Raw genomic sequence first — 55933 nt, 5'->3', positions numbered from 1 at the left:
GCGGTGCCGCAGGAGAAGCTCACCGTGCGCTGGCGGCTGTTCGCCTACCACCTCTGGCTGCGACTGTCCGCTTTGGACAAGAAGCTGCTGTCGAAGGTGCTGCCGCGCGAGCTGTTCTACAACGTGATGATCACCGGGACCAAGCGGCCGTCCTGAATTGCCCTACAGTTTCACGCTCGACGACGTCGCCTTCCTGCGCTCCGGCGCGGGACGGGCGGCGCTCGCCGAGTGCTCCACTTTGGACGCCGCGCGGATCGCGGACGTCACCGCGGCACGTCGCTTGGTCGGTGAGCACGCTTCCCCGGTGCTGGAAACCGTTGCGCTGCGCCGTAAATCGGTCCTGAAGCTGCCTTCGTCCGCCGAGTGGCTGTTCACTGGCGACGCCTTGCAACAGGCGAGCGCTACTCCGGTGGCCCGGCATCGAGCTTCCCGGCTGGCCGGTCTCGCGGTGCATGACGTCACCTGCTCAGTGGGTGCCGACCTGGTCGAGCTGTCCCGCGTCGCTTCGGTGGCGATCGGGTCCGATGTGGACCCGGTCCGGCTGGAAATGGCTCAGTACAACGCTTCCGTCGCTGGAGTTTCGCCGCTTGTCGCGCGGGCCGACGCCTTGCGCCCGGTTTCCCGGGACACTGCGGTGGTCGCCGATCCCGCCCGCCGTGACTCCGCAGGCCGCCGAGTGTGGCGTCCGGCCGACTTTCTGCCGCCGCTGGACGAACTCGTGGCCGCCTACCCCGGCCGGGTCCTGTCGGTCAAATGCGCGCCCGGCATGGATTTCTCCATCGCGCCCTGGGCGGACGAGGTGGAACTCGTGTCGCTCGACGGTCAAGTCCGCGAGGCTTGTCTGTGGCGAGGGCTTTCGTCGGGTGTCACACGCCGGGCGACAGTGTTGCGTTCGGACGGTACACAGTGGACCCTCACGGACGCGGAACCCGACGACATTCCCGTGCGGGCAGCGGGGGAGTGGCTGGTAGACCCCGACGGCGCGGTCGTGCGAGCCGGACTCGTGCGGCATTACGCGGCGCGGAATGGGTTATGGCAGCTGGACGAACGCATCGCCTACCTCACCGGTGACACGCCACCACCTGGAGTGCGTGCGTTCCGCGTTCTGGAACAACTGCCGTACCGTGAAAAAACGCTCGGGCAGACGTTGAAGAAGTTCGACGTCGGACGGCTGGAAATCCTCGTCCGAGGTCTCGACGTAGACCCGGACGCCTTGCGTCGCAAGCTGAAACCGCGCGGTCACGAAGAGTCCACTGTGGTGCTGACGAGGATCGGCCGGTCGCCGGTGGCGTTCGTGTGCCGGGCCGAACGCATCCCCACGGAGGGTTTTCAAGCCGGATAACGCGGCGTAAGTTCTGCGGGTTGGCGAATAATTACTGGAGGGTCGCTGTGTCTCGTTTTCCCGCTCTCGTCAAACTGGCCGCCGCCGCGGCCATCGGCGCCACCGTCGCAGGCGGCGCGACCGCGCTCGCCGGGTCGGACGCTGTCACCGCCGCGCACGGCCGGGAGCCGGCCAACATCGGCCAGGTGAAGAACGACGTCAAGGCGTACTACGGCGACTGGCTCGACGCGTCCGGCAAGCACCACTACTCCGAGACCAGCCGGTTCGTCACCGACACCAAGCGCGTGGTCGCCGACGCGAAGCGGTCCCTGCAGCAGAAGCTGGGGAAGGTGAAGAACCCGGCGATCGTGCTCGACGTGGACGACACGTCCGAGATCACCTACGGCTGGGAAGCCGACAACGACTTCGGCTTCGACCCGGTGAAGCAGCAGAAAGCCATCGACGACGGCACTTTCGAGGCCAACAAGCCGGTGCTGGAACTGGCGAAGTGGGCCGCCGACCACGGCGTGCAGGTCTACTTCCTGACCGGCCGCAACGACAAGCAGGGCCCGCAGTCGCTCAAGAACCTCGCGAACGAGGGCTATCCGACGCCGGCCGGGGCGTACTTCAAGCCGAAGACCACCGCGCCGGACTACCTGCCGTGCGGGCTGAACTGCAACACCGTGCAGTACAAGTCGGGCACCCGCGCGCACATCCAGTCGACTGGCGCGCACATCGTGCTCAACCTCGGCGACCAGTTCAGCGACCTCGAAGGCGGCTACGCCGATCACCCGGTGAAACTGCCGAACCCGATGTACTACCTGCCCTGAGTTTTGCCGGAAGCAGCCCGGGTCCCGCGCCGGGCCCGGGCTGCTCCGTATTTCGTCAGCCGGAGTATCCGGCGAAGATCTTCGAGAATTCATAGGGCTGCTGGGAAATGTTGGTGCACCGGTACAGCGCGCCGGTGCACGCGTTCGCGTCGCGGCCGAGTTCCCAGAACGACAGCATTCCCATGTGGACACTCTGCGCGAAGCTCACCACCGCGCTGGCGTCCTTCTGGTAGAAGATCTCGTTCTGCGAATCGTTGACGCCCAGCATCGGCGTCAGACCGACTTTCTGCCAAGCGTCCGCATCGGACAGTCCGAGTGCCGTTTTCAGTTGCGCCTGCGTGGATTGCGCCGCCTGGATCGCCTTGGCCCCTTGGTCGCCGGAGCCCTGGTAGTAGTCCATCGCCATGACGTTCACCAGGTCGAGATTGACGCCCGCGTCCCGCGCCGAGGTCACGACGTTCAGCCCGTCCGACGTGAGACCGGTGGGCAGCACCGGCAGCGTCAGCGAAATCTTGAGCCCGGGGTTGTCGTCCTGCACCTTTTTCAGTGCTTCGGAACGAAGTGTGATCGAACCGGGATCGGCGACCGCCGCGCCCTCGATGTCGACGTCGATGTACTTGAGGTCGTAGGCTTTGATCACTGCTTCGTACTCGCCGACGAGCGAGTTGACGTCACCGCACGCCTGCGCGAGCTCGACGCCGGACGCGCCGCCGAAGGAGACCTTGACGTCCCCGCCGGCCGCGCGGATCTTCGCGATTTCGTCGGACTGCCAGCCTTGCCGGGGATCGTAAGCAGCGAACCAGCTGGCCTTGCACGCGGCTCCGGTGACAAAGCCGAGCGTGAAACTCTTGATGCCGCTCTGCTCGGACATCGTCGACAACACGGGCGACGGCCACGCGCCCATGTCCACATAGGGCGCGAGCACGATCGACGAGTCGCTCGCCGCCGCCGCGGCGCCCTGAGGGACCGCGAGTCCGGCTACGGCCAGCAACCCGCCGAGCGCGGCCGCCAGTTTCCGGGGGGAGGACAGACGCATGGGTGGAACCTCCACGGTGAGGACCGAGGGGTGGAAAACCCCTGTCCAAATGGTATAGACCAATAACTCCGTGGAGGCCATACGCCATTAGTATGCCGATCCGTCCCGCTGAGCGGGATTCAGTGCTGTGCGGCGAGCCGATACCGCAGGTCGATCGCGAGCGCGGGATCCCCGTCGTGCACACGATCCCACCGAACCGGCTTCCCGCCCGGATTGTCGAACAGCCGGATGCCGGACCCGAGCATCACCGGCATCAGATGCACGATGAACTCGTCGACAATCCCCAGTTCAACGCATTGTCGCGCGATATCCTGGCTGTGCAGCTCAAGATCTTTCCCGTCCGCCGCCGCGAGCCCGATTTCGACCGCCTCGCGGACGTCGCAGCCGAGAAACGTGACGCCGTCCTCGGCCGGCGCGTCCTCCGGATGATGGGTGAGCACGAAAACCGGACCGCTCCACGCCCCGCCGTACGGCTGCTTGGCGACCTCTCCGGGAACCCTCGCCACTAGTGCGTCAAACCCGCGCCGCCCGCCCAGAATCGCCCCGACCCGCGCGACGGATTCCTCGTGCACCCCCGGCGCGACGCGCACCCCCGACATCCAGTCCATCGCATGCCCGTCCGCGGCGACGAACCCGTCCAGCGACATCGCGACGTGCCACAACACCTTGCCCATGAGTCCTCCTCGTTCTTTCGATACGAGGTAGACCGGCAGGGCGGCGAAAACTCATCGGTCCTCGGAGGTCAGATTCTCCGCGCAGATCCTCAGCAGCTCAGCCAGCCGCCGCCGCTCGGATTCCGGCATCCCGGCCAGCATCCGTTCCTCGACGTCGGCGACCACCCGCTCCGCGTCTTTCAGCCGAGCCTCGCCGGTCGCGGTGAGCCGCACCGGTCGCGCCCGTCCCGTCGACGCTTCCTCGGCAACCGCGACCAGCCCGGCCGTCTTCAGTCCGGCCAGCACGTCCCGCAACGACTGTCGCGTCACAAAACACTGCCGCGCCAGTTCGGCCGACGATGCCCCCGGGTTCTCCGCCAGCGCCGCCAACACCGCGTACTGCGACATCGACAACCCGATCGGCCGCAATAGCTCGTCGGACGCCTGCCGGAACGCCTGCTGCACCCGCTTCACCAGATACCCCGGCCGTCGCGCCGTCGCCTCTTGACTCATGACAGGAACCTTACACATAATGAGGCCCTTGTCAGGAACCTGTCACAGGAGGGCCTCATGACGCACACGACCATCAGCACCGACGCCGACGTCGCCACCCTGGTGAACGTCTTCACCGTCGCCCCGGAGAAGCAGCAAGCCCTGGTCAAGGTCCTCGCGACGGCGACGGAGGACGTCATTCGCCACCAGGCCGGCTTCGTGTCCGCGAACCTCCACGCGAGCACCGACGGCACGCGTGTCGTGAACTACGCCCAGTGGGCCAGCGCCGAGGCCCTCCAGGCGATGCTCGTCGCTCCGGAATGCCAAGAGCACATGTCCGCCGCTTTGGCCTTGGCCGAATGCGAACCGCACCTGTACACCGTGGAATCCGTGCACCACGCCTGATCTGAGGCCACTCTGCGCTGAGGCTCTCGCGAAGCGCTGAAGTTCCCCAGCTGACGCCTCTTTCCGCCGGGTCGGAGCGGCCTCGCCCCTTCTCCTTCCGGCTCCATCAGCCGCGTACCGCTCGTCGCGGCGATCCGGTCCGGCCGCCCCCAGGCCGACCGAACCGGAACCGCCGCACCACCGTCACCCCTTCCGAGCCACCAGCACCGTGTCCCGAACCACCGTCTCCGCCCCGACCGCAGCCCGCTCCCGAACCTCCGCGGCCACCGAATCCCAAGACTGGTCCAGCGTCTCCGCCACTTCCTCAGCCGTGAACATCATGTCCGGCATGTGCGGCCGCCCGGCGTGCACGTCCGCGGGGTCGTGCCCGACCACCAGCAACGTCCCGCCCGGAGCGACAGCGTCCGCGAGCCGCGCGAACGCCACCGTCCGGGCCGCCGACGGCACGTGCAGGAAATGCGACGTCACCAGGTCGAACTTCGACTCGGGCACCCACTCGCCCAGATCCGCGGCGACCCACGTGATCCGCTCGGCGACCCCGAGTTTCGCCGCCTGCGCGCGCCCGCGTTCGATGGCCGTCGTGGAGAAATCGACCGCCGTCACGCGCCAGCCCTGCTGCGCGAGCCAGATCGCGTCGCCGCCTTCGCCGCAGCCAGCGTCCAGCGCGTGGCCCGGCTCCAGGTCGCGAGCCTCGGTCACGAGCTGATCGTTCGGCCGTCCGCTCCACATTTCGTCCTTCGAGCGATACCGCTCCTCCCAGGAACCGCGGTCGAACGGCGGATGCTCGTTGGCCCGCGCGACCTCTCGCTCCATCTCGTGCGAGAACGGCATTTCCCGCCGCCGCACGGCTTCCGCGGCCTCCTCCTCGACCAGTTCGCCGTTGATCGCCGCCCCGGCCATCAGCCCCGCCGCGGCCGAAACCACGACCTGCGCCCGCATGTCCGTGACGTTCCCCGCCACCCACAAGCCAGGCACGGACGTCCGGCCGGCCGCGTCCGCGGGCACCTTCGTGCCGATCACGAAACCGTTGAACTCCACCGGTTCCGGCTCGATTCCCAGCGGCGCGAGAAAGTCCGCCCGCGTCCTGGCCGGCGCCGCGACAGCCAGCGCCTCGCGCGCCACGACCTCGCCCGACTCAAGCCGTACCCCGGTCAGCTGGTCGTCCTCGGCCTCGATCGCCGCGACGACGCCGTCCACGATCCGGATTCCGCGCGCCAGCAGCGGAGCCTCGTCGAAATCCCCGTGCGTGTGCCGGAAAACCACGACGTCGTCGGTCAGCTGTCGCCACATCAGCGCCTGGTGCACGGTCATCGGACCGGTCGACAGCACGCCGATCGCCCGGTCGCGCACCTCCCAGCCGTGGCAGTACGGGCAGTGCAGCACGTCCCGTCCCCACCGCGCCGCCAGCCCGGCGACCTCGGGCAACTCGTCGACGAGGCCGGTCGCGACCAGCACCCGCCGCGCGTGCGTGCGCCGCCCGTCGGCCAGCGAGACCTCGAAACCGTTGTCCCCCTTGGCAATCGACGTCACCGTCTGCGCGACCACCTCGCCGCCGTACCCGGCCAGCTCCGCACGGCCGAGCGAAAGCAATTCGGCGGGCGGCGTGCTTTCGCGGCCAAGATAGTTGTGCACGTGCCCGGCCGGCGCGTTGCGCGGTTCGCCGGAATCCACGACCAGCACCGACCGCCGGGACCGCGCGAGCGCCACCGCTCCGCTGAGCCCGGCCGCGCCGCCGCCGACCACCACCACGTCGTACTTCTCGTCCACTGGATCCTCCTGTAGTCCCCGTGCCCTGGACTATCCGGAGAACGCGCCGACTTGACAAAGTTCTTTGCCGAAGTGGCAAATTGAACGGCATGAGCGAAGACGACCAGGACCTCGGCGAGGTCCTGCACGCGGTCGGCCCGAGGCTGCGCGCCCTGCGCAAGCAGCGCAACGCGACGCTGACCGGCCTCTCGGAAACGACCGGGATCTCGGTGAGCACGCTGTCGCGGCTCGAAGCCGGCCAGCGCAAACCGACCCTGGAGCTGCTGCTCGCGCTGGCCCGCGCCTACCAGGTCCCGCTCGACGAACTGGTCGGCGCGCCCCCGGCAGGCGATCCGCGCCTGCACCCGAAACCGTTCGTCCGGGACGGCCGGACCTACCTGCCGCTCACCCGGCGTCCGGGCGGCCTGCGCGCCTACAAGATGATCCTCCCGCCAGAGCGTTCCGCCGAGCCTCCCGACCAGCGGGTCCACGAGGGATACGAGTGGATGTACGTCCTGTCCGGACGGCTCCGCCTGATGCTCGGCGAGCACGACGTAATCCTTCAGCCGGGCGAGGTTGCGGAGTTCGACACGCACGTTCCGCACTGGTTCGGCAACGCCGGCGCCGAGCCCTGCGAGGTACTGGCCCTTTTCGGCCCGCAAGGGGAGCGTTTCCATGTCCGCGCCCGGCCCGCCTCTTGACGCATACCCATATCGGCATATGATTGCCGCATGGCACGGGCAGCGACCACCGCGGACGTCTTCAACGCCGTCGCCGAACCACGGCGCCGGGAAATCCTGGACGTCCTCGTCGGCGGCGAACGCCCGGTGAACGATCTCGTCCGCGTGCTGGGCCTCGGGCAGCCGCAGGTGTCGAAGCATCTGCGGGTGCTGCGCGAGGTCGGCGCGGTCGAGGCGCGAGACGAGGGCAGGCAACGCCTCTACCGGCTGAACGCCCGCGCTCTCAAACCGATCCACGACTGGGTGCGCCGCTACGAACGTTCCTGGGAGGAACGGTTCGCCTCGCTGGACGCCGTGCTGGAAGAGATGGGCTCGACCGAGGAGAACGACCATGGCCGACACGACAACCGGCACGGCGAAGGTGACTCTGCCCGCTGACGACCAGATCCTGATCACCCGGGATTTCGCCGCTCCGCGCCGGCACGTCTATCGGGCCTGGACCACGCCGGACCTGGTGAAGCGCTGGTGGGCGGGCAAACGGGGCACCGTGACGTCCGTGGACATCGACCTTCGGGTCGGCGGCCGGTGGCGCTACGTGATGACCGCGAACGGCGATTTCGAGGTCGCCTTTCACGGCGAATATCGAGAAATAGTCCCCAACGAACGCCTGGTCCACACCGAGGTCTACGAAACCCCGGGAGTGACGGACGCGGACGCCCCCGTCGTCACCGTGACGTTCGCCGAATCGGGCGACCGCACCACGGTGACGATGCTGACCGAAACGCACACCAAGGAACTGCGCGACGCCATTCTGGAATCCGGCATGGAAGGCGGCATGCAGGAGTCGATGGACGCACTGGAGGAAGTCGCGGTTTCGCTGCCGTGAACCGGCGGGCGGCCTGGGTTCCGCTGTCCGGGCTGCCTTGATTCAGCCGTACGAGTAAAACCCCTCGCCGGTTTTGATCCCGAGCTTCCCCGCGTCGACATACGTGCGCAGCAGGTCCCGCGGCCCGGCCGGAAGGTGCGGATTTTCGTCCGCGTAATGGTTTTCGATGTCCAGCACGACGTCCAGGCCGACCTGATCCATCATCTGGAACGGCCCGTACGGCAGATTCCAGTTGATCTTGAACATCCCGTCCACGTCCTCGGGCCGGGCGACGCCTTCTGCGACCACGGCGAGAGATTCCCGTTTGATCGCCGCCCACACGCGGTTGAAAATGAATCCGACGCTTTCCTTGCGTGCCTCGAACGGATGAATGCCGAACTCCGGCAACACCCCGAGCAGCGTGTCGAGCACCGTCCGGCCGGTTTGGCCGTCGGACATGAGGTCGACCGCGTTCGCCGTCGGCGGCATGTAGAAGTGGATATTGCACAGCCGCGATTTGTCGCGCACCTTTTCGGCCATCATCCGCGACGGGTATGACGACGAGTTCGTGGCGAAAATGGTGTCGGCGGGCGCGGCCTCGTCGATTTGGCCCCACAGCGGGATTTTGATGTCCAGCCGCTCCGGCACCGCCTCGACGACGAGCCACGCGTCGCGCAGGGCGTCCTCGATCGACGCCGCGTCCTCGACCCGGCCGATCTCGCCGCTGCCGCGCTTTTCGAGCAGCACGGGCAACGCCTCCGCCACGTATTCCGCTGCCGCCGCGACCTGTTCGGCGCTCGGGTCGCTGATCCGCACGGTTCCGCCGCGCGAGGCGAACATCAGCGCGATGCGCCTTCCCAGCGTCCCGGCACCGAACACGGTCACCGGCCGGTCGCGGATCTGGTCGAATGTGTACGCGTACGGCATGGCGGCTCACCTTTCGATCTTGAGCCAAGAAGACCATCCGTCCCCGCCCGCCGCAATTCCGCGCCCACTGGTGGGGGACCGGCTGCGTAGAATGCGGCGGTGGTCGATGTTCGCGAGGTTCGCCGTCTCTGTTACGGCTTCGCCCGTCGCACCGGCGGAACCCTCGCCGAATTCCGCGTCCCGGACGTCACGCCGAACTTCTGGCAAGCCATCGTCCAGTATCCCGGCCGCACGATCTCGGTCGTCGCCGCCAGCGACGCACCGCTGCTCGCGCTCGCCCGGCCCCGCTCGCTCGACTTCGCGCCGTCCCGGGAATGGGGTCCGCTGGAGTTCGTCGACGAGCCGGAACTGGCCGCCGTGCTGGCGGAAACGGAGCAATTCCGGGTGCTCACGCCAGCCGACCTCGAACGCTCCTTCAACGCCGAGGACTGGCCGCACCTCACCCCATCCGACATCGCGTACTGGAAACCGGCGACAGTCGGCGAAGCCTTGTTCACTTACTGGGACTGACCTCCCGGACTCCGGACAGCGGAAAGGTGCCGCCGCCGGAAATCGTGACGGAGCCGGTGAACACGTCCCCGTCGACCGTGCCGGTCACGTTCACCTCGAAGCGGACCGGATCAGTCACCAACGCCGCGAAGGCGATCTCCCGGCCGTCGACCGTTCCGGACACGATGGGGACCGTGACTTTCAGCTGAGTGTCGAAAATGGAGCCGGACACCGCGGTGCCGTCGGTCGCGAGGTCGAGAAGCAGGTCTTTGCTCCCGGCCGGGTGGACGAACGTGATCTTCCAGCGGCCGCCCGGGCCGGTTTTCCCGCTGGCGGGCCGGGAACGCTGCTCCGGGCGCGCCACCGGCACCGGAGCCTCGCCGAGCGCGGGTTGTCCAGGCTTCACCTGAACCCCCGCGGAATTCAGGAACCCCGCCATCATCCGGTAATAGCCGACGAGAAACAGGATCTCGATGATCTCCGCATGATCGCGGGTCGCGGCGAGCGCCGTCCAAGTTTCGTCGGACACAAAGACATTCGCACACAGCTCGTCCACGGCGCACAGCACCGCGTCGTCCTCGGGCGGCCAACTGGCGTCCGGGTCGGAGAGGGCCGCGATCTCCGCTTCAGTCGCTCCGCCCCCGAGCGCGGCGGGCGCGTGGTTGGCCCATTCGTACGGCGCGTCGCACCGGAGCGCGACGCGGAGGATCGCCAACTCGCGGATCCGCGGATGCAGTTTTCCTTGGCTCAACAGGTAAGCGCCCAACGCCCCCGACGCCTGCATCACCTCCGGCGCGCGAGCGAGGACCTGGATCACGGTATCCGCGCCGAGTTTCGCAAGCTTTTGCTGTTCGGGGTCCATCTCGTCGAGTTCGAGCGGCGGGATGCGGGGAATCGTCGCGTGCGGCACGGTCAGTTTCCTTCCGCGGGCAGGCGATCGAGCGCCGCCCGCGCTTCGTCGAGGCTGAGCTGCGGATGCGAGTGGAGGTCGATCAACGCGCGGGCGAGCAGGTGGTCGCCCGCCGGACTGAGGATGTCGACGCCGGCCGCGCGAGAAATATGCTGGTGCAGCACAGTGATCGACAACGCCATCGCAGCACCGACCGCGGCCCGCACCTTGGGCTCGACCGTCGGCGGATCCGACCGCCGCCGATCAGCGACGACGAGCCGTTTCACGCCAGCGTCGACCATCTCGTCGAACAACGGCGCAGCTCCGCCTTCGACCAGCGCCCGAATGAGGTAATCCCGATACGGGCCGACGGCGATCCGCGCCGCCGCAACGGGGTTTGCGGTGGTGCTGATGGCTGGGGTGTCGGGGTTTGCGGCGGCGCTGGCGGTCGGGGAGTCGGGGTTTGTGGCGGCGCTGGCTGCTGGGGTGTCGGGGTTCGCGACGGTGTTGGTGGCCGGGGAGTCTGGATCTGCGGCGGCGCTGGCCGCTGAGGTGTCAGGGTTTGCGGTGGTGCTGGCGGCCGGGGTGTCGGGATCCGCGGCAGCGCTGGCAGCCGGGACGTCGGTGTCGGTCAACTCGGCCAAGTCGGCCGGAACCTGGTCGTTGAGCTGGCGGAGAAGCTTCGCCAGGTGCGCATCGCACGCCTCGCGAAGCGCCTGTTTGGACCCGAAGTGGTGCCGCACCAACCCCAAGGACACCCCGGCTTCCGCCGCGATGCCCCGGATCGTGGCGCGCTCGAAGCCGTGCTCGCCGAAGTGCCGCATCGCCGCGTCGCGAATCCGGGCGCGCGCGGTCAAGTCGCCAGGGTCGGTCATGACACCGCCACTATACGCATGAACAGCAGGCTATACCTCTGTATAGCCATCGCGCCAGATGCAGCGCAACAACACCGTTGTCCCCGCGCTACTGCTGGTCAGAACTGCTTTTCGCCGCCATCGACGTAGATGTTCGCCCCAAGGATGAAGCTGCTCTGCTTCGACGCGAGGAACAGCACAGCATCGGCGACCTCGCGCGGCGTCCCCATCCGGCCGAGCGGAACTCGCGCCGCGAAACTCGCCCGGGCCTCGTCGACCTTGTCCGCGCCGACCGCCTTCTCGAGCACCGGCGTGTCGATGGTTCCAGGCGAAACCACATTGACCCGGATGCCGCGGCCCTTCAGCTCGTTGGCCCAAGTCCGAGCGTAGGAGCGAAGCGCGGCCTTGGATGCCGAATACGTCCCGAACGACTCAAGGCCGTCATCCGCGCGGACCGAAGAATTCAGGATCACCGACGCGCCCTTGTTGAGCAGCGGCAACGCTTTCTGGACAGTGAAAAGCGTGCCGCGAACGTTGGTGTCGAAGACCTGGTCGAAGTGCTCCGCAGTCGTCTCCTCCAAGCTCGCGAAAGATCCCGCCGCCGCGTTGGCGAAAACGATGTCGAGCCCCCTGCCTCGAGCGCGAACCGCGTCGTAAAGCCGATCCAGGTCGGCGAGATCAGCGATGTCACCCGGTACCGCGGTTGCCGAACCAATGGTCTTCACGGCCGCATCCAGCGCTTCCCGGTTCCGGCCAGTGATGAAGACGTGCACCCCCTCGCTCGCGAGCCGTTCGGCAGCGGCCAGACCGATCCCGCTGCTGCCGCCGGTGACGACCGCCGTCTTGCCCTTGAGCTGTCCCATTGCTGACCTCCGATTATTTCAGTACCGATCGGTACTAAACGAAACCGTAGCACTTCCGGACCGATCGGTACTGAATGGGTACACTGATGCGGTGACCACTCAGGGCAAGGCGCACCTCGGCCGTCCGCGCGGCTTCGACGCCGACGAGGCACTGCGGCGCGCCATGCTGGTGTTCTGGGAGCAGGGCTACGAAGGAGCCAGCCTGGCGGACCTGACCGGAGCCATGGGCATCACGAAAACCAGCATGTACGCGGCTTTCGGCAACAAAGAACAGTTGTTCCGCAAGGCTTTAGCGCTCTACGACGAGGGTCCCGCCTCCTATGGCTCACGCGCCTGGGCGGAGCCGACCGCCGCCAAAGTGGCCGCCGCGGTCCTCAACGGCGCCGTCCAAGCAACAACTGATCCTGATTGTCCGCCCGGATGCCTGGGCGTCCAGGGGTCGCTGGCAGCGGGCGAACTAGGCCTGCCCGCGCGCGAATTGCTGGTCGAATGGCGCAATGCCGCACGTCGAGCGCTGGAGAAACGCTTCCAGCGCGCCATAGACGAACACGATTTGCCCCCATCTGCCGATCCGGCACGGCTAGCTCGCTACATCATGACGGTCGCGTTCGGCATCGCCGTGGAAGCAGCCAGCGGCGCAAGCCGGGAAGAGCTGCAAGAAGTCGCCGACGCAGCCCTGTGCAACTGGCCAGAGTTTCAGCGACCGCAGTAAAGATCGACCGCGACGGTCATCCGTTCCCGGAACTCGTCACGAGTCTCCGCGTCATGCTTGATGCCGATCGCCGTGCTGATCAACGTCCCGGCCACGTCGCCAGCGGAGCGGCCACCGATCGCCTCAACGACGAGCGCACGAAACTGCTTCGGGTATTCGGCTGGCATAGTGCCAAGCAATTCGGGATTCGAGTCAATCAATACCCCGATTTCCGCGGCCATCGCCCCGACGTAACGACCGGCCCAATGATCGAACGCCTTGATCAACCGCTCACGCAGCGGTCGCCGCGAATCGGCGAGAGCGCTCCGCGCCGCCTCGATGCTGCTGTCGAGCGAATGCCGCACCGTGGCCCGGAACAGCTCCGGCTTGGACGAGAAGTAGAAGTACAGGCCAGGGCGCGAGATGTCCGCAGCCTGCGCGACGTCGTCCATGGATGCCTTGCGATAGCCGTAGCGCGCGAAAACCTCCAACGCCGAGTCCAGCACCTGCGTACGCCGATCACTGCCCATAGTCACACTGTACAGACTGAACCTAACCCGTATAGTTCGAAGGGTGCCTCAAACCTCCCCGATCCACACAGCCTCCGACGCCACCAGCACTCCCGGCGACGTCGTCACGGACCGGAACCCCCCGGCTTTCGACGCCACCAGCACCGCCGCTGACGTCGTCGCGGGCCTGATCCACACGGCGTTCGACGCCCCTAGCACCACCCCTGACGTCGTCGCAGATCTGATCCACACAGCCTTCGACGCCACCAGCACCGCCGCCGATGTCGTCGCAGGCCTGAACCTCACCGGCATCCGCGCTGTCGTCACCGGCGCCACGTCTGGCCTAGGCCGTGAAACAGCCCGCGCGCTCGCCTCGGCCGGCGCCGACGTCACCCTGGCCGTGCGCGACACCGCCGCTGGCAAGCGCGTCGCCAACGACATCGCCACGTCCACCGGAAACCGCGCTGTCCGCGCCGCGCATCTGGAACTGGCCGACCTCGCCACAGTCGCCCGCTTCACCAGCAACTGGGACGGCCCGCTGCACCTGCTGATCAACAACGCCGGTGTCATGCGCCCGACGCTGGGCCGCACCCCGCAGGGCTGGGAACTGCATTTCGCGACCAATCACCTAGGCCACTTCGCACTGGCACTGGGTCTGCACGACGCCCTCACCGCCGGCGCGAACGACCGAGGATCGGCCCGAATCGTCGCAGTGACCTCCGGCGCGCACATGTACTCATCTGTTGTCTTCGATGACATCCACTTTACTCAGCGAGCCTACGACCCCCAACTGGCTTACGGACAGTCGAAAACGGCCAACTCGCTGTTCACGGTGGAAGCGACCCGCCGATGGTCGTCCGACGGAATCGTCGCCAACGCAGTCAACCCGGGCGGAGTTTCCACTGGCCTGCAACGAGATTTCACCCAAGACATGAAGGACCACCTAGACCGTCTGGAAGCCGCCGGCGTCTTCGCCTACAAAACCATCGAACAAGGCGCGGCCACCACGCTCGTCGCCGCGACCGCCCCAGAATTCGCCCATAACGGTGGTCATTACCTGGACGACTGCACCGAAGCCGCGACAGTTCCCGACGACGTCGACTTGGCAGGCAACAGCCACGCTGTCAAACGCTGGGCCCGCGACGGTGCCACCGCGCGGAGACTGTGGGAGGTGTCCCTGGACCTGATCCGTCAATACTGATTAGGCCCACTGGATATCCCAACGCAGTCAGCGCAAAGCAGGTTATTTGTTGCCACCAGGGCGTTTCCCCTAGGGGCACGGCCTACATCCGCTAGGTTTCCGGCGTGGACACGACAGACAAGGTCTCGGATCTGTGGTTGTCGTTGCGGGTGGCGAACTCGATGGACCACAGCATGGAGCGGACCGCGCTGCTGGCCGACGCAGTGCGAATGGCCGACCGCCTGCGAGAACCGCGGGCCGCGTTCCGGTCCCGTCGGATGCTCGCCGAGGCCTATCGGCTCGACGGCAGCTGGGACCGGGTGCGCGGCCTGTTCTATGAATGTCTCGACGCGTATGACCAGGGCTGGTGGCAGTTCGACCAGAAGGACGAGGCCGAATTGCTCGGCTGGTACGCCTGGTTTGTCGAGTGCATGGTCGACTTCCCAGACCTCAGTCTCGAGGAAATCCGTGCCGCTCTACGGGGAGCGGAGCGTCGATACGCGGCAGCCGGTTTGCCTCAGCACGAGGTCTACTCGGCGCAGCGCGGAGTAGCCGCACACCTCGGCGACTGGGCGACCGCAGACGACGCCCACCTGCGCTGGGTCGCCACTGCGCCGACCGACGAAGATGACCGATGGCTCGACGTCGCCTCGATCGATCACCACCTGTGCAAGGGAGAACCGACTCGCGCACGGTACATCGCGGCCGCGATGCTGGAAAACCCCGCGTCCTTAGAGGAACCGATCACGGCCGTCCGCTGCCTGATGCTGCTGCCGTTGGCCCGCGCCGGTGAATGGGACCTGGCGGCCCTGACCTTCCGTCGCATCCGGCGCGCCATGTCCGGTGAGTTCTTTTCACTGGAACATGTCGGTCTCATCATCGAATTCTGCGCACTGACCGGCAACGCATTCGTCGGCGTCGACTGGCTGGCCGCAATGGCAGGCTTCGAGGCACGGCAACGGCCTCGCCACCATGGAATTCGCTGCCTCGGCCGCAGTGCTGGCCAGCGAACTGGTCCGCGCCGGCCGCGGAGACACGGTGCTGGACCTGGGACCCGAAGACCCCAACACCGTCCCTCTGCGGGTTCTCGCTCGCCGAATGCGCCGCCTCGCGCTGGACTTGGCCGAACAGTTCGATCGCCGCAACGGCAACACTTTCCAAGGCGACCGGATTCGCACCCGTCTCGCCTCCCAGCCGCTCACCGACTTCCTGCCGCTCGAACCGACCAGCCGTCCGCCGCTGAATGTGCTGCCACCGTCCGGGCTGTCCGATGAGGACCTTCTCGCCCGCGCGGAATGGCACGACCTGCGCTGCGAAGCCGACGAAGCGCGCGCTTGCCTCACGGTCGTGTCCGAGAAGCTCCCACCGCACCTCAGCGCACGACTGATCGAGCTACGCGCGAAGTTCTTTCAAAGCGAGGAAACCGAACCAGCGCTGCGCTACGCCATCGACATCTACCACCAGCACGGCGACCAACCACGCGCCTTGCTCGCCGAATGCTGGCTCAGCCTGTGGACCGCCCACACCGGCCGCCCCGACGAAGCGCTCGCGAATGCCGTCACCGCAGTCGGACAACTACGCCTCTCCGGTGACGACACTTCGTGCGCCTGGGGCGAATACTGGCTGGCCTATCTCCTTGCCAGCCAAGGCGCACACGCCGACGCACTAGCCGCACTCGCCCGCGGCCAACGACACGCCGAGGCCGCGTCAGACCACCTGGCGCGAGGCACGCTCTTAATCCTCGACACCACGCTACGCCCGTCGCGCGCCACCGCCACAGCCGCGCTGGACGCCTTCATTTCCGCCCGCGCACCGGAAAAAGCGTTGGAAGCACTAGAACTACTTACACACCATGATGGTTACCTGGAGGTCCTCGAGAACATTCTATCCGCTCCACCCCAAGGAATGCCCCGCCTGATCGGGCGAATGCGCTACCTCCGCGCCTGCTCTCCGCTCGACCCCGCGCACTCCGCCGACGACCTCACCGAAGCCGTCGGCCAGGCCGCACTACGAGGTCAGGACACCGCCGAACAATGGCTGCAGCTGGCCCAGGCCAACCACGCCGCCGGTCGATACGAAGACGCCGTCGACGCCGGCCAACGCGCGACCGAACGGATCGACCCGCACAGCGACGCCCGCGACCAAGCCGCTTACCTGCTCGCAGACAGCTATCGCCACCTAGGCGACCACCGCGCGGCCCTCCGTGAATACCGCCGCCTCGCCGACGGTGACGGCGCACTGGCAGCCCAGGCATTTGTCGCTGGCACCGCTTTGCTGGAACAGCTAGGCATCACCGACTGGCCGACCTAACTCTTCTCGGCGCTCGCCCTCCGTGCCTAGCTCGCGGATTCTCATACTTTGCCGCAGCTCTCCAAGGACAGCCCGGCCGACGAGCTGGGGGCATGCACTGCTTCTCAGATCCCACGCTCAGTGCGCGACAGCACTTGCCACAGCTGGCGATCCCGAGCCCCCGGCTTTCGCCACTGAACGGCGAAAGCGCCGTCAACGCGACAAACCGCCAATCCGCGAGACGGCACAGTTTCACTCTCAAGCCGTCACCGCGCAGGTCAGGCCGTCGGCCGCCCCGCCCCCGCGTAGTCGTCGCCCGGCTTCCGATACGGATGAACCTGCACCGCCTGCCCAGTCTGCGGCGCGTCGATCATCTGCTGGTTCCCGATGTAAAGCCCCACATGATGGATCTTCGTTGTCGGCGCACCGTAGAAGATCAAATCCCCCAACTGGGGTTCGCTCACATGGGCAACGCTGCGGAACTGCGTGTCCGCCGTCCGCATCAGCCTGACGTCAGCGCTCGCATAAGCCGCGGTCGTGAGACCGGAACAGTCAAAACCGGGGTCGGCGTCGCGTGTGCCGTTGCCACCCCAGACGTACGGCAGCCCAATCTGATCAATCGCGAAGTCGACAGCCGTGAGCACCGCCGGATTGGGCGGCTGCTCGCTCTGCCCGACTGTGCCGTAGACATTGGTAGTCGCAAGCGTCCGATGCAGCACCACCGGCGCCGGCTCCAACGTGGCGACCCCGTTCCACCAGTCCGTCGCCAGATCCCGGCCATTCGCACAGAGCGCACGCCCAGCCGTGAGCGCCGCATCGTCGATGTTCTGAATGTCAGCCTTACCGCCGGACGCACTCCGCTGCCACTTGCTCCACACGGCAGGGGAGAGCTGCAACGGCCCCGCGGCTCCCGGCGTCGAAACGGTCCGGTGATAAAAGTCGAGAATCTCTACTGTGCCAAGAGGTTTCGCGAGAGTCCCGTTTTCCCTGACTTGATTACCCTGAGCCCGCCCGTGATCGCTGGTGATCTTCCCGATCGCAGCGAGAGTGATCCAAGACAGGTGACAATCGGGCTGTTCCTTGCTGAGCGTGACAGTCGCCTGCGCGTACCCGTTCATTGCCCGCAACGGAATATCGAGCCACTGACTGGTCCGCGACGCCCACGCCCCGAACTCCCCAGCCCGCGGCACCCCAGGCTGAACCGGCACCACCAACGTAGGCGCAGGGGACGCCGAAACCGTCTTCGAAGTCGTCGGCACCACCGACGATGTCGCCGCGACGTTCCCAGAATTCGCGTCGCTGGCCCCACCCGGCAGAACCTGCACCGCGACAGCCAACGCTGCAACGACCACCACAACAGCCGCCAACGCGATCACAGCCCGCCGGTTCCGCGCGAGAAACCCCTGCCGCGGGTGCGCCGCTCCCTCGCCACCCATTGGCTGTGTCTCGTCGCCGCTCAGCGGCGAAACGCTGGTCGTCTGAGCAACGTCGCCACCCAACGGCGAGGCAGCACCCCGCTCATCCCTCTCGCCATTCAGCGGCGAATCAGCGGTCGATCCAAATCTGTCGCCGTCCGACGGCAACAGAGCCTCCGGTCCGGGGTCGTCGCCACCTAACGGCGACACGCTGGTCAACTCAGGCGCGTCACCACTCAACGACGACTCATCAGCCACCCCGGAAGTTTCGCCACTCAGCGGCGACACGCTGGTCGACCCAGGATTCTCGCCGTCCACCGACGACGCCCCGCCCACGAATGCCCTACCCGCGCCGACCGATTCACCGCCCACTGGCGACGCCCGCCCCGCTGACGGATCACCCGACTCAACCGATTCGCCACTCACCGGCAACGAACCCGTGCCTCCAGGCTCGCCACCGTCTGAACCGGCGGTCGCGTCAGGCGTGACCTGGGATTCGCCATCCAGCGGCAATGAACCCGCGCCCCCAAGCTCGCCACCGTCCGAACCGGCGGCCGCATCAGGCCTGACCTGGGATTCGCCACTCACCGGCAACGAACTCGCGCCCCCAAGCTCACCACCGCCCGAACCCGCCGCCGCGCCAGACCCGACCTGCGATTCGCCATCCAGCGGCGATCTCCCGGCCCCCTCCATCACCGACCCCCGGCGAGTCTCGACAACACGAACTCGCGCAGCACATCCAGCTCCGTGTCCACCGCCACCTCGACCGCCCTCCCGACCGGCGCAGTCGGGACCGCCCGGCGGTCGACGATCGTCATGCCGCGGGTCGGGCCGAGGCCGGAGTCGATGTCGACCGGGTAAGTCTCCGTGCGCAGGATGCCCGGGCGGATCGCCTCGGCGACGGCCACCGCGTCGTGCAGGACGATGCCTTCGTAGCCGAGCACCTGCCGGTAATGCGCGAGGTAGTCCGGCGTGAACGAGTCCAGCGCCTGCCCGACCGGTCCGGACGCGGCGAGTTTCGCCAGCCACGCGCTGTCGACCGCGCACCGGTGAGTGAGATCGAGGGGGACCATCACGCAGGGGACGTCGTCCTCGGCGAGCACCCGACGTGCCGCGTCCGGGTCGGCCCAGATGTTGAATTCGGAGACCGCGGTCGAGTTGCCCAGGGTGAGCGCGCCGCCCATCAGGACGATTCGCGCGATCTTCGATCGCACCCCGGGGTGGGCCGCGAGCAGGGCGGCGATGTTCGTGAGGGGACCGATCGGCGCGATGGTCACCGGTTCGTCCGAGGCTTCGAGCAGCGAGACCATCAGGCCGACCGCGTCGGAATCCTCGAGCGGGCGGGTCGCGTCGGGCAGTGAAGCGGCGTGCCCGGAAAGCCCGTCGGAACCGTGGACCGTGCTCGACCGGTGCAGTTCGCGGTAGAGGAGGGGCCGCGAGGCACCCGCGGCGACCGGGACGTCCGGGCGGTCGCACAGCTGGAGCAGCCGGCGCGCGTTCGAGGTCGTCGTGGTCAGCGGGACGTTGCCGAAGACTGTGGTCACGCCCAGCAGGTCGACGTCCGTCGACCTCGCGGCCAACGCGATCGCGAAAGCATCATCGACGCCGGGGTCGGTGTCGATGATCAGCTTGGTCCCCATCGTGCTCCCCTTGCCTGTGGCTGGCCGTCGTCCACAGGTTACGGTCAACGGCATGACGTCGATGTGGGGTGCGCCCGCGTTGTCGCGCGTGCGTGCCTGGCGGCGGGCCCGGCGGGACCCGCACCAGGCGAAGTTCCTGACGGCCGACTCGCTGCGCTGGGTGCTGCGCAATCGCGCGTACACGCCGTGGTACCTCGTGCGTTACTACCGGCTGCTCAAATTCCGCATCGCGAACCCGCACATCATCCTGCGCGGCATGCTGTTCCTCGGCAAGAACGTCGAGATCCACTGCCGTCCCGGATACGGCCGGCTGGAGATCGGCCGTTGGGTGCACATCGGCGACGGCAACGCCATCCGCTGTCACGAGGGGTCCCTTCGCATCGGCGACAAGTCGGTGTTCGGGCGGCAGAACGTGATCAACTGCTATCTCGACATCGAGCTCGGCGCCGCCACGCTCGTCGCCGACTGGGTCTACATCTGCGACTTCGACCACGTGACCGCGGACATCCACGTGCCGATCAAGGACCAGGGCATCGTCAAGTCGCCGGTCCGGATCGGCCCGGACACGTGGCTCGGCACGAAGGTCAGCGTCCTCAAGGGAACGCGCATCGGCCGCGGCAGCGTCCTCGGCGCGCACGCGGTCGTGCGCGGTGACATCCCGGACTACTCGATCGCGGTCGGTTCACCGGCCCGGGTGGTTCGCAACCGCGAGGACGACTACGCCGCGGATGAGGCCCGGCGCGAGGCTGTCGCCGACATGGCGCGCAAGGCGAACAAAGCACTGCAGAAGACGCTCGGCGACAGCTGACGCGGCGTGGCCGCATGCCGAGTTCGCTCGCGAAAATGGCCTGACAGCGTCGATAGCCTCACTTTATGAGCGAAGCCCTGCGTCGGCACGTAGCCGCCTTCAACGATCGTGACCTTCAAGCGCTCCTCGACGGCTTCACCGAGGACGCGGTCTGGATCACCGGCAGCAGCGTAGTGCGCGGACGCGAAGAACTCACCGAGCTGTTCAGCAGTGCCATGGAACAACTTCTCCCGACCTTGACGGTCGAAAACGTTCTCGCGGACGGTGACCAGGTCGCCACCCAATTGACCGAACGCCTCACCCACAACGGCGAGAACCACGTTTTCGCTATCGCCAGCTTCTATCGGCTGGCTGGAGACCGCATCAAGTCGGCGAAGATCTACCGCGAGGGCAGCGCCGAACTCGGCTGACCGGCGTTGCCGTTTTTTGGCGAATCACGCTGACCTGCGTAAACCCTCGCCTGTGCGGCTCGATTCGCCGGTCGGCGGCAGGCAACGACCTGTCTTCAGCCGTCGCCGTGGAGAGACGACTCGGACAGAGCCTTCGCCACTATGTCGTCGATAAAGGCGGTCTTCGCCGCCGTGTAAGCAGCACGGTCAGTACAGAATCGCTGGGCGAGTGATCGCTTCAGCGTCACGTACGAGTGAGCCGTGTCGGGGTGGGCGCGCAGGAAATCCCGGAACGCGAGTACTCGAGCGAGATTCTCGTTGTCGGCTGCGGAGACGTAGAGGTGGTGCGGCGGTGTGCCGGGAGACCGGGTGAATGCTTCTCGCCCGGGAATGCCGAGATCGCCTTCGCGCCGGTAACCGATCGCCCGCAGACTGGCGGCAACAGCGGACAGATCGTCGTGGCTGGCGACGACGACGGTCAGATCGGTGATCGGCTTGGCGGCCAGCCCGGGGCCCGCGGTGCTGCCGACATGCTCGACACGTCGCGCGAGTCCGCCCAATGCTGCGGTGATGCGGTCGCGGAGGCCAGCGAATGTCCGAGGCCAGCGCGGGTCGTAGTCCACGATCTCGACTGGGATGTCCACCCGGGTCGTCCTTTCGACGCGTCCCGTCGCCGGCGCGCATCGAAAGGCGCACGTCACCTAGCAGCGGCCGCTGGGCCTGTTGCCAGTCAGCGGCGAAACCAGAAACACCAGCGACACCAGCAACATCTCAGAGCAGGAAGTGGAACAACGGACTCCCCGGCTCCACCTGCTCCACCTGCAGCGGACTCTTCTCCAGCCGCGCCAGCAGCCCGGGCAGGTCCGCGCGCCGCGGGATCTCGACGCCGATCAGCGCCGGACCGATCTCCCGGTTGTTGCGCTTCACGTACTCGAACCGGGTGATGTCATCCTCCGGCCCGAGGATTTCGTCAAGGAACCGCCGGAGCGCACCGGGTTCCTGCGGGAAGCTGACGAGGAAGTAGTGCTTCAACCCCTCGTGCATCAGCGAGCGTTCGAGGATTTCGCTGTACCGGCTGACGTCGTTGTTGCCGCCGGACACGATGCACACCACCGTCTGCCCCGGCTCGATCTGCACACTGGTCCCGAGCGAAGCAGCCGCGAGCGCGCCCGCGGGTTCAGCGATGATGCCGTCCGACTGGTACATCGACAGCATCTCCGTGCACACCGCACCCTCGGCGACGGACGTCAGATCCGCGCCGCTGTCCCGGATCAACGGGAACGTCACCTGGCCGGCCTCGCGCACCGCTGCGCCGTCCACGAACGGGTCGACCGCGTCGATCCGCACCGGTTTGCCCGCTTCGATAGCTGCAGCCATACACATCGCCCCCGCCGGCTCGACGCCGACGACCCGGATGTCCGGATGCCGCTCGCGAACCCACGTCGCGATCCCGGCCAGCAACCCGCCGCCGCCGACCGGCACGACCAGGACATCCGGCACGAAGCCGAGCTGCGAAACCACTTCGAGCGCGACAGTCCCCTGACCGGCGACAGTGCGGACGTCGTCGAACGCGGGCACGAGCGTCGCTCCAGTGCGGTGAGCGTCGTCCTTAGCCGCAGCGAAGGCGTCTTCGTACGTCTCGCCAACGACGATGACCTCGATGTGCGCGCCGCCGAGCGCTGCAATGCGCTGACGCTTCTGCCGAGGCGTCGTGCCCGGCACGTACACGCGACCGTTCGCCCCTAAACGGCGACACGCGTACGCGACGCCCTGCGCGTGGTTGCCGGCGCTTGCGCATACGACACCGCGCGCCCGCGTCGCAGCGTCGAGCTGCACGATGAAGTTGTACGCGCCGCGGATCTTGTACGAGCGCACAGTCTGCTGGTCTTCGCGCTTAAGCCAGACGCGCGCGTCTACGCGGGACGAGAGACGCGCGTTGGGCTCAAGGGGCGTGCGCGTGACCACGCCCGCGAGCCGTTCGGCGGCCTGTTCGACCAGTTCTGCGTTCACCGTGTCGATGTCGTGCACTCGGGTGAATGTACTTCGCACCCGGTGACCACGTACGGGGCACTCACGTCACCGACCGCGTTCACGTCTTCGGCACCGCCGGGTACGGGACGAAGGTGCTGGTGTTTTCGTCGACCGTGAGCGGTTTGCCGATTGCCGGAAACGCGCGTTGCGAACAAGCGGGCCGATCGCACACTTTGCAACCCATGCCGATCGGCGTCGCGGCGGCGGGTTCGTCCAGGTCAAGGCCGGTTGAGTAGATCAGCCGGCCGGCGTGCCGCAGCTCGCAGCCGAGGCCGACGGTGAACGTCTTGCCCGGGCTGCCGTAGCCGCCGATATTGCGCGACACCGTCCGCGCGACCCAGAAGTACCGCTTGCCGTCCGGCAGCGCCGCGATCTGCGTGAGGATCTTGCCCGGCGAGGTGAAGGCCTCGTAGATGTTCCACAACGGGCAAGCCCCGCCGACCCGCGAGAAGTGAAAACCCGCCGCGGACTGGCGCTTCGACATGTTCCCGGCCCGGTCCACCCGCACGAACGAGAACGGCACCCCGCGCTGTTTTGGCCGCTGAAGAGTCGACAGCCGGTGGCAGGTGGTCTCGAAACCGACGCCGAAGTGGTCGCAAAGCCGCTCGATGTCATACCGGAACTCCTCAGCCGCGGCCAGGAACGGGCCGTACGGGAGGATCAGCGCGCCGGCGAAGTAATTCGCAAGGCCGACCCGCGCGAGCGTCCGCGCGGCTGGGCCGGAAAACGCCCACGAATCGGCAAGTTCGGTGATCAAGTCGTCGTATTCCAGCAGCGCGATCTGGGACGCCATCCGGAACGCCTGCTGTCCGACCCGCAGGCTCGGTGCCAGCCGCAACACCCGCGTCGCCGGTTCGTACCGGTGCTGCTCACCGGCGGATTCGTTGATGCCCTCGCTCGTCACGTCGACGCCGTAGCGCTGCCACAGCCGTTCCTTGAGCGACCCGAGCACCGCTCCGCGCCGCAGCGGGATCTCGGCGGCCATCCGTTCGGCGCGCTCGTCCAGCTCGGCGACGTAGTTTTCCCGCTCGTAGAAGAAGTCGCGGACCTCCTCGTGCGGCAACGGCGCGGCGGCGCTCCCGTGCAGGCCCAGGCCGTTTTCCGTAGTCAGCGCGGCCGTGCTCTCGACCGCGTTGCGGTAGCTGCGGTGCAGTTTGACCAGCGCCTGGGCGATCGACGGCAGGTTGCTGGCCAGGTCGTTCAGCTCGCTCGTGGTCGCTTCGACGCCCACAGCCTCGTCGAGCAGGGCTTCCTTCACGTCGGCGACGAGCCGCGACGTGTCGTTGTTCGCGAAAAACTCCGTGTCGACGCCGAATGCCTGCGTGATCCGCAGCAGCACCGGCACGGTCAGCGGGCGCGAGTTGTGCTCGATCTGATTGAGGTAACTGGGTGAGATCTCGAGCACACGGGCGAGGTCCGCCTGGCTCATCGACCGGCTTTCTCGCAAATGCCGCAGCCGCGCCCCGGCGAAAGTTTTGTCCATGAGAGCTCCGTCCGGCCGGAAGGTTTCCGGGCCTGAACGATTACGTGAACGATCAAGCCCGCGAATTTTCGCTGCGGTTGCGAACGGCAGATTCGCAACCTTTGCAACATGCTAGGCAATCTTCGCAGAAATTGGCAAATTGGAGCCGTAGACCGAGTTTTCCCGCTCGTGTCAGGGTCGTGACCAGGCAAGGCGAGCAATCGCAAACTTCGCAACACGGGAGAGTCCGATGACCGAGCAGGCCAATCAGCTCGAGCAGGCGGCGGCCGAGCTGGCCGAGCAGTGGAAGACCGACCCCCGCTGGGCGGGTGTCCAGCGGACCTACTCCGCCGCCGACGTGGTGAAGCTTCGCGGTTCGGTCGTCGAAGAGCACACCCTCGCCCGCCGCGGCGCGGAGAAGCTGTGGGAGCTGCTGCACAGCGAGGACTACGTCCACGCGCTGGGCGCCCTCACCGGCAACCAGGCCGTGCAGCAGGTGCGCGCCGGCCTGAAGGCCATCTACCTGTCCGGCTGGCAGGTCGCCGCCGACGCCAACCTCGCCGGCCAGACCTACCCGGACCAGAGCCTCTACCCGGCCAACTCGGTCCCGGCCGTCGTCCGCCGCATCAACAACGCGCTGGGCCGCGCCGACCAGATCAACTGGGCCGAGGGCAACGGCGACATCGACTGGTTCGCCCCGATCGTCGCCGACGCCGAGGCTGGCTTCGGCGGTCCGCTGAACGCGTTCGAGCTGATGAAGGGCATGATCGCGGCCGGAGCCGCGGGCGTGCACTGGGAAGACCAGCTCGCTTCCGAGAAGAAGTGCGGTCACCTCGGCGGCAAGGTCCTCATCCCGACCAAGCAGCACGAGCGCACCCTGAACGCCGCCCGTCTCGCCGCCGACGTGCTGAACGTGCCGTCCCTGGTCGTCGCCCGCACCGACGCGCAGGCCGCGACCCTGCTGACCAGCGACGTCGACGAGCGCGACCGCAAGTACCTCACCGGCGGCCGCACCTCCGAGGGCTTCTACGAGGTCAACAACGGCATCGAGCCGTGCATCGACCGCGGCCTGGCCTACGCGCAGTACGCCGACCTGCTGTGGATGGAGACCTCCACGCCGGACCTCGAGGTCGCCCGCAAGTACGCCGAGGCGATCAAGGCGCAGTACCCGGACCAGATGCTGGCCTACAACTGCTCGCCGTCGTTCAACTGGAAGAAGCACCTCGACGACGACACCATCGCGCGGTTCCAGCGCGAACTCGGCGCCATGGGCTACAAGTTCCAGTTCATCACGCTGGCCGGCTTCCACGCGCTGAACTACTCGATGTTCGACCTGGCGCACGGTTACGCCCGCGAAGGCATGAGCGCCTACGTCGACCTGCAGGAGCGCGAGTTCGCTTCGGAGGAGCGCGGCTACACCGCCACGAAGCACCAGCGCGAGGTCGGCACCGGCTGGTTCGACCTGGTGTCCACCGCGCTGAACCCGGAGAGCTCGACCACCGCGCTCAAGGGTTCGACCGAAGAAGACCAGTTCCACTGACGCACCCCGCGGGCCGGCGATTCCGGTCGCCGGCCCGCCCCCTTCCTTTCCCCCTTCGCGGAGGTACGAGATGGCTGACACGTTGAACACCCGCATCGAGGTCACCGGGCCCGCCGATGGCCGCTTCGCCGAGATCCTCACCCCGGCAGCACTGGACTTCGTAGCCAAACTCGACAACACCTTCGCCGGACGCCGCCGCGAACTCCTCGATGAGCGCCGACGCCGTCGCGAGCGTCTGCAGTCGGGGGAGGAGCAGCTGGACTTCCTGCCCGAGACGCGGTCGATCCGTTCGGACGAGAGCTGGCACATCGCCCCCGTCGCGCCCGGTCTCGAGGACCGGCGCGTCGAGATCACCGGCCCGACCGACCGCAAGATGACGGTCAACGCGCTCAACTCCGGCGCGAAGGTGTGGCTGGCGGACTTCGAGGACGCTACCTCGCCGACCTGGCACAACGTCATCGACGGCCAGCTCAACCTGTTCGACGCCATCCGCCGCAACATCGACTTCACCACCGAGGCCGGCAAGCGCTACACGATCGGCGACGACCCGGCGACGATCGTCGCCCGTCCTCGCGGCTGGCACCTGGTCGAGAAGCACATCCGCATCGACGGCCGCCCGGTTTCGGCGAGCCTCGTGGACTTCGGCCTGTACTTCTTCCACAACGCCCGGCAGCTTCTGGCGCGCGGCAGCGGCCCGTACTTCTACCTGCCGAAGCTGGAAAGCCACCAGGAAGCGCGGCTGTGGAACGACGTTTTCCTGCTGGCGCAGAAGGAACTCGGCATCCCGCGCGGCACGATCCGCGCGACCGTGCTGATCGAGACGATCACCGCGGCCTTCGAGATGGACGAGATCCTCTACGAACTGCGCGAGCACGCGGCGGGCCTGAACGCCGGTCGCTGGGACTACATCTTCAGCGTCATCAAAAACTTCTCCGCGCACGGTGCCGACTTCGTGCTGCCGGACCGCGCCCAGGTGACGATGACGGTCCCCTTCATGCGCGCCTACACCGAACTGCTCGTCAGCACCTGCCACCGTCGCGGCGCGCACGCGATCGGCGGGATGGCGGCGTTCATCCCGAGCAAGGACCCGGTCACCAACGAGAACGCGCTCGAGAAGGTCCGTCAGGACAAGGAACGCGAGGCAGGCGACGGCTTCGACGGCTCGTGGGTCGCGCACCCCGGCCTGGTCCCGGTGTGCCGCGAGGTTTTCGACCGCGTGCTCGGCGGCTGGCCGAACCAACTCGGCAAGCTGCGCGAAGACGTGACGGTCGACGCTTCGGACCTGCTCGACGTCGCAAGCGCCGGCGGCGAAGTGACGGAAGCGGGCGTGCGGGCGAACATCAACGTCGCCCTCCGCTACATCGACTCCTGGCTGCGCGGCACCGGTGCGGCAGCGATCCACAACCTCATGGAGGACGCCGCGACGGCCGAGATCGCGCGGTGCCAGGTGTGGCAGTGGATCCGCAACGGCACGAAGCTCGAGGACGGCACGGCGCTGACCCACGAGCTGGCCGGCGAATTCCTGGACGACGAACTGGCGAAGGTCCGCGCAGACCTCGGCCAGTCGGCCCGCCTCGACGACGCCCGCGCGATCTTCACCGAAACCGCCCTCGGCGAGAAGCTGCCGAGCTTCCTCACGACGGTCGCCTACGCCCGTTACCTGACCGAGCGGTGACAAGCTCCGGTCGCCAGTGACCTGACCACCGGCGACCGGTTACCCCGCACCACATTTTGGGATGGTGCTGGGAACGGGTCCGGTGGCGGAGGCTCCCCGCCACCGGACCCGGGTCTTTCCGGACCCGCGCCCTTTCGCCGCTGGTTGGCGACGGGCGCGGGTTTTCGGCTTCGGGGAGTTTTCTGGCGGTCTGGGATTGGGTCTTCGCTTCCGGGTTGAGCCTGTCTTGGGTTTCCCCACTTCCGGGCTGCGTTCGCTTTCGGGTAGTCCCTCTCTTTCTGTCGTCGCCCGTCTGAGTGCTCGGATGCGGGTCTCTGCTCGATTTCGGGCCACCCCGTCCTGGGTAGCCGCTCGCTTGCGGGCGCTGTCCGGCCTCGCCCGCGTGCCCCGCTCGGATTCTGCTCTGTTCATCCTGCTCAGCTTGGATGCTTCACGATCGGATCCACCTTGCCGCAGTTGTTCGGCAACGGATCCTGATACGGCAGTAGGACTCCTTTGCCGACGGTCCTCGTCCGGCCCACCCGATCGCCGCATCCGGCTCGCACGATCCACCCGCGCGACGCTCGCACGCCACTCGTACGATCCAGCTCGGACGTGCCCAGCCGCCCGATCCATCCGGCCGGGCACCTCCTGTCGAACAGCCGCGTTCCGCGAGGATCCTTGCCGAGTCGAGCGTCCGATTTGCTCAACCGGTGTCCGGCCTCGACCGCCAAGTCAACGCGCGCTCCAGACGGACGATCCGACCGAAAATCCGACACCTCGCCCCGTCCGACCGACGATCCGAGCGGCCGCGCAGAACCCTCCGGCCCCGGCCTCGGTCGCCCGAACTACCGTTGCCGCTAAGTGGCGAATACCTGGTCAACGCCACTTTCCGTGCGACCGTCGCCTTGCCGACCACCGCATCGCCTCCCTTGGCAGCAACCCCGACGTCTCTCCGTCCACCTGCCGAGCACCCCTTGCCTATTTGATTCGACATACATATATTGCACATGTAACTACCTGGGGGAGCGTCGCCGGCGAGGGTGCCGAGCAGCTTCCGATCTCACTCTCACCCGGAGAAACCATGCACTGGCTCTACCTCGGCATCGCTGTCTTCTTCGAGATCGCCTTCGCGCTCGGAGCCAACGCAACCGACGGGTTCACCAAGCTGTGGCCGTCGGTGTTCACGCTGGTCATGGCGGCCGGCGGCATCTTCTTCCTCAGCCGCGCCCTGCTGACCATGGACGTCGGCGTCGGCTACGCGATCTGGACCGGTCTCGGCTCGGTCGGCATCGTGCTGCTGGGCGCGCTGATCTTCAAAGAGAAGCTCAACTGGCGCAAGCTCATCGGCTTCGGCCTGGTGGTCTGCGGCATCATCGGCCTTCAGCTGACCGGTGCCTGACCCTCTTCTTCCTGTCCCCGAAAGGATTTCCGCTGTGTCCGTTCAGCCAGAAGCAGCACCAGCCATCGCACCGGAAAAGACGCAGACCGCTCGCCGGGCATGGGGCATTCTCCTCTTCGCCGGGGTCTGCGAAATCGCGTTCGCCGTCAGCACGGACGGCAGCCGCGGCTTCGCCAACCTGCCGTGGTCGATCGCCACCGTGATCACCGCTGCCGCAACGATTTTCACCCTCAGCCTGGCCTTGCGCACCATCGACGTCGGCGTCGGCTACGCGGTTTGGACCGGCATCGGCGCGAGCGGAGCCGCGATCTTCGGCGCGATCATCTTCGGCGAAAGCCTGGGACCGTTGCGCATTCTGTTCCTCGCAGTGATCATCGCCGGTGTCATCTGCCTCAAACTCGCCGGTGGCTCAACCGATTCGGCGAAAACCGACGACTGACCGTATTCAACCCGGCGTCCCAGTGACACTCGCCAGCTGTCACTGAATCTGCCGAAACCTGGCCGCAGGCAACGTGATCACCTTTCTTCACTACGCTGCACCGGCGCGGCACCACTGTTTGCGAAGAACCCGGAGGCCAGTCGAATGCCCACAGCGACCGTCAACGACCGTCCGATCTTCTTCGCCGACACCGGGGGAGACGGACCGGCCTTGTTGCTGGGACACGGCTACTTCCTGGACCACTCAACCTTCTCGCCGCAAGCAGCGACGCTCGCGCCGGAGCGGCGCGTTATCACCTGGGACGCCCGCGGCCATGGGCAAACCCCGGACGACGACCCCGGCTCGTCATACACCTATTGGGACCAGGCCGAGGACGCGCTCGGCCTGCTGAACCACCTGGGCGTTGAACGCGCCGTCGTCGGTGGACTGTCCCAAGGCGGCTTCACCGCGCTACGGATTGCGTTGCTGGCACCCGAACGTGTCGCAGGACTGGTGCTGTGGGACACCGAAGCAACATCGTGCGATCCAGCCGACAAAGCAGCCTATGGCGGCATGTTCGCCGCCTTGCGCGAATACGGACCAATTGATGACTTGATCATACCCCTGTCGACGCAACTGCTCGGAGAATCCGACCTGCGTGACGAGCTGCGCGCACGATGGCGCGCCGCACCCACGCTGCCGCTAGGCCCGGCCGCGCACTGCCTGCTGGAGCGAGATGACGTCTCGGGCCGCCTGAACGAGATCACCTGCCCGACGTTGCTGATGTGGGGCGAGCAGGACGTTTCCCTCCCGCGCGACCGCATGGACCTGCTGAGCGAACGCCTCCCCAACGCCGGCAGCGTGCACGTCATCCACAGCGCGGCCCACACTCCGACCCTGACTCATCCAGAGCAGGTCAACCCACTGCTGCAACAGTTCCTGCAGACGTTGGCCTGACCGGTTCGGCCAAAGTTCGGCCAAACAATCCGGGCCGGATGGTGAAACTGCGCGGCCCGACGATTCTTCCAGGCTGCTTACCCAACCAGAATGCCTGCGCCGGTCAGTCCAAGACCGCGCACCTCAACGGTCTCCCTACAGCGTGAGGCTTGACGAGCGCTCAATTGCATGCACGCACATGTGCTATACAAGAGGTCTCGGCACCACTTCTCGATGCCGGGCGAGGTTTTGCCGGAGAGGTCGTTCCCGTGGCCACCACACCTTCCCCTGGACGCAAGTCGGCAGGGGCGAAACTCACCACCCTCGGCGCGATGTGGCCCCGCATGATGGCGCTTCGCAGCCGCGTCGACCACGAGGTCGAGCAAGCCTTGCAACGGCAGTTGCACTTGGGTTTCTCGGAATTCGTCGCACTGATGTCGCTGGCCGATCGCCCCGACGGCGAGCTCCGCATGCAGGAACTGGCTGACGCGACGTCGCTCAACCAGAGCTCCGCGACCCGCCTCGTCGGCCGCCTTGAGCGTACCGGCCTCACCGAACGACGTCTCTGCGAATACGACCGCCGCGGCGTCTACACCGGAATCACCGACGCCGGACGTGCCACCTTGCGCAAAGCCGTCCCGGTCTACGAAACCGCCCTGGCGAGCGCTTTCGACCGAGTGGGGGCAGACCCCGACTACCGCGACCTGATCGCCGCCGTCGACCCTCGCTGACAAGCGTCCTGACCAGGCATTCGCCACTGAACGGCGAATCTCGCGAACCCCGCCGGCCAGCGCGTCCTACACCTCGAACGCGTTGCCAGTCGCGATCTTCGGCCGCCCCAATTCTACCGGCTCGCCGACACGCGCCCGCCGGTAGACCTCGACGGTCGCCTCCGCGATCCGCCCCCAATCGAAGTCCGCGCCAAGCCGAGCCTGCGCCGCCCGCGCACGCCGGGTCGCGGCCGGAACGTCGCTCAAGACCGTCGTCACGGACGAGGCGAGCCCGGCGACGTCACCCGGCGCGAAAGCCAGGCCGGTCTCCCCGTCGATGACAACCTCGCCGAGCCCACCTGCCGTCGAAGCCACCAGCGGCGCTTTCGCGGCCGCGGCCTCAAGCGCGACGATCCCGAACGGCTCGTACCTGCTCGGCAGCACGACCGCATCGGCCGCGGCCAGGAGTGCGCGCAGGTCGCGGTCCGAAAGATGACCGACGAAGTCCACCGCCCGGCGAATTCGCAGCTTTCGAGCCTGCGCGACAAGCTCGTCGTGATGTCGCCCTTTTCCGGCGACAACCACTCGCGTCCCAGGGAACTGGCGGCGGATCCGGGGCAACGCGGCCAGCAGGTCCTGCACACCCTTTTCCCACTCCAGTCGGCCGAAGTACAGCAGGAACGGAGCACCGTCCGGACTGTGCTGTTCCCGCATCCTCGCGACTTCACCGGACGACACGCGCCAGCTGCGTCCCTCGATGCCGTTGTGGATCACCGCGACGTCGGCAGGGTCGATCTCGAAGAGGTGCGCGACCTCCTTGCGCATGGCCTGCGAACAGGTGATCACCGCGTCGGCCCGGTTGGCGAGCCACCACTCGACCGAATGCACCTGCTGGTTGAGCGGATGCGACAGCCAACCCGAATGCCGGCCTGCTTCGGTCGCGTGAATCGTCCCGACGAGCGGAACCCGAGCAGCCTCGGCGACAGCGATGGCCGGATGAGTGACCAGCCAGTCGTGGGCATGGACGACGTCGGGTTGCCACGTGCGGAGCAAATCCTGCGCCGCCCGGATCATGGCGTGGCCCATGGCGAGCGTCCACGCGACAAGATCCCGCTCGAAGGTCAGGTGCATCGGATCTTCGGCCACGCGGACGACCCGGACCCCCTCGATGACCCGATCGCTGCGCGGATGCGTCGACGCGTCGGTGCCCGCGGTGTGCCGGCAGAGCACGACTACCTCGTGACCCTGCTGCGCGAGATGCCGCGCCAGCGCGTGAACGTGCCGGGCCAGCCCGCCGATGACCACCGGCGGGTACTCCCAGGACAACATCAGCACGCGCATGGCCCGAGGTTACTCGCCAGTCGCTTACCCTGGGGCGGCCGCCCGAACGACCGCCGGAAAGCCTGTCCGACGCCTGGCCGAAAAGTGCCTGGACAGGGAAGAATCTGCTGGTCAGAGCGATTTGCCAAAAAACGGCAACAGCTCCGCCTGGCCGGCCAGTCAGCCCGTGAAGAACCGCATCCTCGCAGCTCAGCGCTGCTATCCCGCCCCAGTAGCGACTGTCAGGCTGATGCGTGAGTTCCGGCGGCGGTCGCCTGCCGAGATTGCTGCCTTCGCTCGATGCAGCCGCCCCTCGCTCTCGGCGCTGAAGCGGGCTCGCGAGCGGCTGACCAGCTGTTAGCCATTGAGTGGCGAAACGGTCGTCGACACCTGCTTCGCAACGTCGCCGCAGGACGTCCCACCGAAGACCAGCCATCGGCTGCCGACCGTCGGCAGCCGACATTTGACCCATCGAGCAGGATCGGTTCACCGGCTGTCCGAGCAGCCCTCAAGCCATCCCGCTGATCGCGATTCTCTGCCACCATGATCGGTGATGACTCCAACAGAGCCCGAATGGCAGCGTGCCGATCCGCCGCTGACCACACCGTGGACCGACCGAGTCGACCCGGCTGCGGTGCTGCCCGAGTACCCGCGCCCCCAGCTCCGCCGGCCGGAATGGCTGAGCCTCAACGGCATCTGGGAGTACGCAGGATGGCCTGCTTCGCCCGCGGAGCCGCGACCCGTCGGGTACAGCGAGCGCATCCTGGTTCCCTTCGCACCGGAATCGGCGCTCTCCGGAATCGGCAGACGCGACGAAGTGCTGTGGTACCGGCGGTTGTTCGAGATCCCGGAAAGCTGGAGCAGGCGAAGGGTGTTGCTGCATTTCGGTGCAGTCGACCAGAAAGCCGAAGTGCGGGTCAACAACCAGACGGTGGTCACCCATGAGGGCGGGTACACGTCGTTCTCAGCGGATATCACGGACGCGCTCCGTGCATCAGGACCGCAGGAAATTACCGTTCGCGCAGAGGACCGTACGGACATCGAGCCGTACCCGATCGGCAAGCAGCGCAACGAACCTGGCGGTATCTGCTACACGCCGACGTCGGGAATCTGGCAGACCGTGTGGGTCGAGCCGGTGCCGAACGAGCGCGTCTCCGCCCTGGAAGTCACCTCGGATCTGTCTGGTGTGTCAGTGTTCCCGCAGGTCACTGGCGGTACTCAGGTGGAGTTGATCGTTTCGCCGCAAAACGGCGACGAGGCAGCGCGCGTTCACGGCGCCGTCGGCGCGCGGCTGCGGGCCAACCTTCCGGAACCGCATCCGTGGTCTCCGGACGATCCGTTTCTCTACGACATCACCGTCCGGCTTCTGGATGCACACGGTGAGGTCCTGGACGAGATCGCCAGCTATTGCGGCCTGCGAACGGTAGAGATCGTCCCGGATGTCGACGGACGGCCACGGATCGCTTTGAACAATCGGATCACCTTCTTGCACGGACCACTCGACCAGGGCTACTGGCCGGACGGCGGTTACACGGCTCCGACGGACGAGGCGCTCAGGTTCGATCTCGAGAAGACGAAGGAACTCGGGTTCAACCTGGTCCGCAAGCACGTCAAGGTCGAGCCCGCGCGCTGGTACTACTGGGCGGACCGGCTGGGCCTGGCTGTCTGGCAGGACATGCCGTCGCTGGTCGTCTCGTTCGCGGGCCCGCCCGGGCACGCGCCGGATCCCTTGCCCGAAGGACAGCAGCGATTCGAGACCGAGCTGCGGGAAATGATCGCCCAGCTGCGCAATATCACGTCGATCGTCGCCTGGGTGCCGTTCAACGAAGGCTGGGGAGAATTCGACACGGCCCGGATAGCGACGCTCGTGAAGGAACTCGACCCGACCCGGCTGGTGATCGCCAACAGCGGGGTGAACTGTTGCTTCTCCCGCCCGGACACCGGGGCCGGTGACATCTACGACGATCACACCTACGTCGGACCGGGGGAGCCGCACGAGAGGGACCATCGCGCACTGGTGGACGGCGAATACGGCGGCCTGGGCTTAGTCCTCGAAGACCACATCTGGCCGGGCCCGCCAAACGCCTACGAAATGACGACCGATTCGGCGCACCTCACTCGCCGGTACTCGGAGGTCAGCGAACGTCTCGAAGGGTTGGTTTCCGAGCTGGGGCTGTCCGGCGCGATCTACACTCAGACCACTGATGTAGAGAACGAAGTGAACGGCCTCCTCACCTACGACCGGCGAATGCAGAAGCTCGACTTCGCCGACGCCGCGAACCACAACCAAGCAGTGATCGCGCGCGGTTCGTACCCCGAGGTGAAGACCGCCGCCGAGCTGGCTGCCGAGGCTCCGGACAGCCGTTGACCTGCGATTCGCCACTGAGCGGCAACGCATGATCTGCCGTTCCGCACAGAGTTGGGGCATGGAGGACGAACCAAGCTGACTTGCGATTCGCCGCTCAGTGGCGACTAGCTGGTCAATGGCGCTTCGATGCTGGCGAGGTGCCGTTCAGCTCGGACGTGCTGCTTCGCTCTCGCCGCCCAGCGACGAAGGTGCCGCGGCGGCCGGTGGCGTCGAATTTGCCCGCCAACGGCGACGGCAGCTGGCGGCCCGGCCGGTGTCGCGGAGCTGACGTCGCCGCGAGTGGCGTCGTTAGCTCATGGCACTCCATGTCGTTGGTCAGCTGTCGCCGATGAGAGGCGAGAACGCGGTGAGGGAGCAGCGGCGAGGTACGCCTGGCCTTTCGCCACTGAACGGCAACGGCGCGAATCAACGGCCAGCGGCATCCCATCCGGAACCCAGCTGACTCCGCTTCGGCAAGCAGTTGCCGAAAAACGGCAAATGCTCTCCGGCCGCTATAAACGCAGGCCGGAGAGCCGGACCGAAGCTCAGGCAGGCAGGGCCGCTTCGATCGCCGCGACGATCGTCTCGTCTTCGGGCTCCGTGCGCGGGCGGAAGCGACCGAGGACCTTGCCGTCCGGGCTGATCAGGAACTTCTCGAAGTTCCACTGCACGTCGCCGGCTTCGCCGTCCGCGTCGGGAGTTTCCGTGATGCTCGCGTAGAGCGGGTGCCGGTCTTCGCCGTTGACGTCGATCTTCTCGAACAGCGGGAACGACACTCCGTACGTGGTGGAGCAGAACGTCTGGATTTCCTCCGCGGTGCCCGGCTCCTGGCCGGCGAACTGGTTGCACGGGAACCCGACCACCGAGAAGCCCTTGTCGCCGTAGCGTTCCTGCAGACGTTCCAAACCGGTGTACTGCGGCGTCAACCCGCACTTCGACGCCACGTTCACCACGAGCAGCGTCTTGCCGGCCAGCGGTCCGCCGAGAGTGGCGTCGTCGCCGGACAGGGTCTTGAGCGGCAGGTCACGGATTCCCATGGAATTCCCTTCTATCGTCACGCGGAAGGACGGCGCAGGGCGCGCGCGTCCAGATGTCCGAACGGGCCGTCGGCCCGGCGGTATTCCTCGGCCAGAGCAAGCGCGCGGGCACGATCCCCGCTGCGGAGCAACCCTGCCAGGGCATCGAATCGTTCGGTGTGCACGCGGGCGCGCCGGCGGGCGTAGTCGGCGGCGGAGTCTTTCGTGACCATGAACGCCCAGTCGCTGGACAGAGCCATCATCGCCTCGGCGACGGCCTGGTCGGCAACGACGTCGCGAGTGGTCCCGTCCTGCTTGTCGACCAAGTCGAGCAGCCGGGTCTGCAGCGCGGTGTTGTCCTGCACCATGTCCGCGACCTGTTCGCCGTCCCAGACTCGCCAGTCCTTGCCCGAACCCCACGAAGATGCGGGCAGTTGGACCGGCTCGCCCAGATGGCCGGCCTCGAGCGCGCCGCGCAATGTGGTCACGCGGACGCCTGCCTCGGGCAGCGCACGCAGGATCCCTTCGAGCCAGGCGGGGCCCTCATGCCACCAGTGCCCGAATAGTTCCGTGTCGTAGGCGGCAACTACCAGCGATTCGCGGCCGTTTTGCTCGCGGAGGGACCGCAGGCGCGCGACGACTGTTTCGACGAAATCCTTGACGTGCGAACCTAGAACGTCCGCGGCGAGCGTCGGGTCGTAGGGGGCTTTGTCTTGTGGTTCAACGGTTTTCCCGGTGACACGCGACGCCTTCAGCCCGACCTCGTGTGCCCAGGTGTGGAAGTCCCGGTACGCCGCATGGCCCGGATAGCCTGCTTTCGGCGACCAAACCCGGTACGTGACTTCGAGATCGCGGCCGAAGCAGACGACGTCGGAGTCGCCGACGGGATGCGCGGCCGAAGTGTCACCATGGAGTGAAGGGCCGTCGACAAGGAAGCGTCGAACACCGGCGTCGTGATAATCTTGTTCCATTCCCGGTGCATAACCACATTCAGGTGCCCAAATACCTTCTTGTGCGCGGCCAATGCGCAGCGCGGTGTCCTCTAACCCAGCCTGGAGGGCGAATCGTCGCACCCTCTGGTCCAGCAACGGCTGGAACGGATGCGCCAGCGGCCCGCCGAGCAGCTCGATCGTGTCACTGTCCACAAGCGACCGCAGGATCGGCGAGAAACCGTGTCGCCAGCGCGTTTCCAGCTCCTCGGTGGCGTGCATCGCGGCTTGGTGCTCGGCGGCGGCGAGGTCGCGCAGCAACGGATCGCCGTGCCAGAGCGTCGATGCGTGCTGCGTGCGCAGCTGCCAGTGGCCGACCCAGTCGTGGCAGGCGCGGATGGCGTACGGATCGTCAAGCTGAGCGGCGAGCACTGGCGTCATGCCGAGCGTCAAGACGTCGCGTCGCCCCTCAGCGGCGAAACGGCGCAGCAGGTCGACGACCGGCAGGTACGAATGCGTCCACGCCTGGTACAGCCATTCCTCGCCGACCGGCCAGCTGCCATGGTGCGGCAGCCACGGCAGGTGGCTGTGCAGGACGAGGCAGAACGTGCCTTCGGGCGCGGGATTCCGGGCGCTCACGGGCGCACCGCCACGGCCACCAGGTCGAGGCTCGCGTCGAGGTCGTCGTCGTGGACGGCGAAGTCGTCGGCCCGGATCGCCGCGACGTCCGCGAGGAGGTCGGCCGGCCAGGTGGCCTGTCCGGGAAGGGAGCCCATGACGACGTCCAGTTGGGCGTCGATGATGGAGCCGCCGTAGCGGGTTTCGGTGGTACGCAGGGTTTCCGCATGGTGCAGCCCGTCCAGCGCGGCGACGGTGAACCCGGCCGCGCGCAGCAGTCCGTCCAATTCGGACGGTGCCAGTTCGCGCGTGTGGAACGGGTTGAGCGGGGTGTCGCTGTCCGGCGTGAAGGTGAGCCGGTTCGGGGTGGTGACCAGCAGTTTCCCGCCTGGGCGCAGGACGCGGAAGCATTCGGCCAGGAAAGCGTCCTGGTCCCAGAGATGCTCGATCACCTGGAAGTTCGCCACCACGTCGACGGCACCGTCCCGCAGCGGGAGGTACGCCAGGTTCGCCCGCGCGACGGCGACGTCCGGATACCGGCGTGCGACATGCTCGGTGGTCGGCACGTCGTAGTCCAGCGCGAGCACTCGACGGGCGTGCCGGGCGATAAGCCCGGCGCCGTAGCCCTCGCCGCAGCCGGCTTCGAGCACCGTCGCATCGGTGCAGTGGGGGAGGAGGGCGAGGTAGGCGGCTTCATGGCGGCGGAACCAGTAATTTTCCTCGGGGATGCCGGGGACGGTCCGTTCGCCGGTGAGGTGCAGTGCCTCAGCCCGGGTGGCTGCGTTGGTCACCTGCGCGACCCTAGCGCCTGTCACGTTTCGCGCAGCCGTCTCGTTCCAGCCGTATGCAACGGACGATCACGCGCATCCTCCTGACCCTGCTCGGTCTCTACACCCTGGTGCAGGGGCTGTGGCCGCTGCTCGACCCGATGGGGTTCTACCAGGACTTTCCCGGTTTCCGGCACGGGTGGGTCTCCATGGACGGGCCCTACAACGAGCACTTCATCATCGATTTCGGCGGCCTCAGCCTGGCGCTCGGCGTGATGCTCGTCGGCGCTGCAGTGATGGGCACCACAGCTGTCGCGCGGCTGGTGGCGGTCGCGGCGCTGCTGTTCGCCGTGCCGCACCTCATCTACCACGCGGGTCACGTCGGGCACTATCCGCAGTTCGACCAGGTGCTCGTCATCGGCGGGCTCGCGGTGACGGTCCTGCTGCCGCTCGTGGTGCTTTTGGTCCCGGGGCGGCGAATCGAGGTCAGTTCGACGGCGACACCGTGATGCTGAGCGCGCCCGGGCCGACGTGAGCTCCTATCACGGTGCTCGCGTCGCCCACCACGATCTCGCCCGCGCCGGGCACGCGCTCCCGCAACTTCCGGACGACCTCGCTCTCGTCCGAGCCGAATCGGGTCACCGCGAGGTCCACCGGTTGGTCGCCGGCGGCCTTCGCGGCCAGGTCCACGAGCCGGTTCATCGCTCGTTTAGTGCCGGGAACGCGGGCGAGCGGGCTCACTTCTCCATTGCGGACGGTGAGCAGCGGCTTGATCGCGAACGCACTTCCGAGCATCGACTGGGCGGCACCGATCCGTCCCGATCGCCGCAGGTACTCAAGGGTGTCCACGTAGATGAGTTCGGTCGAGTTGCGCACTCGCCGTTCAGCGGCGTCTAGCACCCGCTCGAGCTGTCCGCCGGCCCCGGCGACGCGCGCGGCGGACACCGCTGCGTAGCCGAGACTCATGCTGGCCGTCCCGCTGTCGAGGATGTGCACCGGAATCCGGACCTGCTGGGCGGCTTCGCGGGCGGCTTCGACGGTCTGCGAAAGCCGTCCGGAGATGTGCAGGCTCACGATGGCGGACGCGCCGGCGGAGGCCGCGTCCTGGTAGGTCCAGAAAAACGCGCCCGGATCGGGCGGCGAGGTCGTGACGGCCGCGCCGGATTTCATGGTCTGGATGAGCTCGCTGCGGTCGAAGCGGTGCTCGTCGTCCGTCTGGTCTCCGACGTGCAGCTGGACCTGGACGACACTGATTCGCCACTGAGCGGCGAGTTGCTCGGGCAGGCACGAGGTCGAGTCGGTGACTACGGCGATGTGCGCGGACATGGTGCCGGAGCGTAACCCCTAACGGCCTACTGCGAGTAAGTGACCGTTGCTCCGATCGGGCGAGCGGCGCGCTGGACGGGCTAACCGGGCAACTACCGGGACGATGGTCCCAATAGATTGCTCATCCAGGTGAATGCCGTCACCTCGAGGGGTCCGGCCGCGGAATTGCCCCTAATCTACCGCTCAGTAGAGCACTGTCCCGCGGCCGAGAGCCGGCCCCAACCGGGAGGTCGAAGAAGACCCATGACGAACATCGTTGTCCTGGTCAAGCAGGTACCGGACACCTACTCGGAGCGGAAGCTCTCCGGTTCCGACAACACCCTTGACCGCGAATCCGCCGACGCCGTGCTCGATGAGATCAACGAGAAGGCCGTCGAAGAGGCCCTCAAGATCAAGGAAGCCGGCGAGGGCGAAGTCACCGTGATCTCGGTCGGCCCGGACCGCGCCACCGACGCGATCCGCAAGGCGCTCTCCATGGGCGCCGACAAGGCCATCCACGTGTCCGACGAGGCGCTGCACGGCTCCGACGCGATCGCCACCGCGAAGGTCATCGCCGCCGCTGTCGGCAAGGTCGAGGGTTACGACCTGATCCTGGCCGGCAACGAGGCGTCCGACGGCCGCGGTGCCGCCGTGCCCGCGATCCTGGCCGAGCTGCTCGGCGTGCCGCAGCTGACCTACGTGCGTCAGCTGACCGTCGAGGGCTCCGCCGTGAAGGCCGACCGCGAGACGGAAGACGGCATCACCCACCTCGAGGCGAATCTGCCGGCGCTGGTGAGCGTGAGCGAGAAGATCAACGAGCCGCGCTACCCGTCGTTCAAGGGCATCATGGCCGCGAAGAAGAAGCCGGTCGAGACGCTGACCATCGCCGACCTCGGCATCGACGCGGGCGAGGTCGGTCTCGGCAACGCGTGGTCGACGGTCGTCGAGGCCTCGCCGAAGCCGCCGCGCACCGCGGGCGAGAAGGTCGAGGACGAGGGCGACGGCGGCTCGAAGGTCGCCGAGTACCTGGTCGCGCAGAAGCTCATCTGAGACACGGTTTCGAGGAGGATTCCAGAAAATGGCTGAAGTACTCGTCCTCGTCGACCACGTCGACGGTGATGTCAAGAAGGTCACGCTCGAGCTGCTGACCGCCGCGCGCGCTCTCGGCGAGCCCTCCGCCGTCGTGGTGGGCCCGACCGGCACCGCGGCGAAGGCTAAGGAAGCGCTCGCCGGCCACGGCGCGGCGAAGGTGTACGTCGCCGAGGGCGACGACGCTGCCGGTTACCTGGTGACCCCGAAGGTCGACGTGCTCGCGAAGCTCGCCGAGCAGGTCTCGCCGGCCGCGGTGCTCGTCGCCGCCAGCGCCGAGGGCAAGGAGGTGGCCGCGCGGGTCGCGCTGCGGCTGGGCTCCGGTCTGCTCTACGACGCGGTCGGTGTCAACGCCGACGGCACCGTGGACCAGTCCATCTTCGGTGGCGCGTTCTCCGTGAAGGCCAAGGCCTCCAAGGGCGCGCCGGTTGTGTCGGTGCGTCCGGGTGCGGTCGAGGCGGAAGCCGCCGATGGCGCGGCTGCCGAGGAGACCGTCGAGATTCCGGCGCAGGACCCGGCGAAGGCCGCCAAGATCACCGGCATCGAGCCGGTCGTCGGCGGCGACCGTCCGGAGCTGACCGAGGCGTCGATCGTCGTGTCCGGTGGCCGCGGCGTCGGCTCGGCGGAGAAGTTCGACGTCGTCGAGAAGCTGGCCGACTCGCTCGGCGCGGCTGTCGGCGCGTCCCGTGCCGCTGTCGACTCCGGCTACTACCCGGCGCAGTTCCAGGTCGGCCAGACCGGCAAGACGGTGTCGCCGCAGCTGTACATCGCGCTCGGCATCTCCGGCGCGATCCAGCACCGCGCCGGCATGCAGACGTCGAAGACGATCATCGCGGTCAACAAGGACGCCGAGGCTCCGATCTTCGAGATCGCCGACTTCGGTGTGGTGGGCGACCTGTTCAACGTCGCGCCGCAGCTGACCGAGGCTGTCGACAAGCGCAAGGGCTGACGCTCTCTTTCGCCCGGAAGGCCGTCGCGTGCTCGCCACGCGGCGGCCTTCCGCGTTCTCCGGAACCTTCTCGTCTGTCTGAGAGGAACCTGAGAACCCGCAATTAACTCAACGTGCACTGACCGGTCATCGATTGGCACTCTCCGAGGCTGCTTACCGGCAGGTACACCTTGACCATGACGTCGTCACAGCTCCTCGTCAGTACTGATCAGGCGGGTGCCGACCTTCCCGCAGGCGCGCCGCGGTATTCGCTTCTGGTCGCCAACGGGAACGATGAAGTGCTCGCCGCACAGAAACTGCGATACCGGGTTTTCGCCGAGGAAATGGGGGCGGAACTGCATTCCCCGGAGCCCGGCCGGGATGTCGACTACTTCGACGAATTCTGCGACCACCTCGTGGTCCGCGACGACAACACCGGCGAGATCGTCGGCTGCTACCGCATGCTTCCGCCGGACCGCGCCGCGCAGGCCGGAAAGCTGTACTCCGACAGCGAATTCGACCTGACGACGCTCGCCGCGCTGCGGCCGTCCTTGGTCGAGACCGGACGGTCTTGCGTCCACCCCGACCACCGCAGCGGTGCCGTTGTGAGCCTGGTGTGGGCCGGGATCGCGCGCTACATGCTCCTTTCCGGACACCGCTATCTCGCCGGCTGCGCTTCGGTCCAGCTGAACGATGGCGGCAGCTACGCCGCGGGCGTCTGGGATGTCTTGCGCACCAAGCACCACGCTGACGACTCGTTGCGCGTCTCGCCGTTGCACCCGTGGGACCCAGGCGCGATCGCGCGTCCTGATCGGACCATGCTTCCGCCGCTGATCAAGGGTTACGTGCGGCTCGGCGCCAAAGTGTGCGGCCCGCCGGCGCTCGACGCCGACTTCGGGGTCGCGGACTTCTTCGTCCTGCTTGATCTGCAGCAGGTCGACGAGCGGTACTTGAAGTTCTTCCTCGGAGCACAAGGATGAGTCACGCTTGGATGCCGACGTCGCCTTGCGGTGACGGCTGCCTCACTGAAGGCGCGCCGACAGTTGCCTTACCGCGGCGAATTTTGCGGTTCACCGCAGCGATTTCCGTGGTCTTCGCGGCGCTGCTGGTCGCGCCGGCGTTGCTGGTGATTCGCGGACGGAGCCGGGAACGCTTGCTGCGCCGGATTTTCCGGGCGGTGCTAAGGGCGTTCGGCGTGCGGATGTCTGTTGTGGGCGGTGCGGACTTCCTCGCCGCTCCGGCCGGTCGCGGCGCGCTCGTGGTGAACAACCACATTTCGTGGCTGGACATCATCGCCATCAACGCTCTACGTCCAATGCGGGCGCTCGCGAAGATCGAAATCGGCTCCTGGCCGATCCTGGGTACGCTCGTGCGTCGCGGCGGCAGTATTTTCCTGGACCGCAACCGTTTGCGTACCTTGCCGGGCACCATGTCCGAACTGGCCGACAGCCTTCGCTCCGGCGCGCTCGTCAACGTCACCCCCGAGGGCACCACCTGGTGCGGCCTGGCCTCCGGCCGCTTCACGACGGCCACCTTCCAAGCCGCGATCGACGGCGGCGTCCCGGTCCGGCCGATCGCCCTTCGCTACCGCCTCGCCGACGGCCGCGAAACCAGCCAGCCGGCGTTCATCGGGCCGGAGTCGCTCATCGCCTCCCTCCGCCGGGTCGCCGCACTGCGCGGCCTGGTCCTGGAAGTGCACGTGTGCCCGGAGATCGCTCCCGGCCGCGCCGAAGACCGCCGTTCGCTGGCGGCTCTTGCCGAGGGCGCTGTCCACTCGGCCCTCGGCACAGTCCGCATCCCGCCACAGCGTCGCCGGGTCCTGGTCGGCCGTCGCGCGCCCTCCCAGCCGGTTGTGCACTGACGAACACCCTGGTCACCGGACTGCGGAGGGGTTTTGCCGTTTTTTGGCGACACCCCTCCGCGACTCTCCGACCCCTGCGGGCCGGTCTCTCCACCGGCCGCAGTCAGCCCATTCGCCACTCAACGGCAACAGCCACCTAACTTGCCTCGCCGCCGGACGGCCGCGACTGCCCGTCCCTCCACCTGTGACCGCCGCCCGCCATCCGTCGCCGCCGAATGGCGACGAATCGCTCGCGTCGGCACACCTGGTCTCCGCGCTCCGGATTCATCGCCGTCAAGTGGCGACAGTCGCTTGCCTCGGCGCGCACACACCTCGAGCTCAGCCTTTTCGCCACTGAGCGGCAACGGCCCGCGGTTGTCGCAAACCTCTGACACTGCCCTGTCAGATCGCCCGCAGGCGCACCATTGTCGATCTTAGCCGACAATCGCGGTCAGGAAACGGCAATAGTCAGCTTCCCACCAGGGTGCCCGTTCCGGCTCTCCTCCTGCGCAGCTGCCGCTTCCTCTAACGGAAAGGTCTTCCCCTGCGCAATCCGCAGTCCATTGTGTACATACCGGAGGATCTCGTTCAGTACCTCTTGCGTCTGCCCGTCCTGGCCTCCAGACGAGAAAGGCAGACCGAGCTCGAACGCCGCGCCATCCGCAATGGTCACGATGCGTTCCTTCGACCCTCGCAGCTCGACCGATTCCGGCAAAACGCCATGCCCAGACGCGTCGAACACCGCGTCCACCGGGCGGTCCGCCACTTCACGGACCCTCTCCAGCCACCCGTCGCCGTAACGCACCGGAATCGCGCCCAGTGCTTTCACCTCATCGAGATTGCGCTGTCCAGCCGTTCCGATCACCGTCGCGCCCAAAGCGATCGCGATCTGTGTCGCGAACCGGCCGACAGCGCCACTCGCTCCGTGGACAACCAACAGTTCGCCAGCTTTGACATCGAGCAGACGCAACACGCGCAACGCGGTTTCGCCAGCAACCGGCAACGCCGCCGCGTCGTCCCAGGAGAGGTCAGCCGGCTTGCGAACGATCGCTCCGCCGAGCGCGAACTCCGCGTACCCGCCGGTCGCTGACCAGCCGAACACCTCATCTCCGACGCCGAATTCAACGCCGTCGCCCACCGCGTCGACTACTCCCGCGATTTCCAGCCCCGGGATCTGCGGACCTTCGAGCGCCGCGCCGCCGGCCATCGCCCCAGAACGGATCTTCCAGTCGATCGGGTTGATCCCCGCGCGCCGGACGGCGACCCGGACCTGGCCCGGGCCGGGCTCCGGCGTCGGGACATCCTTCAGTTGCAGCACTTCGGGCCCGCCGTACTCGGCGAATGTGATGGCTCGCATCTCGGTTCGCACTCTCCTTCGGTCGCCGTACGTCCTACTTAAAGCCAGCCAGCATCCGGCGCATTCCGAACCGCACGCTCGATTCGCCAGTAAACGGCAACACCCTCGCCCTGTCGCGCTGCCTCTCCTTCGCCTGACCCAGCGTCGTGACGCAGACAATGCCCGACGGTGGCACACAAGAAGCCTGATTCATCGGTCTAGGCGACCAAGACAACGTCAGCAGCTACCCGGCGTCATCGACTTCCTGCGCCGAACGCCCCTCGATTGCCCGGACGCGGCATCCGCAGGGATCCCGCAGATCCGGGCCTCCCAAGCGTGAACCGCGGAACCCCACCCTGACGCCTCGAAATCCATCCGGATGCGATGTCCCACCGCCCACCCCGAAAGGCCGGCCGACAGCTTGACCTCCAGAGCGCTGGAGGTTGCAAGCTCGCGATCATGAGCCAGACCGTCGAAGCACAGCCCCGAAAAAGCGTGCTCTGGAGTCGCGAACACCGTCTTGTCACCGTCGGCCTGCTGCTTGTGGTCACACTGGTGGCCTTCGAAAACATGGGCGTCGCCACTGCGATGCCGACGCTGGTCGCCGAACTGAACGGGTTCGCCCTCTATTCCTGGCCGTTCACCACGTTCTTGGTGGCCAGCGTCGTCGCCACCGTTTTGTCCGGACGACTAGGCGACCGCAGAGGACCAGCGCCAGCTCTCCTGGTGGGGCCGGTGCTATTCGCCGCGGGACTAGCCGTCGCAGGTGTCGCCACCACGATGCCGATGCTCCTGGCCGGCCGTGCGCTGCAGGGCTTCGGCTCGGGATTTCTGCTGGTGTCCGTCTCGCTGTTGATCGCGCTGACGTTCACCGACCGCGAACGCCCCGTCATCTATGCCGCCAATGCTGCTGCTTGGGTCCTCCCAGCGGTCATCGGCCCGTCCGTTGCCGGTTTGGTGACCGTGACCGTCGGCTGGCGATGGGTCTTCCTCGGGCTGCTCCCGCTGGTCGGGATTGGAGTCGTCCTCCTTTGCAAGATCACTCGCGGTTTGCCTGCCCATGAGCCGCTGCGAGCCGGACGTCGCGCAGGCATCATCGCCGCTGTTGTAGCTGCGCTCGGAGTCGCCGCCCTGAGCTGGGCCGCACAACACCCATCGCCTGCCGCGCTTGCCTACGGAGTTGCGGGTCTTGTCGCGCTAGCCGTCGCATTGCGCAAGCTCCTGCCTGCCGGAACCATGACCTCTCGTCCCGGATTGCCGACGGTGGTCGCCTCTCGTGCCCTGCTCGCCGGCGCATATGCGGGCATGGAGGCGTATCTCCCGCTGACCATGACCGCCGTCCACGGCTATAGCCCCGCTCTCGCTGGCCTGCCGCTGACAATCACCGCACTTGGCTGGTCCGCAGCGTCGGCTCTCCAAGGCCGATTCCTCGACTGGTCGCGGGAGGCATCGCTGCGCACCGGCTTCGTGCTCGTCGCGGTGGGTCTGGTCGGCTTCGGATTTGTCGCCCAACCGTGGTTCCCCGCCTGGGTGGCCTTCGCTGTCTGCGCAGTCGGCGGCGCGGGGATGGGAATCGCGATGCCCGCCGTCTCGGTCCTCCTGTTGCGCTACTCGCCGGAAGGGGAGCGGGGGTTCAACACCTCCGCAATGCAGCTGGCCGACTGGGTCGGATCAGCGCTGCTCATTGGCCTCGGCGGGGTGCTTCTGGCCGCTGTCGCCTCCGCCGCTCAGCCTTCTGCCGCGATGGGACTGCTCAGTGTCGCCCTCGTCCTGCTCGCGCTGCTCGGCGTCCGACTCACGAGCAGGTGGCCGAAACAGGTGTGACGTGCCACTCTGCGGCCTGGGGCGAGCTTCGTCACACGCCGCATCGGTCTACCCTGATAGGGCGATGACCTATCTCGACCACGCGGCAACCACTCCGATGCTGCCCGAAGCCATTGCGGCGATGACTGAGGCTTTGTCCACCGTGGGCAACGCCTCCGCGCTGCATTCTTCGGGACGGCGAGCTCGGCGGGCCGTCGAGGAAGCACGCGAAGTGATCGCCGCCGCTTTGGGCGCGCGGCCGTCGGAAGTCATCTTCACCGGCGGCGGTACGGAGAGTGACAACCTCGCGGTCAAGGGCATCTTCTGGGCCCGCAGCGGCGAGGACTCGGCTCGGCGTCGCATCCTGTGCAGCACGGTCGAGCATCACGCGGTCCTCGACACGGTCGAGTGGCTGGAGCAGCACTCCGGTGCCGAGATCACCTGGCTCGAAGTTGACGACCAGGGCCGGGTGTCGCCGGAAACGCTGCGCGCTGCGATTGATTCGGCCCCAGAGACGGTTGCCCTCGCGACGGTGATGTGGGCGAACAACGAGGTCGGCACTGTCAATCCGATCGCCGCGCTCGCCGAGGTGTGCAACGAATACGCGGTCCCTCTGCACACCGACGCAGTCCAGGCGGTCGGTGCAGTTCCCGTCGACTTCACCGCATCCGGCGCGGCCGCGCTCACACTGACCGGGCACAAGCTCGGCGGCCCGTACGGTGTCGGCGCGCTTCTCCTCGACCGCGACACCTCGTGCGTCCCCGTCCTCCACGGCGGTGGCCAGGAACGCAGCGTCCGCTCGGGCACCCTCGACGTTCCTGCGATCGCCGGCTTCGCCGCTGCGGTGCAAGCGGCGATCAGCGGCCGCGCGGAGTATGCCACCCGGGTCGAGAAGCTGCGTGACGAGCTCGTCGCTGCGGTCCTGCGCGAGATCCCGGACGCGATACTGAACGGCCGCGACGGTGAGCGTTTGCCGAGCCACGCTCACTTCACGTTCCCCGGCTGCGCGGGTGACAGCCTGCTGATGCTCTTGGACGCCAAGGGGATCGAGTGCTCCACCGGTTCGGCGTGCACCGCGGGTGTCGCGCAACCAAGTCACGTTCTCCTGGCGATGGGGGCTGACGCCGCTGCAGCCCGCGGCTCGCTTCGATTTTCGCTTGGCCACACGTCCACGCTGGAGGACGTGCACACGCTGGCCCGCGAGATCGGTGGCGTTGTCACCCGCGCCCGACAGGCCGGTCTCGCCGGCATGCGCAAGCAAACGCAGAAGCAAGAGGTGTAAAGCAATGCGGGTATTGGCCGCAATGAGCGGAGGAGTCGACTCGGCCGTCGCCGCTGCGCGTGCAGTGGACGCCGGCCACGACGTCGTCGGAGTGCACCTGGCGCTTTCGGCTCAACCTGGCACGCTGCGGACTGGTTCCCGCGGCTGCTGCACCATCGAGGATTCACATGACGCCCGCCGGGCCGCGGACATCCTCGGTATCCCGTTCTACATCTGGGATTTCGCTGAGCGTTTCACCGAAGAGGTCGTTGAGACATTCGTCGGCGAGTACGCGGCAGGCCGCACGCCGAACCCTTGCGTGACTTGCAACGAGAAGATCAAGTTCGAGGCGCTGCTTGAGAAGGCGCTCGCTCTTGGCTTCGACGCTGTTGCGACCGGCCACTATGCGCGGCTGGCGACCGTCGACGGCGAGCTGGAACTTCGCCGGAGCGCGGACGAAGGCAAAGACCAGTCGTACGTGCTGGCTTCACTGCAGCCAGAGCAGCTTCGCCATGCGATGTTTCCGCTGGGCGACTCCTGGAAGTCGGACGTGCGGGCCGAGGCGGAGCAGCGTGGGCTTTCCGTGGCACGAAAGCCGGATAGTCACGACATTTGCTTCATCCCGGACGGCGACACCAAGAAGTTCTTGGAGAAGCGGCTTGGCGAGCGTCCCGGCGAACTGGTCGATGCTGAGACGGGTGCGGTGCTCGGGCGTCACACCGGCGTGCACGGATTCACCGTAGGCCAGCGGAAGGGCCTCGGTATCGACGCGCCGGCCGCTGATGGGCGACCTCGTTATGTCCTTTCGCTCGAACCTGTTTCGGGCACTGTGAAGGTCGGGTCGTCGGCAGACCTGGGTGTCCAGGCCATCGACGCGGACCGGGCGATCTGGCCGAGCGGACGAGCCTTGGACGGACCGACTGAATGCACCGTCCAGGTTCGCGCACATGGCGGCATCGCCGATGCGGTCGCCGAAGTGGATGAAGACGGGCAGGTCTCCATCCAGCTGCGCGAGCCGTTGCGCGGTGTGGCACCGGGCCAGGTCGTTGTCCTTTATCGGCAAGACGACCAGGCCGGCGACCTCGTCCTCGGGAGCGCCAAGATCTCTGGCACGCACTGATCTCCTTACGCGCCTAGGCGTTCCTCTCCAGGTTCTTCTGGCGTGGGCTGGGGATCGTGCAGCGGCGGAGGTGCGCTTTCAGCTTTCTCGCCAGTCGGTGTCGTGACGATGAGCTTTCCGTCCTGCAGGACCTCGTAGGTCCAGTCGGCTCGATTCTTAAGACGGCGGTGCCGTAGGCAGTAGCTCAACGTCGAGTCTGTGTCCGCGGAATCTGGCCCAGTTGGTTCCGTCAGGCAGTTCTGCGCGGGCCGCGGGCAGCCGGGCTGTCGGCACTCACGGTCGCGGACCCGAACGAACTCGTCCACATCGATGCTCGGCCGATACCGGAACTTGCCGACCTCGATCACTTGTCCGGTCAGCGGGTCAGTAATGACCCGGCGGACGATTGTGTCGGGGCCAGTGGCGATATGACGCGCGAGCTCGGCCGGGATATGACCGTGCCCGGCCAGCTCAGCGGGATTGTCGTTGAGCCCCAGGTAGGTCTGCAGATCGACATAGAGATACACCTCGGTCTGCTCAGGCACGCCGCCTTTGCCGCTGAGCAAGAGATCGATCGCGACGTCAGCGCGCAGCTGGTCGAGGGTTCGCTTCTCGTCGCCCGTCTTGAGCGATCGAGCGATCTTGTCGACGCGGAGGTAGGCCGCTGTAGCTTTGTCGGTCGAGACGTTGTCGACTGAGATCCGCGAGATGCCTTCGCTCTGGTGCTGCAGGATGACGCGACGCTCGGCTTTGCGCTGAGCTAGTCGGTCCATCGCACCGTCTGGGTCGATTTTCGTTGCGGCGTAAGCGGTTGCCTTGCGGACCTGGGTTGGGTTCTTGTCCTCTAGCCGGTGTTCGAGTAAGTAATCGACCATCCGTGCATGGCGGTCGGACAGCTGGCTCGTCCCGTCGGTGACCTTCATGGCGCGATAGAGGTCGAACTTGCCCTCATCCATCAGTCGGAAGGTGCGAGGCAGACGCTGAGCCAGAGCTTCGGCGGCGGCGATCATCGCTCCGGCTCGAGTATCGGTGATGTGCAAGGCAATCGCGAACTCGCACGCCAGCTCGTGCGGGTCTGATCTTCGTCTTCGCATGCCCGCCATGCAATGCAGCTGCAGCGCCTGCAAGCGGGCGATCTGGCGGTTCGCGTCCTTCACGGCCGCCATCAGCTGATCTGTCTGCAGTCGATTGAAGAGGTCGAGGTTTGCGTGCATGGTGCGAAGCAGGAACGCGAGGTCTGCGGTTTCGGTGGTCTTGTGGGTTTGATCGGCTTGGTTTGCCGGTGTGGTCGACTTGCTCATGATCGTCACGATACGCATCTATTCGAGCACAGTCAGCTAAATTGTACGAAGGGACCCATCGTGCGATCACTTGGCTTTTGCGTGACGACTCTGGCACGGTGAAAGTCGGGTGATCGCGCGCGTGGACGGCTGAAGCTGTGCAGAGGAGGTGATCAGAGATGCAGCTTGAAACCTGTGTGACTCGCGACGAAGCCCAATCGTTCGTAGAAGCGGTGTGCTGCCGTCCTCGTTGTATCCGAGGTGAGCTGGACCAGGTTGCAGCCGCGTCGCCGTGATTCGTCGATGGCCCACTGTACGAGCTGTGCGCCCAAGCCTGAGCCGCGGTGATCGCGGTGCACGCGCACAGCTTCGATTTGCCCGCGAAGGGCCCCGCGCCGCGCGAGGCCGGGGATGATCGTGAGCTGAAGTGTGGCTATTGGCAGGTCGTTTGATGTTGCGACGACCAGCAGCTGATTTGGGTCTGCAGCAATGGTTTTGAATGCTTGCAGGTAGGGCGCGAGGTCGGTTGGCGAGTCGCGGCTTGCTCCGAGTTGGTCGTCCGCAAGCATCTAGACGATTGCTTCGACGTCTTCGGGGCGAGCTCGTCTGACAGTGATGGGAGGCACGGAGGATCAGTATTCCATCGGGAGAGTGATCGACGGTTGTCCGCTACGTGGTCTTGTAGCGGCGAATGCCGTCGACGTCTTCGGCTGCGAGCTTGTTCTGCGAGACCAGGAGATCCAGGTGCGCGCCAGTCTCGAGGACGGCGAGCATCTGATTGAAGGCGTCCATTTCGGACAGTTTGCGGCCGCGGCGGGTCCAGCCGAGGCGACTGGCGGCTTCGAAAGCGGTGGTTGCTCCGGCTTCGATTTGAGTCGCCATCGTTTCGAGACGTTGCCGGTGGTGTTCGAGAAGCTCGTCGATCCGGGCGTGCACGCTGTCGGTGACTGGGCCATGAGCCGGCAGCATGCGCCGGTCCGGCATGCCGCGGACCAGCCGAAGCGAGTCGAGATAGTCGTTCAGCGGCAACTCAGCCGGAACTGGTTGGAAGCCGATCGACGGAGTGATGTGCGGGAGCACGTGGTCGCCGGAGAACAAGAGGCCGGCAGCGCCGTCTACGAAAACCACATGCCCGTTGGTGTGCCCAGGGGTATGGACCACGTCGAACTCGCGGTCGGGCAGCACTGCTCGCCGGCCGGGCGTCAGCCATTCGTCCGGCTCTTCCCAAAGATTCGCCTCGGTGTGGCGAGGTTCCGAACCGAACAGCTTGCTGAGCGCGGTGATGACCTCTTGCCCGCCGCTGAGGCGGAGGAGGTCGAGTTGGGCTTGCATGGGGAACTGGTTCGGGTTGGCGCTCGCGTCGAGCGAAGGTTGCTCGAGCTTGCCCAGGGCGATCCGGTTGCCGAACTCTCGCCGAAGCGCGACTGCCTGCGTGTAGTGGTCCCGGTGGACATGGGTGATGAGGAACTCTCGAACATCGCCGAGTTCGGCATCGATCGCTTTGAGTGCGTCGGCCAATAACTGGCGAGATTCAGTGAGGGACCAACCCGAGTCGACGAGCACGAGATTCGTGCCGTCGGTGACTGCGTAGACGTTGACCGCGCGCAGGGCGTCGTTCGGCAGCGGCAGTGGGATTCGGTAGATGCCGGCGGCCACTTCGTAGACCCCGGGATCCGCCCAGTTCGAGTTACTGCCTTCGGGCAACGGCTCCACGGCGACCTCCGTCCAGGCGGGACCTCGGCGTCCCGGACTTTCCTTACATTGGGCCGTATTCCGGTCGCTGTCCACCTGACGGTGCTGAGACACCGGTCACGTGGTCAGCCGGGTTGCGCGGTGAGCGCGAGGTCGATGGTCAACGTTGTCGCGACGAGCATGCTGGCCAGCGGCTCGGGGACCTGCAGCGGGATCTCTACGAGATAGGCGTTGCCGCTGATCGGCGAAAGTTCCGGTGACGGGTGTCCGACGTGGGCGACCTCGGTGCCGACTGGGTCCTCGACGGTGACTTCCCATCGTTGCCGGCCACTGGCGACGACCCTGGCGATTGCCTTGCCTTCGGCGCGCAGGGTGAAGCGGACAGCGCCTGCGCTGGCGGGGATGATTTCGCCGATCGGCGTCCCGTCCGCGCGGGTGACCACGAAGCGGGCCAGCGGGTCCTTCGACGGTTTCTCGACCTTGAGGACAGTGCTCTGGTTCGCGTCGCGGACCTCGAACCTGCGGCTGACGTACTGGTCGGATTTCCAGAAGAGCTGAATGACTTTGCGCAGGAAACTGGGAGTAGTGACAGCAACTCCGCCAATGTGGAGGCCCTGGCGATCGAACACGCCGTACTCCTCGCCGGCGGCGGTCGGCTTCGCCTCCCGGCTGACGTAAAGGACCGGCTCGGTGAAGAGAGTCCGCTCAAAGGAGCGGCTTGAAGCCCGGCGGTACGGTGCTCCGGGCATAGTGCCCCGCCGCGGCTCCCGGGCGGATGCGTCACCGGGTGTTTTGCCGGGCGGTGGCGGGGCGGAGCTGGTCATGACGATCCAGACTAACGCGGTGACCGCGAATTCGGTGCAGGCAAAGGGATATGCGGCGAATGTCCGGCTATTGCCGCGCGGTCGGGTGAAGCTTGTCCTGAGGGGCGGTGCGGACTGCGGCCGCCCGTTCCGCGACAATCCGGCCTGTGAGCGAACGACCTTGGCCTGCGGGCGCGGCGACGGGAATCGGGTCCATGCCGGGGACCGATCCCGTCGAGGCCGCCGCCGTCGTGTTCGGAGAGCTTCCCGGCTTCCCGTATGTGCCCGAATTGCCGGCGCGCGGCGTCGGCGCCGACCTGCTGGGCCGGACCGCGGCGTTGCTCGTGGACCTCGCCGTCGAGGTGGTGCCCAGCGGTTATCGCGTGGCCGGGCGGCCTGGTCACGACCATCGTCGTGGGCGTGACCTGCTCCAGTGGGACCTCGACGCCGTCCAAGCCGCCCGCGAGAACGCTGGTGCGCCAGCAGTCCTCAAGACCCAGATCGCCGGACCGTGGACGCTCGGCGCGGGGATCGAGCTCGCCCGCGGGCATCGGGTGCTCACTGACCGCGGGGCGTTGCGGGACTTCACCTCGTCGCTGCTCGACGGGCTTTCTCAGCACGTCGCGGAGCTGACCGCGAGGACCGGCGCGCCGGTGGTCGTGCAGCTCGACGAGCCGTCGTTGCCTGCTGTTCTCTCCGGAAAACTGACTACTCCGTCGGGATACGGCAACGTCCCCGCAGTGCCTGAGCCTGAGGTTCGGGAGCTGCTGGCGACGACAATCGAACGGATCGGAGCGATGACCGGGCAGCCGGTCGTCGTCCACTGCTGCGCTCCGCGTCCGCCGATCGCGCTCTTCCGCGCCGCGGGTGCTGGTGCCGTCGCGTTCGACATCAGCATGCTCGCCGGGGCGTCCGCCGCGCTTCTGGACGAGATTGGCGAGGCTTGGGACAGCGGCATTTCGTTCTTCCTGGGCCTCGTGCCAGCTACGGACCCGGTGACGGCTCCGGGGTTGAAGGACATCGCGTTGCCGGCGCTCAGGCTCGTGGACCGGCTGGGCTTCAACCGTTCGATCCTGGCCGAGCGCGCTGTTCCGACGCCTGCGTGCGGTCTGGCCGGTGCCACGAACGAGTGGATGCGCCGGGCGCTCGCTCTCAGTCGCGACCTGGGCAAAGGGTTTGTGGAGCCGCCCGAGAACTGGTGATTCCGCGGGACGTCCTGCTGTCGTCACGCGTACCGTGGCTAGTGAAGAGAAACAACCGGGGGAAATTCCGAATTATGCGTTTGTTCCGTCGTCGCCGCTCGGAAGCTGACACTGAAGCCGCGCCGCCAGATCCCCGTACGCCATGGCCTGAGCAGCAGGTGCCGTCCGACGCTTCTGCTGCGGCGGTTGCGTTCTGGGAAGGGTGGTACGACCTCTTGCCCGAGGTCAGTGCTGCGCTGGGCGAGGGCGAGCCGCATCGCGTCGAGCACGATCTGTGCGTGCTGGTCGAGACGCTGCACCCTCGGCTGCACTTTTCGCTTGAGCGTGGCCGGAAGGCGATCTACGCGCTGGTCGTCAGCGGACAGGAAGACCCGGAGCTGCGCCCCTACACCGACGCGTGGAAAGCGGCTGGACCGCCGGACGACGCGATCTGGGAGTACCACGATTCGGTGCCTCCGGTCCCGGATCCGACCGAGGTGACGGTGAACCTGGGCGAGCATCGCATCTCGCTGGCTGACGTCCGGGTTGTCGCGCAGGTGGACGACGGCGTGGTTGACGTGGCTGTCCATCACCCCGCGTTCGCGGACCTGGACGAGGCCTCGCGCACCACGATGACGTTCCTGCCGCTCGACGCGACGCTGGGCGAGCGTCTGGCCGCCGAGCGGCTGGGCCGGGTCGAGACCGCCGAGGCCGAGCCGGAAGGCACGATCGATCTTCTGGAGTTCCGGGAGCTGGTCCGCGGGCTGACAGAGCAACCGGACGGAAGTGTCGGTGCCTCCGGCTAGGCTCACCACCTGTGAGCAGCACCGACCTTCCCCAAGACCAGGTGGCCGTGGAGGCCGCCCAGGACGTGACCGACGTGCCGGCCGACGTGCGCGAGCGGCACGGCGCGCTTGCCGAGGAGATCCGCGGCCATCAGTTCCGGTACTACGTGCTGGACTCGCCGATCGTCTCCGATGGCCAGTTTGACGCGCTCCTGGGCGACCTCCAAGAGATCGAGGACGAGTATCCGGCGCTGGTCACGCCTGATTCGCCGACCCAGAACGTCGGCGGCACGTTCTCCACCGAGTTCACCGCGCACGACCACCTCGAGCGCATGCTGAGCCTGGACAACGTGTTCGACACCGACGAGTTCCTCACCTGGGTCGAGCGCGTCGAGAAGGAAATCGGGTCCACGGAATACCTGGCCGAGCTGAAAATCGACGGCCTGGCCATCAACCTGCTCTACGAAAACGGCAAGCTCACCAGGGGTCTCACCCGCGGCGACGGGCGCACGGGCGAGGACGTCACGCTCAACATCCGTACCCTCGACCAGGTACCGGACGAGCTGACCGGCACCGACGAGTTCCCCGTGCCGAAGCTCGTCGAGGTGCGCGGCGAGGTCTACTTCCGCGTCGAGGACTTCCTCGAGCTCAACGCGAAGATGGTCGAGGCGGGCAAACTGCCGTACGCGAACCCGCGCAACACAGCTGCTGGGTCGCTGCGGCAGAAGGATCCGAAGGTCACCAGGGAGCGCCGGCTCCGGCTGATCTGTCACGGTCTCGGCAAGCGGGACGGCTTCGAGCCGGTCACGCAGTCGCATGCCTACGACGCGCTGGCGGCCTGGGGGTTGCCGGTGTCGCCACACACGCGAGTGCTCCGGACCGGCAAGGAACTTACCGATCACATCGCCTATTGGGGTGAACATCGGCACGACGCCGAGCACGAGATCGACGGCGTCGTGATCAAGGTCGACCAGGTCACGCTGCAGCGCCGACTCGGCACCACGTCGCGCGCGCCGCGGTGGGCGATCGCGTACAAGTATCCGCCGGAAGAAGCGATCACGACGCTGCTCGACATCCAGGTCGGTGTAGGGCGCACGGGGCGGGTCACGCCGTTCGCCGTCACCGAGCCGGTCAAGGTCGCGGGCTCGACGGTCGCGCGCGCGACGCTGCACAACCAGGAAGAGGTCAAGCGCAAGGGCGTGCTGATCGGCGACCGGATCGTCATCCGCAAGGCCGGCGACGTGATTCCCGAGGTGCTCGGTCCCGTCGTCGACGCACGGACCGGTGACGAGCGCGAATTCGTGATGCCCACCGAATGCCCGGAATGCGGTACGGAACTCGCCTACCAGAAGGAAGGCGACAAGGACATCCGGTGCCCGAACACCCGGTTCTGTCCAGCCCAGCTGCGGG

55 protein-coding genes (2 of these 55 running past the window's edge) are annotated in these 55933 nt (G+C 66.9%); 31 read left to right on the top strand and 24 right to left on the bottom strand.

Translation table 11 applies throughout. The annotated features are described in order from the left end of the window. The 3 genes in view from ACZ7OI_RS27785 to ACZ7OI_RS27775 are tightly spaced (at most 47 nt apart) and all read left to right on the top strand, a layout consistent with a single transcriptional unit that may run on beyond the window. Nucleotides 1–156, top strand: the end of a protein-coding gene (locus ACZ7OI_RS27785) for a methyltransferase domain-containing protein (protein ID WP_470267167.1). It extends 801 nt beyond the left edge of the window; the window shows 156 of its 957 coding nt (coding positions 802–957); its start codon lies beyond the left edge, outside the window; its stop codon occupies nt 154–156. A gap of 1 nt (nt 157) precedes the next feature. Further along, entirely contained in the window at nt 158–1342 is a 1185-nt protein-coding gene (locus tag ACZ7OI_RS27780; RefSeq protein ID WP_470267086.1) for a class I SAM-dependent methyltransferase, read from the top strand. A gap of 47 nt (nt 1343–1389) precedes the next feature. Further along, nucleotides 1390–2151, top strand: a complete 762-nt coding sequence (locus ACZ7OI_RS27775) for an HAD family acid phosphatase (protein ID WP_470267085.1) — start codon at nt 1390–1392, stop codon at nt 2149–2151. A 55-nt stretch (nt 2152–2206) separates the two neighbouring features. On the opposite strand, the gene ACZ7OI_RS27770 is transcribed toward ACZ7OI_RS27775, so the two are convergent. From ACZ7OI_RS27770 to ACZ7OI_RS27760, 3 genes are all read right to left on the bottom strand, one after another. Next, nucleotides 2207–3187 carry a chitinase gene (locus ACZ7OI_RS27770; RefSeq protein WP_470267084.1) on the bottom strand — a complete coding sequence of 327 codons (981 nt, stop codon included), beginning with the start codon at nt 3185–3187 and terminating at the stop codon, nt 2207–2209. A gap of 119 nt (nt 3188–3306) precedes the next feature. Continuing rightward, entirely contained in the window at nt 3307–3861 is a 555-nt protein-coding gene (locus ACZ7OI_RS27765) for a dihydrofolate reductase family protein (RefSeq protein ID WP_470267083.1), read from the bottom strand. Between the two features lie 51 nt (nt 3862–3912). Further along, nucleotides 3913–4353 carry a MarR family winged helix-turn-helix transcriptional regulator gene (locus ACZ7OI_RS27760; RefSeq protein WP_470267082.1) on the bottom strand — a complete coding sequence of 147 codons (441 nt, stop codon included), beginning with the start codon at nt 4351–4353 and terminating at the stop codon, nt 3913–3915. 57 nt (nt 4354–4410) lie between these two features. On the opposite strand from ACZ7OI_RS27760, the gene ACZ7OI_RS27755 reads away from it, so the two are divergent. Further along, nucleotides 4411–4737, top strand: a complete 327-nt coding sequence (locus ACZ7OI_RS27755) for a putative quinol monooxygenase (RefSeq protein WP_470267081.1) — start codon at nt 4411–4413, stop codon at nt 4735–4737. A gap of 183 nt (nt 4738–4920) precedes the next feature. Here the strand turns inward: ACZ7OI_RS27755 and ACZ7OI_RS27750 are convergent, their stop codons facing one another. Further along, entirely contained in the window at nt 4921–6504 is a 1584-nt protein-coding gene (locus ACZ7OI_RS27750) for a methyltransferase domain-containing protein (protein ID WP_470267080.1), read from the bottom strand. An 89-nt stretch (nt 6505–6593) separates the two neighbouring features. Between ACZ7OI_RS27750 and ACZ7OI_RS27745 the strand changes: the two genes are divergently transcribed. From ACZ7OI_RS27745 to ACZ7OI_RS27735, 3 genes are read left to right on the top strand one after another with little or no spacing between them, the layout of a single operon-like run. After that, nucleotides 6594–7184 carry a helix-turn-helix domain-containing protein gene (locus ACZ7OI_RS27745; RefSeq protein WP_470267079.1) on the top strand — a complete coding sequence of 197 codons (591 nt, stop codon included), beginning with the start codon at nt 6594–6596 and terminating at the stop codon, nt 7182–7184. 30 nt (nt 7185–7214) lie between these two features. Further along, complete coding sequence (locus ACZ7OI_RS27740) at nt 7215–7601, top strand: ArsR/SmtB family transcription factor (RefSeq protein ID WP_470267078.1); 387 nt, start codon at nt 7215–7217, stop codon at nt 7599–7601. Further along, nucleotides 7555–8049, top strand: coding sequence for an SRPBCC family protein (locus ACZ7OI_RS27735; protein WP_470267077.1), 495 nt, complete (start codon nt 7555–7557; stop codon nt 8047–8049). Before ACZ7OI_RS27740 ends, ACZ7OI_RS27735 begins: the two co-directional genes overlap by 47 nt. Before the next feature lie 42 nt (nt 8050–8091). Here ACZ7OI_RS27735 and ACZ7OI_RS27730 read toward each other — a convergent pair whose 3' ends face one another. Beyond that, nucleotides 8092–8955 (bottom strand): 3-hydroxyacyl-CoA dehydrogenase family protein, encoded by an 864-nt coding sequence (locus ACZ7OI_RS27730; protein WP_470267076.1) that lies wholly within the window; start codon nt 8953–8955, stop codon nt 8092–8094. Nucleotides 8956–9054: 99 nt separating this feature from the next. Between ACZ7OI_RS27730 and ACZ7OI_RS27725 the strand changes: the two genes are divergently transcribed. Beyond that, a complete protein-coding gene (locus ACZ7OI_RS27725) occupies nt 9055–9465 on the top strand; it encodes a hypothetical protein (protein WP_470267075.1) in 411 nt (136 codons plus the stop codon). Here ACZ7OI_RS27725 and ACZ7OI_RS27720 read toward each other — a convergent pair. From ACZ7OI_RS27720 to ACZ7OI_RS27710, 3 genes are all read right to left on the bottom strand, one after another. Further along, complete coding sequence (locus ACZ7OI_RS27720; protein ID WP_470267074.1) at nt 9449–10354, bottom strand: carboxymuconolactone decarboxylase family protein; 906 nt, start codon at nt 10352–10354, stop codon at nt 9449–9451. The two genes, ACZ7OI_RS27725 and ACZ7OI_RS27720, sit on opposite strands and share 17 nt — an antisense overlap. Nucleotides 10355–10356: 2 nt before the next feature. Further along, nucleotides 10357–11208, bottom strand: coding sequence for a TetR/AcrR family transcriptional regulator (locus ACZ7OI_RS27715; RefSeq protein ID WP_470267073.1), 852 nt, complete (start codon nt 11206–11208; stop codon nt 10357–10359). Nucleotides 11209–11306: 98 nt separating this feature from the next. Further along, the gene (locus tag ACZ7OI_RS27710; protein WP_470267072.1) at nt 11307–12050 is read right to left on the bottom strand and encodes an SDR family NAD(P)-dependent oxidoreductase; all 744 of its coding nucleotides are present in this window, start codon (nt 12048–12050) and stop codon (nt 11307–11309) included. A 91-nt stretch (nt 12051–12141) separates the two neighbouring features. Here ACZ7OI_RS27710 and ACZ7OI_RS27705 point away from each other — a divergent pair, with 91 nt between their 5' ends. Then, nucleotides 12142–12762: a TetR/AcrR family transcriptional regulator gene (locus ACZ7OI_RS27705; RefSeq protein WP_470267071.1), complete on the top strand. Its 621-nt coding sequence runs from the start codon at nt 12142–12144 to the stop codon at nt 12760–12762. Here ACZ7OI_RS27705 and ACZ7OI_RS27700 read toward each other — a convergent pair. Continuing rightward, on the bottom strand, nt 12747–13271 hold the full coding sequence (locus tag ACZ7OI_RS27700; protein WP_470267070.1) for a TetR/AcrR family transcriptional regulator: 525 nt from the start codon (nt 13269–13271) through the stop codon (nt 12747–12749). The genes ACZ7OI_RS27705 and ACZ7OI_RS27700 overlap by 16 nt on opposite strands. A gap of 43 nt (nt 13272–13314) precedes the next feature. Between ACZ7OI_RS27700 and ACZ7OI_RS27695 the strand changes: the two genes are divergently transcribed. Then, nucleotides 13315–14451: an SDR family NAD(P)-dependent oxidoreductase gene (locus ACZ7OI_RS27695; protein WP_470267069.1), complete on the top strand. Its 1137-nt coding sequence runs from the start codon at nt 13315–13317 to the stop codon at nt 14449–14451. 1077 nt (nt 14452–15528) lie between these two features. Beyond that, nucleotides 15529–16740, top strand: coding sequence for a tetratricopeptide repeat protein (locus ACZ7OI_RS27690; RefSeq protein ID WP_470267068.1), 1212 nt, complete (start codon nt 15529–15531; stop codon nt 16738–16740). Nucleotides 16741–16997: 257 nt separating this feature from the next. On the opposite strand, the gene ACZ7OI_RS27685 is transcribed toward ACZ7OI_RS27690, so the two are convergent. Together ACZ7OI_RS27685 and ACZ7OI_RS27680 are read right to left on the bottom strand one after the other, a co-directional pair. Next, nucleotides 16998–18155: a C40 family peptidase gene (locus ACZ7OI_RS27685; RefSeq protein ID WP_470267166.1), complete on the bottom strand. Its 1158-nt coding sequence runs from the start codon at nt 18153–18155 to the stop codon at nt 16998–17000. 671 nt (nt 18156–18826) lie between these two features. After that, entirely contained in the window at nt 18827–19774 is a 948-nt protein-coding gene (locus tag ACZ7OI_RS27680; RefSeq protein ID WP_470267067.1) for a nucleoside hydrolase, read from the bottom strand. A gap of 52 nt (nt 19775–19826) precedes the next feature. Here ACZ7OI_RS27680 and ACZ7OI_RS27675 point away from each other — a divergent pair, with 52 nt between their 5' ends. Together ACZ7OI_RS27675 and ACZ7OI_RS27670 are read left to right on the top strand one after the other, a co-directional pair. Next, entirely contained in the window at nt 19827–20582 is a 756-nt protein-coding gene (locus ACZ7OI_RS27675) for an acyltransferase (RefSeq protein WP_470267066.1), read from the top strand. Between the two features lie 65 nt (nt 20583–20647). Next, nucleotides 20648–20992 carry a nuclear transport factor 2 family protein gene (locus ACZ7OI_RS27670; protein ID WP_470267065.1) on the top strand — a complete coding sequence of 115 codons (345 nt, stop codon included), beginning with the start codon at nt 20648–20650 and terminating at the stop codon, nt 20990–20992. Nucleotides 20993–21087: 95 nt separating this feature from the next. On the opposite strand, the gene ACZ7OI_RS27665 is transcribed toward ACZ7OI_RS27670, so the two are convergent. From ACZ7OI_RS27665 to ACZ7OI_RS27655, 3 genes are all read right to left on the bottom strand, one after another. After that, on the bottom strand, nt 21088–21615 hold the full coding sequence (locus ACZ7OI_RS27665) for a GrpB family protein (RefSeq protein ID WP_470267064.1): 528 nt from the start codon (nt 21613–21615) through the stop codon (nt 21088–21090). Between the two features lie 127 nt (nt 21616–21742). Continuing rightward, nucleotides 21743–22999 (bottom strand): threonine ammonia-lyase IlvA, encoded by a 1257-nt coding sequence (ilvA, locus tag ACZ7OI_RS27660; RefSeq protein ID WP_470267063.1) that lies wholly within the window; start codon nt 22997–22999, stop codon nt 21743–21745. Nucleotides 23000–23060: 61 nt separating this feature from the next. Continuing rightward, nucleotides 23061–24485: a short-chain fatty acyl-CoA regulator family protein gene (locus tag ACZ7OI_RS27655; RefSeq protein ID WP_470267062.1), complete on the bottom strand. Its 1425-nt coding sequence runs from the start codon at nt 24483–24485 to the stop codon at nt 23061–23063. 229 nt (nt 24486–24714) lie between these two features. On the opposite strand from ACZ7OI_RS27655, the gene aceA reads away from it, so the two are divergent. The 6 genes from aceA to ACZ7OI_RS27625 all read left to right on the top strand — a co-directional run bounded on the left by aceA (nt 24715) and on the right by ACZ7OI_RS27625 (nt 31145). Beyond that, nucleotides 24715–26004, top strand: coding sequence for an isocitrate lyase (gene aceA, locus ACZ7OI_RS27650; protein ID WP_116198817.1), 1290 nt, complete (start codon nt 24715–24717; stop codon nt 26002–26004). Between the two features lie 70 nt (nt 26005–26074). After that, on the top strand, nt 26075–27679 hold the full coding sequence (gene aceB, locus ACZ7OI_RS27645) for a malate synthase A (protein WP_470267061.1): 1605 nt from the start codon (nt 26075–26077) through the stop codon (nt 27677–27679). Between the two features lie 1063 nt (nt 27680–28742). Continuing rightward, on the top strand, nt 28743–29060 hold the full coding sequence (locus ACZ7OI_RS27640) for a DMT family transporter (RefSeq protein ID WP_354739163.1): 318 nt from the start codon (nt 28743–28745) through the stop codon (nt 29058–29060). A 34-nt stretch (nt 29061–29094) separates the two neighbouring features. Further along, nucleotides 29095–29499 carry a DMT family transporter gene (locus ACZ7OI_RS27635; protein ID WP_470267060.1) on the top strand — a complete coding sequence of 135 codons (405 nt, stop codon included), beginning with the start codon at nt 29095–29097 and terminating at the stop codon, nt 29497–29499. 144 nt (nt 29500–29643) lie between these two features. Beyond that, nucleotides 29644–30435: an alpha/beta fold hydrolase gene (locus ACZ7OI_RS27630; protein ID WP_470267059.1), complete on the top strand. Its 792-nt coding sequence runs from the start codon at nt 29644–29646 to the stop codon at nt 30433–30435. Between the two features lie 248 nt (nt 30436–30683). Continuing rightward, nucleotides 30684–31145: a MarR family winged helix-turn-helix transcriptional regulator gene (locus ACZ7OI_RS27625; protein ID WP_470267058.1), complete on the top strand. Its 462-nt coding sequence runs from the start codon at nt 30684–30686 to the stop codon at nt 31143–31145. Nucleotides 31146–31211: 66 nt separating this feature from the next. Here the strand turns inward: ACZ7OI_RS27625 and ACZ7OI_RS27620 are convergent, their stop codons facing one another. Further along, nucleotides 31212–32465 carry a glycosyltransferase family 4 protein gene (locus tag ACZ7OI_RS27620; RefSeq protein ID WP_470267057.1) on the bottom strand — a complete coding sequence of 418 codons (1254 nt, stop codon included), beginning with the start codon at nt 32463–32465 and terminating at the stop codon, nt 31212–31214. A 532-nt stretch (nt 32466–32997) separates the two neighbouring features. Between ACZ7OI_RS27620 and ACZ7OI_RS27615 the strand changes: the two genes are divergently transcribed. Further along, nucleotides 32998–34812, top strand: coding sequence for a glycoside hydrolase family 2 protein (locus ACZ7OI_RS27615; RefSeq protein ID WP_470267056.1), 1815 nt, complete (start codon nt 32998–33000; stop codon nt 34810–34812). Between the two features lie 524 nt (nt 34813–35336). On the opposite strand, the gene ACZ7OI_RS27610 is transcribed toward ACZ7OI_RS27615, so the two are convergent. Genes ACZ7OI_RS27610 through ACZ7OI_RS27600 form a run of 3 tightly spaced genes read right to left on the bottom strand, consistent with a single transcriptional unit; the run spans nt 35337 to nt 38145 of the window. Then, nucleotides 35337–35828 carry a glutathione peroxidase gene (locus tag ACZ7OI_RS27610; protein ID WP_470267055.1) on the bottom strand — a complete coding sequence of 164 codons (492 nt, stop codon included), beginning with the start codon at nt 35826–35828 and terminating at the stop codon, nt 35337–35339. Nucleotides 35829–35845: 17 nt separating this feature from the next. After that, nucleotides 35846–37375, bottom strand: a complete 1530-nt coding sequence (locus ACZ7OI_RS27605; protein WP_470267054.1) for a 1,4-alpha-glucan branching protein domain-containing protein — start codon at nt 37373–37375, stop codon at nt 35846–35848. Then, a complete protein-coding gene (locus tag ACZ7OI_RS27600; protein WP_470267053.1) occupies nt 37372–38145 on the bottom strand; it encodes a class I SAM-dependent methyltransferase in 774 nt (257 codons plus the stop codon). Before ACZ7OI_RS27600 ends, ACZ7OI_RS27605 begins: the two co-directional genes overlap by 4 nt. A 53-nt stretch (nt 38146–38198) precedes the next feature. On the opposite strand from ACZ7OI_RS27600, the gene ACZ7OI_RS27595 reads away from it, so the two are divergent. Beyond that, the gene (locus ACZ7OI_RS27595; protein ID WP_470267052.1) at nt 38199–38630 is read left to right on the top strand and encodes a hypothetical protein; all 432 of its coding nucleotides are present in this window, start codon (nt 38199–38201) and stop codon (nt 38628–38630) included. Here ACZ7OI_RS27595 and ACZ7OI_RS27590 read toward each other — a convergent pair. Further along, nucleotides 38608–39447 carry a DegV family protein gene (locus ACZ7OI_RS27590; RefSeq protein ID WP_344285504.1) on the bottom strand — a complete coding sequence of 280 codons (840 nt, stop codon included), beginning with the start codon at nt 39445–39447 and terminating at the stop codon, nt 38608–38610. The two genes, ACZ7OI_RS27595 and ACZ7OI_RS27590, sit on opposite strands and share 23 nt — an antisense overlap. Before the next feature lie 243 nt (nt 39448–39690). Between ACZ7OI_RS27590 and ACZ7OI_RS27585 the strand changes: the two genes are divergently transcribed. From ACZ7OI_RS27585 to ACZ7OI_RS27570, 4 genes are all read left to right on the top strand, one after another. Further along, the gene (locus ACZ7OI_RS27585) at nt 39691–40476 is read left to right on the top strand and encodes an electron transfer flavoprotein subunit beta/FixA family protein (protein ID WP_116198805.1); all 786 of its coding nucleotides are present in this window, start codon (nt 39691–39693) and stop codon (nt 40474–40476) included. A gap of 28 nt (nt 40477–40504) precedes the next feature. Further along, a complete protein-coding gene (locus tag ACZ7OI_RS27580) occupies nt 40505–41464 on the top strand; it encodes an electron transfer flavoprotein subunit alpha/FixB family protein (protein WP_470267051.1) in 960 nt (319 codons plus the stop codon). 176 nt (nt 41465–41640) lie between these two features. Next, the gene (locus ACZ7OI_RS27575) at nt 41641–42423 is read left to right on the top strand and encodes a GNAT family N-acetyltransferase (protein ID WP_470267050.1); all 783 of its coding nucleotides are present in this window, start codon (nt 41641–41643) and stop codon (nt 42421–42423) included. Beyond that, the gene (locus ACZ7OI_RS27570) at nt 42420–43304 is read left to right on the top strand and encodes a lysophospholipid acyltransferase family protein (protein WP_470267049.1); all 885 of its coding nucleotides are present in this window, start codon (nt 42420–42422) and stop codon (nt 43302–43304) included. Before ACZ7OI_RS27575 ends, ACZ7OI_RS27570 begins: the two co-directional genes overlap by 4 nt. Nucleotides 43305–43734: 430 nt before the next feature. Here the strand turns inward: ACZ7OI_RS27570 and ACZ7OI_RS27565 are convergent, their stop codons facing one another. Next, nucleotides 43735–44640: an NADP-dependent oxidoreductase gene (locus ACZ7OI_RS27565; RefSeq protein WP_470267165.1), complete on the bottom strand. Its 906-nt coding sequence runs from the start codon at nt 44638–44640 to the stop codon at nt 43735–43737. Nucleotides 44641–45078: 438 nt separating this feature from the next. Between ACZ7OI_RS27565 and ACZ7OI_RS27560 the strand changes: the two genes are divergently transcribed. The 3 genes from ACZ7OI_RS27560 (at nt 45079) to mnmA (ending at nt 48803) form a co-directional block, all read left to right on the top strand. After that, entirely contained in the window at nt 45079–46443 is a 1365-nt protein-coding gene (locus ACZ7OI_RS27560; RefSeq protein WP_470267048.1) for an MFS transporter, read from the top strand. Nucleotides 46444–46507: 64 nt separating this feature from the next. Next, a complete protein-coding gene (locus ACZ7OI_RS27555) occupies nt 46508–47704 on the top strand; it encodes a cysteine desulfurase family protein (protein ID WP_470267047.1) in 1197 nt (398 codons plus the stop codon). Nucleotides 47705–47708: 4 nt separating this feature from the next. Beyond that, nucleotides 47709–48803: a tRNA 2-thiouridine(34) synthase MnmA gene (mnmA, locus tag ACZ7OI_RS27550; protein ID WP_470267046.1), complete on the top strand. Its 1095-nt coding sequence runs from the start codon at nt 47709–47711 to the stop codon at nt 48801–48803. A 5-nt stretch (nt 48804–48808) separates the two neighbouring features. Here the strand turns inward: mnmA and ACZ7OI_RS27545 are convergent, their stop codons facing one another. The 4 genes from ACZ7OI_RS27545 to ACZ7OI_RS27530 form a co-directional block, all read right to left on the bottom strand. Then, nucleotides 48809–50083 (bottom strand): DUF222 domain-containing protein, encoded by a 1275-nt coding sequence (locus ACZ7OI_RS27545; protein ID WP_470267045.1) that lies wholly within the window; start codon nt 50081–50083, stop codon nt 48809–48811. Nucleotides 50084–50235: 152 nt separating this feature from the next. Beyond that, on the bottom strand, nt 50236–50631 hold the full coding sequence (locus ACZ7OI_RS27540; protein ID WP_470267044.1) for a GNAT family N-acetyltransferase: 396 nt from the start codon (nt 50629–50631) through the stop codon (nt 50236–50238). Nucleotides 50632–50731: 100 nt separating this feature from the next. Beyond that, complete coding sequence (locus ACZ7OI_RS27535; protein ID WP_470267043.1) at nt 50732–51775, bottom strand: MBL fold metallo-hydrolase; 1044 nt, start codon at nt 51773–51775, stop codon at nt 50732–50734. A gap of 104 nt (nt 51776–51879) precedes the next feature. Next, the gene (locus ACZ7OI_RS27530; RefSeq protein ID WP_470267042.1) at nt 51880–52503 is read right to left on the bottom strand and encodes a hypothetical protein; all 624 of its coding nucleotides are present in this window, start codon (nt 52501–52503) and stop codon (nt 51880–51882) included. 221 nt (nt 52504–52724) lie between these two features. On the opposite strand from ACZ7OI_RS27530, the gene ACZ7OI_RS27525 reads away from it, so the two are divergent. From ACZ7OI_RS27525 to ligA, 3 genes are all read left to right on the top strand, one after another. Further along, on the top strand, nt 52725–53759 hold the full coding sequence (locus ACZ7OI_RS27525; protein ID WP_470267041.1) for a uroporphyrinogen decarboxylase/cobalamine-independent methonine synthase family protein: 1035 nt from the start codon (nt 52725–52727) through the stop codon (nt 53757–53759). A 74-nt stretch (nt 53760–53833) separates the two neighbouring features. Further along, entirely contained in the window at nt 53834–54544 is a 711-nt protein-coding gene (locus tag ACZ7OI_RS27520) for a hypothetical protein (RefSeq protein ID WP_470267040.1), read from the top strand. 11 nt (nt 54545–54555) lie between these two features. Next, on the top strand, nt 54556–55933 hold the 5' portion of the coding sequence (gene ligA, locus ACZ7OI_RS27515; RefSeq protein ID WP_470267039.1) for an NAD-dependent DNA ligase LigA. Its footprint extends 782 nt past the window's final position; 1378 of the gene's 2160 nt are visible here — the first part of the coding sequence; it begins with the start codon at nt 54556–54558; the stop codon falls past the right edge of the window.

This window comes from Amycolatopsis sp. NPDC114503 (genome assembly GCF_055633655.1).
Note: the sequence above shows the minus strand (reverse complement) of the source record. Positions and strands in the feature narration are given on the sequence as shown.

Bases quoted from the DNA above. Each gene is read 5' to 3' on its own strand.
- ACZ7OI_RS27555 (WP_470267047.1), top strand. From the start codon at position 46,508: ATGACCTATCTCGACCACGCGGCAACCACTCCGATGCTGCCCGAAGCC.
- ACZ7OI_RS27590 (WP_344285504.1), bottom strand. From the start codon at position 39,447: ATGTCCGCGCACATCGCCGTAGTCACCGACTCGACCTCGTGCCTGCCC.
- ACZ7OI_RS27745 (WP_470267079.1), top strand. From the start codon at position 6,594: ATGAGCGAAGACGACCAGGACCTCGGCGAGGTCCTGCACGCGGTCGGC.
- ACZ7OI_RS27680 (WP_470267067.1), bottom strand. From the start codon at position 19,774: ATGGGGACCAAGCTGATCATCGACACCGACCCCGGCGTCGATGATGCT.
- ACZ7OI_RS27575 (WP_470267050.1), top strand. From the start codon at position 41,641: ATGACGTCGTCACAGCTCCTCGTCAGTACTGATCAGGCGGGTGCCGAC.
- ACZ7OI_RS27675 (WP_470267066.1), top strand. From the start codon at position 19,827: ATGACGTCGATGTGGGGTGCGCCCGCGTTGTCGCGCGTGCGTGCCTGG.
- ACZ7OI_RS27570 (WP_470267049.1), top strand. From the start codon at position 42,420: ATGAGTCACGCTTGGATGCCGACGTCGCCTTGCGGTGACGGCTGCCTC.
- ACZ7OI_RS27585 (WP_116198805.1), top strand. From the start codon at position 39,691: ATGACGAACATCGTTGTCCTGGTCAAGCAGGTACCGGACACCTACTCG.
- ACZ7OI_RS27700 (WP_470267070.1), bottom strand. From the start codon at position 13,271: ATGGGCAGTGATCGGCGTACGCAGGTGCTGGACTCGGCGTTGGAGGTT.
- ACZ7OI_RS27565 (WP_470267165.1), bottom strand. From the start codon at position 44,640: ATGCGAGCCATCACATTCGCCGAGTACGGCGGGCCCGAAGTGCTGCAA.
- aceA (WP_116198817.1), top strand. From the start codon at position 24,715: ATGACCGAGCAGGCCAATCAGCTCGAGCAGGCGGCGGCCGAGCTGGCC.
- ACZ7OI_RS27690 (WP_470267068.1), top strand. From the start codon at position 15,529: ATGCGCCGCCTCGCGCTGGACTTGGCCGAACAGTTCGATCGCCGCAAC.
- ACZ7OI_RS27640 (WP_354739163.1), top strand. From the start codon at position 28,743: ATGCACTGGCTCTACCTCGGCATCGCTGTCTTCTTCGAGATCGCCTTC.
- ACZ7OI_RS27755 (WP_470267081.1), top strand. From the start codon at position 4,411: ATGACGCACACGACCATCAGCACCGACGCCGACGTCGCCACCCTGGTG.
- ACZ7OI_RS27730 (WP_470267076.1), bottom strand. From the start codon at position 8,955: ATGCCGTACGCGTACACATTCGACCAGATCCGCGACCGGCCGGTGACC.
- ACZ7OI_RS27770 (WP_470267084.1), bottom strand. From the start codon at position 3,187: ATGCGTCTGTCCTCCCCCCGGAAACTGGCGGCCGCGCTCGGCGGGTTG.
- mnmA (WP_470267046.1), top strand. From the start codon at position 47,709: ATGCGGGTATTGGCCGCAATGAGCGGAGGAGTCGACTCGGCCGTCGCC.
- ACZ7OI_RS27765 (WP_470267083.1), bottom strand. From the start codon at position 3,861: ATGGGCAAGGTGTTGTGGCACGTCGCGATGTCGCTGGACGGGTTCGTC.
- ACZ7OI_RS27595 (WP_470267052.1), top strand. From the start codon at position 38,199: ATGCAACGGACGATCACGCGCATCCTCCTGACCCTGCTCGGTCTCTAC.
- ACZ7OI_RS27615 (WP_470267056.1), top strand. From the start codon at position 32,998: ATGACTCCAACAGAGCCCGAATGGCAGCGTGCCGATCCGCCGCTGACC.
- ACZ7OI_RS27715 (WP_470267073.1), bottom strand. From the start codon at position 11,208: ATGACCGACCCTGGCGACTTGACCGCGCGCGCCCGGATTCGCGACGCG.
- ACZ7OI_RS27545 (WP_470267045.1), bottom strand. From the start codon at position 50,083: ATGAGCAAGTCGACCACACCGGCAAACCAAGCCGATCAAACCCACAAG.
- ACZ7OI_RS27685 (WP_470267166.1), bottom strand. From the start codon at position 18,155: ATGGGTGGCGAGGGAGCGGCGCACCCGCGGCAGGGGTTTCTCGCGCGG.
- ACZ7OI_RS27710 (WP_470267072.1), bottom strand. From the start codon at position 12,050: ATGGGACAGCTCAAGGGCAAGACGGCGGTCGTCACCGGCGGCAGCAGC.
- ACZ7OI_RS27740 (WP_470267078.1), top strand. From the start codon at position 7,215: ATGGCACGGGCAGCGACCACCGCGGACGTCTTCAACGCCGTCGCCGAA.
- ACZ7OI_RS27735 (WP_470267077.1), top strand. From the start codon at position 7,555: ATGGCCGACACGACAACCGGCACGGCGAAGGTGACTCTGCCCGCTGAC.
- ACZ7OI_RS27540 (WP_470267044.1), bottom strand. From the start codon at position 50,631: ATGCTTGCGGACGACCAACTCGGAGCAAGCCGCGACTCGCCAACCGAC.
- ACZ7OI_RS27530 (WP_470267042.1), bottom strand. From the start codon at position 52,503: ATGCCCGGAGCACCGTACCGCCGGGCTTCAAGCCGCTCCTTTGAGCGG.
- ACZ7OI_RS27610 (WP_470267055.1), bottom strand. From the start codon at position 35,828: ATGGGAATCCGTGACCTGCCGCTCAAGACCCTGTCCGGCGACGACGCC.
- aceB (WP_470267061.1), top strand. From the start codon at position 26,075: ATGGCTGACACGTTGAACACCCGCATCGAGGTCACCGGGCCCGCCGAT.
- ACZ7OI_RS27655 (WP_470267062.1), bottom strand. From the start codon at position 24,485: ATGGACAAAACTTTCGCCGGGGCGCGGCTGCGGCATTTGCGAGAAAGC.
- ACZ7OI_RS27620 (WP_470267057.1), bottom strand. From the start codon at position 32,465: ATGCGCGTGCTGATGTTGTCCTGGGAGTACCCGCCGGTGGTCATCGGC.
- ACZ7OI_RS27670 (WP_470267065.1), top strand. From the start codon at position 20,648: ATGAGCGAAGCCCTGCGTCGGCACGTAGCCGCCTTCAACGATCGTGAC.
- ACZ7OI_RS27560 (WP_470267048.1), top strand. From the start codon at position 45,079: ATGAGCCAGACCGTCGAAGCACAGCCCCGAAAAAGCGTGCTCTGGAGT.
- ACZ7OI_RS27520 (WP_470267040.1), top strand. From the start codon at position 53,834: ATGCGTTTGTTCCGTCGTCGCCGCTCGGAAGCTGACACTGAAGCCGCG.
- ACZ7OI_RS27630 (WP_470267059.1), top strand. From the start codon at position 29,644: ATGCCCACAGCGACCGTCAACGACCGTCCGATCTTCTTCGCCGACACC.
- ACZ7OI_RS27760 (WP_470267082.1), bottom strand. From the start codon at position 4,353: ATGAGTCAAGAGGCGACGGCGCGACGGCCGGGGTATCTGGTGAAGCGG.
- ACZ7OI_RS27580 (WP_470267051.1), top strand. From the start codon at position 40,505: ATGGCTGAAGTACTCGTCCTCGTCGACCACGTCGACGGTGATGTCAAG.